Genomic DNA, 55,573 nt, shown 5'->3' on the forward strand with positions numbered 1-55,573 from the left:
TCTGCTCGATGGTCGCGGTGGCGTCGACGAAGCCGACGAAATTGTCTCGCTCACGGGTGGCAACCAGCAGCTTGGCGGCCTTGACCCAAGGGGCCTGGCCGACGCAGTCGAACCCTTCGCCAAGGTAGGCGCAGAGGGTCGAGAAGGTGAACTGGGCATCGCCCTTGAGTAGCGCAAAGGGGTAGTCGGCGTTGACGGCGGGATCGTACAGCAGTCCCCAGCTAGGATCCGGGTCGGGGAAGGTATCGGTGTTGTAGACGATGCCGGTCACCCCCCATTGATAGGGCACGGTGTAGGTGCCATCCGGATCGTAGGCGGGCTGCTGGAAGTCCGCCATGATGTTGTCGATGCCCTCGAGTGATTGGCCGTCAGGGGCGAGCGGCTGAATGACCTTCGCCCCGATGAGGCGCGGCACGAAGTAGTCCGAGGGGATGACGATATCGTACTGGGCATCGCCACCGGCGTTCAGCTTGGCCAGCATCTCGGCGTTGGAGTTGTAGTAGTTCTGAACCACGTCGATTCCGGTTTCGGCCTCGAAGTCGGCGATGATCTCGGGATCCATGTAGTCGGTCCAGTTGAACAGGTTCAACTGTCTTTCCTGATCGTCGGCCACGGCGCCGCTGCTCGCCAGCGCCGCCATCGACAAGACCGCCCATTGCGTCAATTTCATCATCGTTCCCCCGCTTCGCTGTTCATTGGCCTTCTTGTTGGACTTCAAACCCGCAGCAGCAAATGCTCGCGCTCCCACGAGCTGATCACGCGGAAGTAGGCGCGATGTTCGGCGCGTTTGACCGCGAGATAGCTGTTGGTGAAGCGTTCGCCGAGAATGTCGGCCAGTTCGGGACATTCCCGCAGCCGATCCAGTGCCGGGCCGATGTCGTCCGGCAGCTTGCTGCCACTGGACCAGGCCGAACCGACCATCGGCGGACGGGGTTCCAGCTGGCCGACCATGCCGAGATAGCCGCAGGCCAGCGAGGCCGCCAGCACCAGATAGGGGTTGGCGTCGGCGCCGCCGAGGCGGTTTTCGACCCGGGTGGCGGCGGGCGAGGAGACCGGCACGCGCAAGCCCACGGTGCGGTTGTCCATCCCCCAGTCGACGTTGACCGGCGCGGAACCACTCGCCTCGTGGCGCATCAGTCGGCGATAGGAGTTGACGTTGGGGGCCAGCAGCGGCATCGCTGCGGGCAGATAGTGCTGCAAACCGCCGATGAAATGATGAAACAGAGGGCTGGTGGGGTTGTCCCCGATTCCGCTGAGGCCAGAGGCGAACAGGTTGTTGCCCTTGGCGTCGACCAGGCTCTGGTGAATGTGCATGGAGCTACCCGGCTCGTTGGCCATCGGCTTGGCCATGAAGGTGGCGTACATGCCGTGGCGCAGCGCGGTTTCTCGCAGCACACGCTTGAACATGACCACCTGATCGGCCAGCGCCAGCGGATTGCCGTGCTGGAAGTTGACCTCCATCTGGCCGGCACCCTCCTCGTGGATCAGCGTGTCCAGGTCGAGGTGCATCGCCTCGCAATAGTCGTACATCTCCTCGAACAGGGGATCGAATTCGTTGACCGCGTCGATGGAGAACGACTGGCGGCTGCTCTCCTGGCGTCCGGTACGACCGATCGGCGGCTCCAGCGGGTAGTCGGAATCGGTGTTGGTCTTGACCAGGTAGAACTCGACCTCGGGGGCGACCACCGGGCGCCAGCCGCGCTGTTCGTAGAGCTCCAGGACGCGCTTGAGCACGTGACGGGGCGAGAGATCGACCGGCTCGCCGGTGAGGTAGTAGCAGTCGTGAATGATCTGCGCGGTGGGGTCTTCGGCCCAGGGTACCAGGAAGGCGGCATCGGGATCGGGCACCAGCTCCATGTCCCGCTCGGCGGGATTCCAGAAGCGGATATCCTCGTCGTCGGGATAACCGCCGGTGACGGTCTGGATGAAGATCGAGTCCGGCAATCGTGGCAGCCCGCCATCGAGGTACTTGCTGGCGGGCATGATCTTGCCCTTGAGGATGCCGGTGAGATCGGTAACCAGACATTCGACCTCGGTGATGCCGTGCTGTTGGAACCAGTCTTTGAGCGCTGGTGTTTCCTGACGGTGACCCATGTGAGCGTTCCGTGTGGTGATGGGTTGCCCGGACGCGGCCAGCGGCCGTGCCGGGCTGTGAGATGGGGAAGCGGCGGCGCTACCGAGCCTGCACTTCCGACCACAGTTGCTGGAAGGTCTGCAGTTTTTCGCCCTCCAGGCTCGGGGTGAAACGCAGCACTTTCATCTCTTCCTCGGTGGGCTGGGCCGGTGGTTGCCTCAGAGCCTCTTCCAGATAGGGCTCGGCGGCGGCGTTGGGGCTGGCATAGAAATTGTAGTTGGAGAGCTGGGCACCGATCTTGGCGTCGAGAATGAAGTTGATGAACTTGTAGGCCAGATCCGGGTGGGGGGCCTGGGATGGAATCATCATCGAGTCGACCCACATTTCGGCGCCTTCCTCGGGGATCATGAAGTCGAGGTGCGCGAAGGTCTCCGGATCCTCGCTCTTGTACAGCAGATAGTCGCCGTTATAGGACATGCCGACATGGGTCACGCCGCGCGCTAGCTGCTGCAGTGCGGGGGTGCCGTCGGAGAAGCCGGAAAAGTTGTCGCGATGCTTGGTCTCGATCATCAGCTTGGCGGCGTCGCGCCAGCTGTCGAGGTCATCGCAGTCGTAGGGTTTGCCCAGCGCCGCGCAGGCGGCGCCCATGGCGACCTGGCCGTCGCCCATGATCGCGAAGGGGTAGTCGGGGTTGACCTTGGGATCGAACATCAGCGACCAGCTGCGGGGCGCGTCCGGGAAGGTATCGGTGTTGTAGATGATCCCGGTCGTGCCCCACTGGTACGGCGCCGAATAGGCGGAACCCGGGTCGAAACTCGGATCCTGGAACTGCGCCTTCACATTGGTGAAATTGGGGATCCTGGAGTGATCGAGCTTCTGGACCAGGCCGGTCTGGATCAAGCGCGGCACGTAGTAGTTCGAGGGCACGATGATGTCGTACTGGGAGGCACCGCCGGCATTGAGCTTGGCGAACATCTCCGGCAGCGAGTTGTAGTAGTTCTGCACCACCTCGACGTCGTATTTCTGCTCGAACGCCGTGATGATCTCCGGATCCATGTACTCGGTCCAGTTGAACAGGTAGAGCTTGTCGTCCGCGGCCTGGGCCTGGCTGACGAGCAGCAGGCTGCAGCAGGCGGCGGTGAGGGCACTGATGACGGGCTTTGACATCGGTTCTTCTCCTTGTTGTTCGACGGCTTTTCTTGACAATTTTCCGAGCGGGCCCGGCGCGGGGCTTCTCCTCAGACCTTGCGCTGGCGGTTGAATGCGAGACTGATCACGGCGGCCAGGGCCACCGCGCCGATCATCAATGTGGCAATGGCATTGATTTCCGGCGTGACGCCTTTCTTGATCGCGCTCCAGATGTAGATCGGCAGCGTGGCACTCTCCGGCCCGGCGGTGAAGAAGCTGATCACGAAATCGTCCACCGATAGGGTGAACGACAGGAAGAACGCGGAGATCAGCGCCGGCTTGATGGTCGGCAGCATGAAGTGAATGACCCGCTTCAACGGCGTGGCATAGAGGTCCTTGGCCGCTTCGAACAGGCTGGGGTCGAGCCCGACAAAGCGCGAGTAGACGATCAGCGCGACGAACGGGATCTGGAAGGTCACATGGGCGATGACCATGGTCCCAAGCCCCGGCTGCAGCAGTCCGGTCAGACGGTGGAACTGGACGAAGAATGCCATCTCGGAGATGCCGAAGACGATGTCCGGCAACACGATCGGCAGGTAGATCAGCACGATCAGCCAACCGAGCTTGCGATGGCGGTGCCGGTACATGCCGTAGCCGATCAGGCAGCCGATGGCGAGCGCGATGACGGAGGAACAGGTTGCCAGAATCAACGTGTTACCAAATGCCGTGATGATCTGTTCGTTGCCCAGCAACTGGTGATACCAGCGCAGCGAGAACCCGGTCAATCGAGCGGCGCTGTTGGCGGCATTGAACGAGAACAGCACCACCACGGCAAGCGGCAGGTAGAGGAAGATCAGCGTCAGCCACCAGAACGCCGTCAGGCCGCGCTTGAGCGTGCGCTTTCTCATATCACCACCTCCTCGCCGCCGCCGAGGCGCTTGCCGATGCGGCGCATCGCGAACAGACCGATGAAAGTCGCGATCAGCATCAGGATCGCGCCAGCGGCGCCCAGCGGCCAGTTCGAGCCGCCGGAGAACTGCGTCGCCACCAGGTTGCCGAGCATCATCGCCTTGCCGCCGCCGAGAAGCTCCGGAATCACGTACATGCCGAACGCGGGGATCGCCACCAGCACCACGCCCGCGAGCAGGCCCGGCAGTGTCTGCGGGAAGACGGCGTGCCAGAACGCCCGGACCGGCTTGGCGTAAAGATCCTGCGCCGCTTCGACCTGGGCGGTGTCGAGCTTCTCGAAGGCGGCGTAGAGCGGCAGTACCATGAACGGCAGGAAGTTGTAGACGAGACCCAGTGTCACCGCGAAGTTGGACGGATAGAGCCCCATGTTGGGCGAGATCAGGCCCATCATCTCGGCGAGGTTGGAGAGCGGTGTGCCCGGCGCCAGCAGATTCATCCAGCCGAAGGTGCGAATCACCTGATTGGTCCAGGACGGCACTACCACCAGCAGCAGCATGATCGGTCGCCACCGCGCCCGGCAGGTGGTGATGTAATAGGCGATGGGATAGGCGACCAGCACCACCAGGCCGGTGGCGACGATGGTCTGCCACAGCGAGCGCAGCAGCGTGTAGAGATTGCCCGGGCTCCAGCCCAGAAAGCCGACGCCCGCCAACTGCTCGAACGAACTCAGCGACAGCGGCAACTGCGGCAGTCCGTAGGGGCCGTTGGTCATGAACGCCACGGCCATCAGATAGAGACTCGGCAGCACCAGGAAGAGGACGATCCAGGCGGCGCCCGGGGTCACCGTAAACAGCAGGTGGCGAGTTTCGCTGACCACCGCATGGCGCCGCGAGGCGGTCTGGGATGTCTGCAGCATGTCGCTTCTCCTCAGGCCGCGACGCGGACCAGATCTTCCGGACAGATGCCGATGGTCACCCGGTCGCCGACGTCGTGTATGCGCTGGCCGAGATTGCCGGCCACCGCCGTCAGGGGGTGATCGTTGACGGTCAGCCGGTATTCGATGCGGCTGCCGCGATAGAGGCGCTCTTCCACCGTGCCCTCGAGCCGGTTGTAGTCCGCGGGAACGTCGCCGCCCAGCTCCAGGGTCTCGGGGCGGATCAGCAGCCATCCGTCAGGGGTGTCGCGTTGCTCGGCGGGATCCAGCTGCAGCCGCCCCAGCCCGGTGTCCACCCAGTTGCTGTCGCTGGCGGTGATGGCGAACAAATTGTCGTGCCCCATGAAACGGGCGACGAAGGCGTTGGCCGGATGCTCGTAGATCTCGCTGGGGGTGCCCACCTGCTGGATGATGCCGCTATCGAGCACCGCGATGCGATCCGACATCACCATGGCCTCGTCCTGGTCGTGGGTGACGAAGACGAAGGTCACGCCCAGGCGCTTCTGCAGGCGTTGCAGTTCGACCTGCAACTGGCCGCGCAGGCCGGCATCCAGGGCCGACAGCGGTTCGTCCAGCAGCAGCACGTCGGGCTCGCAGACCAGCGCCCGGGCCAGGGCGATGCGCTGTTTCTGGCCTCCCGACAGCTGGTCGACGCGGCGCTCGACCAGCGAGCCGAGCTTGATGAATTCGGCGACCTCCGCCACCTTGCGGTTGCGCTCGGCGGCCGGTTCGCCACGCATGCGCAGGCCGAACGCCAGGTTGTCGCGTACGGAGAGGTGGGGGAATAGCGCGTAGGACTGGAAGACCGTATTGACGCTGCGCCGATGCGGCGGCACGTCGATGACATCCTTTCCGCCGATCTTCAGCTGGCCGTCATCGGCCTCTTCCAGGCCGGCGAGAATGCGCAGCAAGGTCGTCTTGCCACACCCGGATGGCCCCAGCAGGGTAAAGAATTCGCCGGCGTCGATATCCAGGTCGACGCCGGCCAGCGCAACGGAATCGCGCCCGAACTGCTTGCGTAACCCCTGCATCCTGATCGAGGAAGCACCGCGTTTGTCTTTCGACGCCGTGTCTGCCCCGTCCGCGCGATCGGTGGCTTTCACGGTGTTGGTCAAATCGGTCATTGGGCCGTCCTCGTCGTTCTTGCCGCTGGTCACAGCCGGTCGCGAAGCTTGTAGAAATGGGTCGCCAGTACCAGCAGGGGGGTCCGTAACCACCGGCCGCCCGGAAACGTCCGGTGGGGCATGGCGGCAAAGATGTCGAAGCGCTCACTTTGTCCGGCAATGGTCTCGCCCAGCAGTTGGCCGGCCAGCCCCGCCAACGCCATCCCGTGGCCGGAGTAGCCCTGGGCATAGAAAACATTGGGCGCCAGTCGGCCGAAGTCAGGTGCGCGATTCATGGTGATGGCCACGTCTCCTCCCCAGCGATATTCGATATCGATCTCTTTCAACACCGGGAAAAGGCGCCGTATCTTGGCATCGGTACGCGCCTCCAGACCTTGCGGTGGGCGGCCGTCGTAACTCACCTCCCCGCCGTAGATCAGGCGCCTGTCTCTCGACAGACGATAATAGTCGAGTACGAAGTTGGCATCCGACAAGGCGTCGTTTCTCGGGAGAACCTGAGCGGCCTGCTGCTCGGTCATGGGCGCGGTGGCGATCATGTAGTTGGCCGCTTTCATGATGCGCCCGCTCATGGCGGGCACCAGCCTATCGCCGTAGGCGTTGGTGGCGACCACGACGTGATCGGCAGTGACACGGCCGCGCGCGGTGACGACGTTGGCCGGCTTGCCGTGCTGGATATCGACCACGGGGCTGAACTGGTGAAGGATCGCTCCGGCCCGTTGAGCGGCTCGGGCCAGGCCGAGCGTGTAATTGAGCGGATGCAGGTGGCCCGCTTCGCGCTCCCAGAGCGCCGCCGGGTAGGCGTCGGTGACGACGTGTTCGCGCAGCGCGTCGCCCTCTCGCCACTCGAGCCCGTGATAGTCGAAGTCGCGGGCCATGCGCTCCTGTGACTGCCTGAGCGCAACGACATGGCGAGGTTTGACCGCCGCGTGAAGGTAACCCCAGGACATCTCGCAGGGGATCTGGTGATGCTCGACGAGGTGGGCAGTCAGCCTGACGGCTTCACGGCTCATTTCCCAGATATCACGGGCGGCCGACAGCCCCAAGGCCTTCTCGACGGTGTGCATGTCGGTGCCCAGGCCAGGCAGTATCTGCCCGCCGCTGCGGCCGGAGGCCCCATGGCCCACGCTCAGTGCTTCGAGCAGGATGACTCGATATCCCCGCTGAGCCAGGTGCAGCGCGGCGGAACAACCGGTAACGCCTGCGCCGATCACGCAGACATCGGCGCGGTGATCGCCCTCCAGCGGGAGCGCCGGCTCGAGCTCGACGGCGATGGAGTCCCGGTACCAGGAGGAAGTTGTCGCCGACGACGAATGAACTGTCATAGGGAGTCCGTCTTGGGTTGCGCGCTGCGCTTGTAATTGTTGATTCTGTCATATCGAAGAGCGACGTGACCTACTCAGTGTGTCACTCGTTCCGTAGTTGATGTCAACTATTTAATAACACTATTTTTGGCCGGAAGAGATGAGATTCGGTAGACGCCTCGGCTCTTTCTGCTGGGTTTCCTTCCCTCGGAAAGGAGGGTGAGAGCGCGTTTTTCGCTTTTCCAGGTCCGTTGTTTCGCGACCTTACCATCGAGGTCTGGGTCGGGATGTCCCGTCCGATGGCCTTGGGTCGGCCCCGAGAGAGATTGGATGGATAGTGGAATAATCGACAGTAGCGTTGAATCAGGCAGCCGATGGAGGGCATCGGCTGCCTTGGGTCGATGGGCAGGGCTGTCGCTGGGTGCGTGGCACAATGCCGTCAAACCAGCGTATGACCCAGCTCCCGGGATCGATGGGGCGTCATGAGCCCGCTTTCGGACTCTCTTCGTCGATGCCGTCAGTTTTCGACACGGACCAGCGCACCGCGCGCAGGTCGCGTGTCATCTCCTCCACCTCAAGCGTCGATATGCAGCTCCGGCGTCGGGCGGCGGAAGCCACGGGTCAGCCAGACCAGCCAGCCCACTCCTGCCAGTAGCCATATCGAGCCAAGCATGATCGCTCTGTGATCGAGACTGAACAGCAGCCACACGATGGCGACGAGCCCGATCGCCGGGCAGACCAGAAAGCGCAGGGTATCGCCAGGGCCACGGCGGTGCTCCTTGAGATAGTAATGAAAGATCACCGCCAGGTTGACCAGGGCGAAGGCCAGGAAAGCGCCGAAGTTGATGAACGAGGCCGCTGACAGCACATCCATCGTCAGCGCCAGCAGTGCCACCAGGGCGCTCAGCATCAGCCCTCCCAGTGGCGTCCCATAGCGACCCAGCGTCCCCAGCCAGCGCCGCGGCAACACGTCGTCCCGTCCCATCGCATAGATCAGCCGAGCACCACTGGCCTGTGCGGCAATGCCCGAGGCGAACTGGCCCACGACCAATCCGATCAGGAAGATCGAGACGAACAGATCGCCACCGATGTTACGCGCGATGGCATAGGCGGCGGCGTCCGGGTTGGCGAAGTCGAAGCCCGGCGCCGCGAGCTGGACGCAGTAAGAGACGACGACGAAGATCAGCCCGCCCAGGAGCGTGATCAGCAGGATCGCTCGGGGCAGCGTGCGCTGCGGATCCCGAGTCTCCTCCGTCAGCGTGGTCACGGCATCGAAGCCGAGGAACGAGTAGCAGGCGACGGCCGCACCGGCCATCAGTACCGGTAGCGATCCGCCGTCGCTGCCGAGAAACGGCGCCAGGCTGAATAGCGGCTGAGTGGGGTCGCCGAGGATGTAGTGCACGCTGAGACCGACGAAGGCCACCAGTACCAGCATCTGGATCAGCATCATGGCGCTGTTGACCAGGCTGGCCAGTTTCAGGCCGAGCACGTTGATCACCGTGGTGACCGCGATGAACGCCAACAGCCACAGCGCCGTCGGAATGCTCGGGAAGGTGGAGTTGAGATAGGCCGCCCCGATCAGCCAGATCACCATCGGCAGGAACAGATAATCGAGCAGGATGGCCCAGCCGGCGAGAAAACCCAGGCGATCGTCGATGGCGTGACGGACATAGGCATAGGCGGAGCCGGCGACGGGATAGGCAGCGGCCATGCGACCGTAGCTGTGGGCGGTGAACAGCATGGCCACCAGGGCGGCGAGGTAGGCACCTGCCACCGCCCCCTGCGTGACCACCGCCAGCACCCCGAAGGTGCCGAGCACGATGATCGGGGTCATGTAGGCTAGGCCGAACAGCACCACCTGGGAGAGGGTAAGGGTCTTCTTCATTTCCGACATCATCGTTTCCTGTTGTGGTTATTTTGAGATTCGCGGTTATTTAGAGCTTCGCGGTCATTGCGACCCGCTGCCGCTGTGGCGATGACCGCAGGGCAGAGCAACGGCGCTCAGCCGAAATGCCAGCTGCGGTGGGCGCCCCGGGTTTCGAGGTGGCCCGCGAGGCTCAGGCGCCGATCCCGGTGGTAGTCGTACTCCTGCCTGGCGCTGGGCAGGCGTGCCGGATCCAGCTGCAGCGGCTGGATCGTCTCCTCGCGCCCGGCCCGGAACAGCAGCTCGCCGTCGGGGCCGACCAGAGCGCTCTCGCCGGCGAAGGTGAGCCCGGCGCCCTGGCCGACCCGGTTGCTCATGGCCAGGAAGCACTGATTTTCCTGGGCTCTGACCTGGGCGGCGCGGGCGTGTACGGGGCCGTAGGGGTCCATGTTGCCGTTGGTCACCACCAGCAGGTCCACACCCATGGCGGCCAGCGCCCGCGCCGGTTCGGGGAATTCCAGGTCGTAGCAGATCAGCAGCCCGATGCATCGGCCGCGCCATTCGAGGCAGTGGAGCGCATCGCCGGGCTCGACCAGGGTGCGTTCATCCGGCCATAGGTGAGTCTTGCGATAACGCAGGGCGATGCCGCTTTCCGGCGTGATCAGCACGGTGGTGTTGAATACGGCATCGCCATCCCGTTCCAGCAGGCCGATGGCGATCGCCATGTCGCGCTCGCGACTGGCGCCGATCAGCGCCTGCAACTCCGGGCCGTCGAGGGTCAGGGCGCGGTCGAGCACATGCCCGGATTCGGCAAAGCCGCTCAGGTGCGTTTCGGGGAAGACGATCAGCGCCGTGCCTTCGTCGGCGGCATGCACGATTTCCAGCGCGCGGGCGAGGTTGTGCGCGATCTCGCCTTCGCGGCTGGCGAGTTGTGCCAGGACAAGCTGCATGGAACACTCCGGGAGTTGTGATTGGAACGGGAGCCGATGACCTCCAGTATCCCCAATCCCGCGCCGCTGCCTATCCCGCGAGCGGGGTAACCCGATCGGGGGAAGGAGACGCTCGACGGTAGCGTTGCAGCGATATGGCGTCAGGCTGGCACAGCCTCAGAGAGAGAAACGATGACCCATCGACCCCGGCCGAGCACAAGGGCCGACGACATGACGCCGCTGGAGAGTCTGGAGTGGCATCGTGCCTTCGGGCAGTTGGCGGAAAACGTCGATCGTGCCGGCTTCTGGCTGGCATTGGTGCGGCGGTTGGCGGGGGAAGTGCATTTCGATACCTGGGTGGCACTGGTTTTCGACCGCCGGCAGCCGCCCCGTATTCTCGCCGAGAGCGACGAGGACGATGGCGCCGACGACGCCCTGTTTCAGGATTATCAGCGCGGCCTGTATCTCCTCGATCCGTTCTACATCGACGCTTGCGAGCGCGATCGCTGCGGTCTGTTCACGCTGGCGGAAGTGGCGCCTCAGCACTTCACCCGCACCGAGTACTACCAGCGCTATTTTCGACGCAACATCGTCGCCGACGAGATTCACTTCAATCAGACGCTGGATGCTCGCCGAACCCTATGCCTGTCGCTGGGCTCGACCCGTTCCTTTTCCCGTCAGGCGTTGGGCAGTCTCGCGCTGATGCAGCCGTGGCTGCTGGCCCTGATGCGCTTGCGCATGCATTTCGAGCCGGAGGGCGACGGAGAGGCCGGCCCCCATCCCTGGCATCCGCTACCGGAGCGCGCGCTGGAATTCGATTCCCGCTATGCACTGACCGAACGCGAGCGCGAAGTGAGTCAATTGATGCTGGGCGGCAGCTCGACCAAGGAGATCGCCCGCCGTCTGGCGATCTCCGTCGAAACGGTCCGCGCCCACAAGAAGCATCTCTATGCCAAGCTGGGGGTCAATTCCCAGTCGGAGCTGTTCTCGCTGTTCTGGCAGGCGCGCCGTTAGGCTTGCCTCAAAAGTGCTGCGCTCGTCCATGCGGCGTTGAAAATGAGCTCGTGCGCGAGTCCGATCAAAGTACGCCTTTACAACCCGTAAACGCCGCCTTCTCGCTCATTTTCGCCTTGCCCGGCCATCGCGCGCCAACTCTTCAGGCGGAACCTGAGCCCTGGAAGCTGGCGTCGTCGACACCGAAGCTCGGCGGCACGAACCAGCCCACGTCGCGTAGATCCTTCTCGATCAGACCCTCCACCTGCAGCAGATGGGCGAAGATCGCCATGCGCATGGGGATGCCGTTGTCGGTCTGGCGGAAGATCGCCAGGCGCGGATCGCCGTTAAGGTCGGTGGAGAGATCGTTGGCGCCGGGGCGGCTGTCCCGCGGCAGCGGATGCATGACGATGGTGGTCGGCGAGCAGCGGCGGTCGAGGAAGCCACGGTCGACGACGAAGTCGGCGGTCAGCTCGGTGAAGCTCTCGGTCATCTCGGCGGTGAAGCGCTCGCGCTGGATCCGGGTGGCGTAGATGACATCCACGTCGTCGAACGACTCGGCGAGGTTGAGTCGCGTCTCGATGCGATGCCCCCGCGACGCCACCAGATCGATCAGGTGCTGGGGCATCTCCAGCCCCGGCGGCGACACCAGCGTGATGCGCAGGGGCTCGTAGAGCGACAGCAGCTTGACCAGCGAGTGCACCGTGCGGCCGTATTTCAGGTCGCCGGTCAGCAGCAGGTGGGCGCCCGCCAGCGGCTTGCCCAGCCGCGCGAACTCCTTGGTGATGGTGTAGACGTCCAGCAGCGCCTGGCTCGGGTGCTCGCCGGGCCCGTCGCCGCCGTTGATCACCGGTACCTGGGTCGCCTCGGCGAACTCCGCCACCGAGCCCTGCTCCGGGTGGCGCATGACGATGGCGTCGACATAGCCGCCCATCACCCGGCTGGTGTCGTAGAGCGACTCGCCCTTGGCCATCGACGAGAAGGTGAAGCCGGTGGTATCGCAGACGCTGCCGCCGAGGCGGCAGAAGGCGGCGTTGAAGCTGATCCGCGTGCGCGTGCTGGCCTCGAAGAAGAGATTGCCGAGCACCGCACCTTCGAGCACGCGAGTCACCTGGCGCCGCTGGGCGATCGGTTCCATGCGCTCGGCGATGCGGATCAGATGGTCGACGGCATCACGGGAGAGTGAATCGACGGAGAGCAGGTGCGAAGGCATCGGGAGACCTCTTTGGCGGGCAAATGTGGCAGCGCAGGCGGCGGCGATAGTGTAGCGCCGCTGGCGGCCGGCTTCACGCCCGGAGAGGAGTGATGTCGCGTCGTCGCCGCGAGGGGCGACAAGACCGCCCCCTGACGATCGCGTCGCGACTCTTGACTTAACCTGAGTTAAATATCGATACCAAGGTTTGGAAGAAATCGCCAGGCTTTCTATGCTGGGAGAGCGTCGCGGTGAATCACAGGAGGATCCCGCGACGGTCGGGTACATTTCATTCGCTTCATTCGGGAGGGAGCCAGCATGGCCGAGTCGCATTTTCCACCGCAGCATCAGACCCATCAGCCGGGTAACGAGCACGAGATGCATCCCGAACCGGAGTTCATTCGCGCCGACTACCGTGGCACCGACAAGCTCAAGGGCAAGGTGGCGCTCATCACCGGCGGCGACAGCGGCATCGGTCGCGCCGTCGCGGTCCACTACGCCCGCGAGGGCGCCGACTGCGCCGTGGTCTACCTCGATGAGGAGCGCGATGCGGAAGATACCCAGGCGCTGATCGAAGCCGAGGGGCGGCGTTGTCTGCTGCTCAAGGGCGACGTCGCCGACTCCAGCTTCTGTCGCGACGTGGTCGAGCGTACGCGCCGAGAGCTGGGCGGGCTCAATATCCTGGTCAACAATGCCGCCGAGCAGCACGACTGGGACGACGTGACCGACATCACCGATGAAACCCTGCAGCGGACCTTTGCCACCAACATCTTCAGCCACTTCTACCTGGTGCGCGAGGCGGTTCCGCATCTGGGGGCCGGCGACACCATCATCGCCACGTCCTCCATCAACGCCTTCAAGGGCAACGCCACCCTGATCGACTACTCGGCGACCAAGGGAGCGATCCAGGGATTCGTGCGTTCGCTGGCGCAATCGCTGGTGGATCGCGAGATCCGCGTCAATGCGGTAGCGCCGGGGCCGGTATGGGCGCCGCTGATCCCGGCCAGTTTCGACGAAGAGAAGGTCGAGAGCTTCGGCGGGCAGGTGCCGATGAAGCGCGCCGGGCAGCCCAGCGAAATGGGCCCTGCCTACGTCTATCTGGCCAGCAAGGAGTCTTCCTACATGAGTGGCCAGACGATCCATCTGAATGGCGGCGTGATCGTCAATACCTGAAACTCCCCCGCCTTTCAGGCCGGCGGTTCGGAGGGCGTCTTGCCGCCGATCTTGACGGTGATCTCGCGGGCGGTTTCCGCGACCAGTGCGGCGAGCTCGGGCAGGCGAGAGTCGTCGATCCGGGCCACCGGCCCGGAGACCGAGATCGCCGCCAGCGGCAGGCCGCTTTCGTCATGCAGGGTGGCGGCGACGCAGTTGAGACCGATGGCGTGCTCTTCGCGGTCGACGGCGTAGCCCTGTCGGCGAATCTCGACCAGCTGGTCGCGAAGCGTCTCGACGTTGGTCAGCGTATTGGGCGTTTCGCCCTCCAGTGTACGGCCGGCGACGATCTGCTCGAACTCCTGGGGTGGCATCCACGCCAGGAGTGCCTTGCCGACCCCGGAGGCGTGCAGCGGCGCCCGCGAGCCCAGGCGGGTGATCATGCGCATCATCTGCTTCGATTCGCTCTGGGCCAGGTAGACCACCATGCCGTCATCGCGGATGCCGAGGTTGGCGGTTTCGCCGCTGGTGGCGGTGAGCTGGCGCAGAAAGGGGCGAGCGGTGGCGACGAAATCGCGGGCCTCGAGGAAGCTGTTGCCGATACGGAAGGTCTTGACGTCGATCTTCCACAGTCCGCTCTCGACGTCCTGGGTGATGAAGCCTTGCTGGAACAGCGCCTGCAGCAGGCGGTGAGTGGTCGAGGGGGCCAGGCCGACGTCCTCGGCGACATCGGAAAGGGCCAGTCCATCCGGGGTTGCCGCCAGCATTTCCAGGATGTTCAGGCCGCGGACCAGCGACTGACTGTGACCGCCGCTGCTCTTGCCGCCCGCGGGCCGGCCGACGGCCCTGCGTTTGGTTTCCGTCGCCCGATTTTGCTGCTGTTCAGTCGCCCGATGCCGCTCTTCGTCCGTCACCCGTCGCCGCTCTCGTGTCCGCTCATATCAGGCGCTCAGGATAACCGCTCGATCCCCCGGTGTCTGCGCGCTATCGGTTAAGACTTTCGGCCGCGCGCTGCTCCAGCCGCAATCGCGCGATCCGGTGGATCTGGGCGATGGCGGTCCGGCGTTCCTGCTTCCGGGTATGGTTCAGGCGGGTCTCGAAGGCGGCCAGGATCGCGTGGCGATCGAGTCCGCGCACGGCGATGACGAACGGGAAGTCGAACCGATCGCGGTAGGCCCGGTTGAGCTGCTCGAAACGGGCGAACTCCGCCGGCGTGCACTGGTCCAGGCCAGCGCCGGCCTGTTCCGAGCGGGAGTCGTCGGTCAGCTTGCCGCCGATCGCTGCCTTGCCGGCCAGATCGGGATGGGCCCGGATCAGCGCCAGCTGGGCATTGGCCGAGGCGGCGTCGACCTGCTCGCGCAGCCGCTCGGCCAGTCCGGCGGGCGTGTCCTGGGCCGCCTCGAGCCCGAGCTCCCAGGCCTGCGCCGCGATCCACGGCGAGTGTTCGTAGATGTCGCCATAGCGGGCGATGAACGCGTCACGGTCGAGCTGGCTGGGGCGAGGCGAGAGCAGGGCGGCAGACATGGCGGCTCCGGTTGACCTTTGTATACAAAAACACTTGAATGAGGCTAGCGCGACACCGCCCGTCGATCCACCCTTTTCGACCATGACAACCGACTTCGCGAGGAAGCCATGAGCGACGCCCCCCAAGGTTATCTGACCACCCACGTGCTGGACACGGCGCGCGGTCGCCCTGCCAGCGATCTGCGCATCGAACTCTACCGGCTGGAGGGCGGCACCCGATTGCGGCTGGCCGATGTGAAGACCAATGCCGACGGTCGCTGCGACGCACCGCTGTTGGAAGGGGCGGATTTCATCGCCGGGGTCTACGAACTCCTTTTCCATGCCGGGGATTATCTCCGTGCCGACGAGGCGCCCGCGGGGCATTTTCTCGATCGTATCCCGCTGCAGTTCACGGTCGACGCGCCCAACGAGCACTATCACGTGCCGCTGCTGCTCTCTCCGTTCAGCTATTCGACCTACCGGGGCAGCTAGAGAAGCGCTGGGCTCGGCCGGTCGTCGTCAAAAGCGCTTCCGCCATGCTCATCGACCGCTTCGGCGACTCGACAATCGTTGTCTCGCCTGGCCATCGCTCGCCGCATTTCTCGGTTAGCGAAGTTTTCATGTTCCCGGAGATCCACCGTGACAACGACACTGATCCGCAATGCCGAGCTGATCGCGACCTTCGACGATGCCGAGCGCGAGCTGCGCGATGCCAGCCTGCTCATCAGAGACGATCGCATCGTCGCGATCGGCTCGGCGCAGGAGGTCGCCGCCGCGCTCGAGGCGCCGGCAGACGAGGTCATCGATGCGCGCGGTCATGTCCTGCTGCCGGGGCTGGTGAACACGCACCATCACTTCTACCAGACCCTGACGCGCAACCTGCCCGCCGGGCAGAACGCCGCGCTGTTCGACTGGCTGGTGACCCATTACCCGATCTGGGCGCGACTCGACCCCGAATCGCTGTTCGCCAGCAGCCAGGTCGCCGCGGCGGAGCTGCTGCTCTCCGGCTGCACCACGGCGGCGGATCACACTTATCTATGGCCCAATGGCGCCCGCATCGACGATCAGATCGCGGCGGTCTCCGAGCTCGGGCTGCGCTTTCATGCCTCGCGCGGCTCGATGTCGGTGGGCGAATCCCAGGGTGGGCTGCCGCCGGACAGCGTGGTCGAATCCGAACAGGCGATCCTCGACGATACCCAGCGCGCCATCGAGCGCTATCACGACGCCGCCGAGCGGGCGATGACCCGTATCGTGGTGGCGCCCTGCTCGCCGTTCTCGGTCTCCCGCGAGCTGATGGTCAACAGTGCCGAACTGGCCCGTCACTATGGCGTGCATCTGCACACCCACCTGGCCGAAACCCGCGACGAGGAAGCCTACTGTCGCGAGCGCTTCGGCTGCACGCCGGTGGAGTACGCCGAGCAGGTCGGCTGGGTCGGCAGCGATGTCTGGTTCGCCCACATGGTGCATCCCCATGCCGACGAGATCGTGCGCCTGGGCGGCCACTGCTGCGGCGCGGCGCACTGTCCCAGCTCCAACATGCGTCTCGGTTCCGGCATCGCCCCGGTGATGGCGATGCACCAGGCCGGCATGCGGGTCGGCCTCGGCGTCGATGGCAGTGCCTCCAACGATGGCTCGCACCTGCTGGCGGAGGCTCGCCAGGCGATGCTGCTGGGCCGGCTACAGGGCGACCCGAACGAATTCAGTGCGCGCCGGATGCTGTGGTTCGCCACTCGCGGCGGCGCCGCGGTGTTGGGCCGGGACGATATCGGCCAGCTCGCGGTGGGCAAGGCCGCCGATATCATCGGCTTCCGGCTGGACTCGCTGGCGCTGGCCGGTGGCGCGCTCCATGACCCGCTGGCATCGCTGGTCTTCTGCCAACCGCCGACGGTCGATCTCTCCATCGTCAACGGGGTGCGCCGCGTCGAGAACGGCGTGCTGCTGGGTCACGATCTCGAGACGATGGTGGCCAGGCACAACGCCAGTGCCAGCCGGCTGGTCTCGGGCTGAGCCTCCGTGCCCATGCGGCTGTCATCTGGCGGCGGGCCGTATACAATCGTTGACGAAGTCAATCATCGGTGCGACCGGCGCTGGGTGGAGCGAACGACAATGGCGAAGAGCGCGAACGCAGCGAGCAGTACGAGCACGCCTGCCGAGGCGAAGCGGGGTCGCGGGGCGGGCAAGGCGGGCGATGGCGCCGAGCGCCATGAAACGATCTATCAGCAGATTCGCGAGGCGATCGTCGAGCACCGGCTCAAGCCGGGGGCGCGGTTGCGCGAGGACGCGCTGGCAGAAGTGTTCGGGGTCAGCCGTACCGGCATCCGCAAGATCCTGCAGCGTCTCGCGCTGGAGCATCTGGTCACACTGACGCCGAGGCGTGGCGCCAGCGTCAGCCGGCCGACCATCGAGGAGGCGCGGGATGTATTTGCCGCGCGCCAACTGGTGGAGTGCCAGCTGATGCCATGGGTCGCACGGCGGCTGAAAGCGGCAGACGCCAAGGCGCTCCGGCAACTGGCCATCGACGAGCGTCAGGCCCTGCGCGCCGGCCAGCAGAGCCGGGCGATCCAGCTCTCCGCCCAGTTCCACCAGCGCCTGGCCGAACTCTCCGGCAACACGCCGCTGGCGGAGTTCGTCGCCCGGCTCTGCTCGCGATCGTCGCTGATCCTCGCCGTCTACGGCGCCTCCGGGCACCTGGGCTGCGAGTCCCACGACCACGACGAGCTGGTCACGCTGCTGGAGACCGGCAAGGAGGAGCGCGCGGTCGCTTTCATGCAGCGCCACCTCAAGGCGATCGAGGCGTCGCTGTCGATCGAGGAAAGCACCGATGAAGCGCCGGACCTGAACGCGATCTTTGCCTGAGGCTCAGCGCCGATCCGGCTCCTGGCTCCAGTCGGCGAAGCGCCCCGCGAACGGCTTGGGCCGGGGAAAGGCGAGATCGCCGTGCTTGCTGGTCCCCAGCCCCAGCGAGACCAGCGACTCCGCCAGCTTGATCGCCGCGCTGACGCCTTCGATCACCGGCAGCTGCAGGTCATGGGTGAGGCGCTCGGTGAGATCCGCCATGCCACCGCAGCCAAGCACGATGGCGCCGATGCCATCCTCGTCCCTGGCTCGTTGGCACTCTTCCAGTAGCGCCTGATAGGCATTGCCCGCCGGGTTCTCCAGCTCCAGCACCGGCAGGTCGGTGGCGCGTACCCGGCGGCAGTGATGGCGGAATCCATACTGGTCGAGCAGGTGTTCGGCGATGATCGCGGTGCGCGAAAGCGTGGTCACTACCGAGAAACGGGTGCTGATCAGCGTGGCCAGATGGAAACCGGCCTCGGCGATACCGATCACCGGCGCCCGGGTCAGTTCGCGCGCCGCGAGCAGCCCCGGATCACCGAAACAGGCGATGACGTAGGCATCCATTGCCAGGGTTTCGCCGCGGCGAATCTCCTCCAGCACGCCGACGGCGCTGATCGCCTCGTCGAAGTGGCTCTCGATCGAGACCGGGCCGCTCTCCGGCTGACTGACGTGGATCCGCGTGCTCTCCGCGGCCACACGGTTGGCGCAGGCACCGATCTTGTCGGTCATGCTGGCGGTCGTGTTGGGGTTGATGACGTGGATCTGCATGGCATGGCACCTTGGCGATTCGAGCGAATCGCGATACGGTTATTTTGTCCACAAAAATAACCGACTTTGAATACAATATCGATGAAGACCAGTCCAAAACCGGCATCTCGACAAAAAGGGCGCTGCGCATGATCTCCCCGGACTACCCCCGCGATCTGATCGGCTACGGCCGCAATCCACCCCAGGCCAACTGGCCCGGCCAGGCCCGCGTGGCGGTGCAGTTCGTGCTCAACTACGAGGAGGGCGGCGAGAACTGCGTGCTGCACGGCGACGCCCACTCCGAGCAGTTCCTCTCCGAGATCGCCGGGGCCGAGGCCTATCCGGCGCGCCACCTGAGCATGGAGTCGATCTACGAGTACGGCTCCCGCGCCGGGGTGTGGCGGGTGCTGGGCGAGTTCGAGCGGCGCGGCCTGCCGCTGACGGTGTTCGGCGTGGCGATGGCGCTGGAGCGCAACCCGGAAGCCGCCCAGGCGTTTCGCGAGCTGGGCCACGAGGTGGCCTGCCACGGCTATCGCTGGATCCACTACCAGAACGTGCCGGAGGCGGTGGAGCGGGCGCACCTGCAGCGCGCGCTGTCGATCTTCGAGTCGCTCTACGGCGAGCGCCCGCTGGGCTGGTACACCGGCCGCGACAGCCCCAATACCCGGCGGCTGCTGGTCGACGAGGGGGGCTTCCTCTACGACAGCGACTACTACGGCGACGATCTGCCGTTCTGGTGCGATGTCGACGACAGCCAGGGGCGCAGCCGGCGCCACCTGATCGTGCCCTACACCCTGGACAGCAATGACATGCGCTTCGCCTCGCCGACCGGCTTCGATCACGGCGAGCCGTTCTTCCAGTATCTGCGCGACGCCTTCGACGTGCTCTACGCGGAGGGGGCAGAGACGCCCAAGATGCTCTCGATCGGCCTGCACTGCCGGCTGATCGGGCGTCCCGGGCGCTTCCGTGCGCTGCAGCGCTTCCTCGATCACCTCGAGGCCCACGACCGGGTGTGGATAACCCGACGTGTGGATATCGCCCGCCACTGGGCCAGCCACCACCCGGCCGCGTAGCGGATCGATCACGCCAGGTTCGAGTCCCGCGGATCGAACCCGGTCTCCCCCACGCATCTTCCTGGTGCGTGGGGGTGAGTTCGTGCCCCTGATTCGGTCAATTTCCACGCTGCCCAGGGGGGCGAAGCGATGCATCTGGGCCTCGAGTGGTGGCTAACTCCCTGAATCGACGGCAGTGGTACCGGTTCTGGCGCCGAGCTTGCTATGGAGTGTTGTGAAACAAACGTTTCTTATCCGATGGAGAAGTCGCCAATCGTTTCTTCACCGGCATCACGCGATCCGCATAACAACGCTCAAGCGCTCCTCAGGAGGTATGGCATGTTCGCCTGCGTCAAGAATCGATTCTCGCGCCAGCTGGTGCTGGCACTCTGCTGCACCGTCGTCGCCGGCCTCGCCGCGCTCTCGGCCCAGGCCAGCGACCTGGAGACCATCGAGCAGCGTGGCACGCTGCGGGTCGCGGTACCGCAGGACTTTCCGCCGTTCGGCTCGGTGGGCACCGACCTGCAACCGCAGGGCTACGACATCGATATGGCGCACTATCTGGCCGACCAGATGGATGTCGATCTGAAGCTGGTGACCGTCACCAGTGCCAATCGCATCCCGTTCCTGCAGACCGACAAGGTCGATCTGGTGATCTCGAGCCTGGGCAAGAACCCCGAGCGCGCCGCGGTGATCGACTTCACCGAGGCCTATGCGCCGTTCTTCCTCGGCGTGTTCGGCACGCCCGATGCCGCACCGGTCGACGATGCCGCAGGGCTCGCCGGCAAGACCATCGGGGTGACCCGCGGCTCGGTCGAGGACATGGAGCTCTCCGATCTGGCGCCGAGCGATACCACCGTCCAGCGCTTCGAGGACAACGCCACCACGATCTCCGCGTTTCTCTCCGGTCAGGTCGACTACATCGCCACCGGCAACGTGGTCGCGGCACAGATCGCCGAGCGCAACGCCGAGCGGGCGCCGACCATGGTGTTCCGGATCAAGAATTCGCCCTGCTATATCGGCCTGGCCAAGGACAACGAGGCGCTGAAAACGCGCGTCAATGCGCTGATCGAGCAGGCCAAGCAGGATGGCACGCTGGAATCGATGTCGCAGAAGTGGTTCCACACCGCGCTGCCCGACGATCTCTCCTCCTGAGGGGGTAAGCGGTCATGACGCTGGATTTCTCCACGCTGCTGCCCTACACGGATCAGATCCTGCACGGCTTGATGACGACGCTGTGGCTGACTGCCGTGACGACGATGGCCGGCATCGCCCTGGCGATCGTCGTCGCCTACCTGCGGGACGGGGCTTCCAAAGGGCGACCGACCCTCGTCAGCCGCCTGCTGGGCGGCTATGTCGAGGTCATCCGCAACACCCCGTTCATCGTGCAGCTGTTCTTTCTGTTCTTCGGCCTGCCGGCGCTGGGCATCCCGATCAGCGCGACGGTCGCGGCGCTGCTGGCGATGATCTTGAACCTGGGCGCCTATACCGCCGAGATCCTGCGCGCCGGGATCGACTCGACCCAGAGAGGCCAGCATGAAGCGGCCCGCGCGCTGGGGCTGTCGCGTCTGCAGAGCTTCCGACACGTGGTCCTGGTGCCGGCGTTCTCGCGGGTTTATCCGTCGCTGATCAGCCAGTGCATCATCGTGATGCTGGGCTCCGCGGTGGTGTCACAGATCTCGGTCTTCGATCTCACCTACGCCGCCAACTTCATCCAGTCCCGCAACTTCCGCGGCTTCGAAGTCTATCTGGTGGTGACGCTGATTTACCTGCTGCTGGCGGTGGGGCTGCGGCTGGCGTTCGAGTTCGTCGGGCGCCGCCTGTTCGCGTTTCGCCAGGGAGGTTCGGCATGACCGATTTCACGCTGTGGGACATCGTCCGCAACCTGCTGCTGGCAGGGCGCTGGACGGTGGTACTGTCGCTGATCGCCTTCGCCGGCGGGGCGCTTGTCGGGCTGGTGTTGACCCTGCTGCGGATGGGCGGCCTGAAGCCGATTCGCTGGCTGATCCGGCTCTACGTCGATCTGTTCCAGGGCACGCCGCTGCTGATGCAGCTGTTCCTGGCCTATTTCGGCGCCGCGGCGCTGGGGTTCGACGTCTCCGCCTGGACCGCGGCCAGCGTGGCGCTGACGCTGTTCACCAGCGCCTTCCTGTGCGACATCTGGCGCGGCTGCGTCGAGGCGGTACCCAGCGGCCAGTGGCAGGCCTCCCGGGTACTCGGGCTGAACTATCTGCAGTCGATGCGCCACGTCATCCTGCCGCAGGCGCTGCGCCTGGCGGTACCGCCCACCGTCGGCTTCTCGGTACAGGTCATCAAGGGCACCGCGCTGGCGTCGGTGATCGGCTTCGTCGAGCTGACCAAGGCCGGCACCATGCTCAACAACGCGGCCTTTGCGCCCTTCACCATCTTCGCGCTGGTGGCGCTCGGATATTTCATCCTCTGCTATCCGCTGTCCCGCTACGCCCGTCACCTGGAGAAAAAGCTCTATGGCGCTGGTATCCGTTAAAGATCTGCATAAATCCTTCGGCGAGCTGGAGGTGCTCAAGGGCATCGATCTGGAGATCGAGGCCGGCGAGGTGGTGTCGATCATCGGCCGCAGCGGCTCGGGCAAGAGTACCCTGCTGCGCTGCCTCAACCAGCTCGAACGTCACGACTGGGGGACGATCGTGCTGGCCGATCAGCGTCTCGACGGCACCGCGATGTCGCCGGGGGAGCTGAGCCGGAACGTCGGCATGGTGTTCCAGAGCTTCAACCTGTTCCCGCACAAGACGGTGGTCGAGAACGTGATGCTGGCACCGGTGGTGGTCAAGCAGACGCCCCGGGACGAGGCGCGCCGGATCGCCGAGTCGGTGCTCGCCAAGGTGGGGATGTCCGAGAAGGTCGACGCCTATCCAGCCCAGCTCTCCGGCGGCCAGCAGCAGCGCGTGGCGATTGCCCGGGCACTGGCGATGAATCCCAAGGTGCTGCTGTGCGACGAGGTGACCTCGGCGCTCGACCCCGAACTGGTGGGCGAAGTGCTGCGCGTGCTCGAAGACCTGGCGAGTGAAGGGATGACGCTGATCCTGGTCACCCATGAGATGAAGTTCGCGCGCGACGTCAGTGACCGCGTGGTCTTCATGCATCAGGGCCGGATCCATGAATCCGGCGACCCGCAGACGCTATTCAGCCAGCCCAGGACACCGGAGCTGAGTCAGTTCATCGCCTCCGTGCTGTAGTCCATGTGGGAGCCTTTCATGTCGGGAGCGAATACGCAGGCGCATATCGGCCGCCGGCTGCAGCAGCATTTTGCCGAGCTGGGCCCGCAGGAGCGCCGGGTGGCGGGCTTCATCCTGGCGCACCTGGAGGATCTGGCGGTCTACAGCGCGGCCGATCTGGCGCGCTACAGTGGCGTCTCCAAGGCGACCGTGACCCGCCTGTTCAAGCGCCTGGGTTACCAGGACTTCAAGGCGGTCAAGGCGCATGCGCGCCAACTGCGCCATTATGGCGTGCCGCTGGCCTCGGGTTCCGATGCGCTGGGTGACGGCGTCGAGCGCTTCCGTCGTCACGCCGAACGCGAGCAGGAGAATCTGCGCCAGTGCCTGGAAGGGCTGACGCCCGTGCTGTTCGACGCGGTCGTGCATGCCCTCGACGCGGCGCCCGCGGTGGCCGTGGTGGGCTATCGCAACAGTTATCCGGTGGCGCTGCATCTGCGCCAGCAGCTGCTCCAGGCCCGTGGTAACGTGCGTCTGCTGCCCGCGCCCAACCAGTCGCTGGCCGAGGAGCTGGTCCAGCTCGAACCCGGTACGCTGATCGTGCTGATCGGCTTTCGTCGCCGGCCCAGGCTGTTCGAGACGCTGATCGGCGCACTCCAAGAGCGCGAACATCGCGTGCTGCTGATCGGCGACCCGACCACCGCCAAATATGCCGATCGGGTCACCTGGCGGCTGGAGTGTGCGTTGGAGACGATCTCGGCGTTCGACAGTTACGCCAGCGCCATGAGCCTCGTCAGCCTGCTCGCCAATGCCATGCTGCATCGTCGGCTGGCCGAGGGGCGAGCCAGGATCGGCGAAGTGACCGAGCTGTACGAGGCCCTGGACGAACTCGCCCCTTAGGGCAGCGCTTGGCGCAAGCGTCCCATAGCCGATTTGACGATGAGAAGGAGAGAGCATGCCGCAACGCAGTTACTACGCCCCCCATGGCGGTTTGCCGCCGCAGAGCCAGTTGATCCATGGCCGTGCGGTGTTCACCGAGGCCTACGCGGTGATCCCCAAGGGAGTGATGAGCGATATCGTCGTGAGCTTCCTGCCGCACTGGGAGAAGACCCGGCTGTGGGTGCTGTCGCGGCCGCTCTCCGGCTTCGCCGAGACCTTCTCCCAGTACATCATGGAGGTCTCGCCCGGTGGCGGCAGCGAGCGGCCGGAGCCGGACCAGGGTGCCGAGGGCGTGCTGTTCGTGGTCGAGGGCGAGATGCGTCTGACCGTCGATGACGAGCACCACGAGATGGTGCCGGGGGGCTACGCCTATCTGCCGCCGGGGTGCGACTGGCAGCTGCGCAATGCGAGCGATGCGCCGGTGCGCTTCCACTGGATCCGCAAGGCGTATGCGTTCGTCGAGGGGATCGAGGTGCCGCCGGCCTTCGTCACCAACGAGCAGACGATCGCGCCGACGCCGATGCCGGATACCGACGGCCGCTGGGCGACCACGCGCTTCGTCGATCCCGCCGACCTGCGCCACGACATGCACGTCACCATCGTCACCTTCCAGCCGGGTGGGGTGATTCCGTTCGACGAGACCCATGTGATGGAGCACGGCCTCTACGTGCTGGAGGGGCGCGCGGTCTACCACCTCAACCAGGAGTGGGTCGAGGTCGAGGCCGGCGACTACATGTGGCTGCGCGCCTTCTGCCCGCAGTCCTGCTACGCCGCCGGTTCGACGCCGTTCCGCTATCTGCTCTACAAGGACGTCAACCGGCACATGAAGCTCGGCCTCTCCTGAGGGGAGCGGCCAGCTTCAGTCGAAGCGGGAGAGCCGATAGGGCGCCCGCGGCGGCAGGTCAGGTGGCTCGGTCGATGGGTGGCCCTCGGCCGGGCCGGCCAGGTCGGCGATCAGTTCGGCGGTGATCGCCGCCTGGGTCAGCCCCAGGTGATGATGCCCGAAGGCGAGCAGCACGCGGCCATGCTCGAGACGGTCGATGATCGGCAGCGAGTCCGGCAGCGACGGGCGGAAGCCCATCCAGGGCGTGGCGTCCCCGGCGTCGAGATCGGTCTTGAACAGGCCCCGGCTCAGTCGGTGAAGCTGCCAGGCCCGGGCCATGTTGGGCGGTGCGACCAGCCCCGCGAACTCCACGGTGCCGGCCAGTCTCAGCCCGGTTTCCATCGGCGTCATGATGAAGCGTCGCTCCAGCGAGGTCACCGCGAAGGGCAGTCGCTCATGCTCGCGGGGCAGCATCAGGTGATAGCCGCGCTCGGTGTCCAGCGGTACGCGCTTGCCGGTGAGCTGGGCCGTCAACGCGGCCGAGTGGGCGCCACAGGCGATCAGCACCTGGCTGGCCTCGCGTTCGCCGGCGTCGGTCATCAACGCGACGCCGCTGTCGGTCAATCGCGCCGACTGCACGCTGGCCTGCTCGAACTGCACCCCTTCTTGTTTGGCCGCATCGACCAGCGTGTTGACGACGCGCCATGGATCCAGCACATGACCCGTCGCGGGAAAGAACAGCCCGCCCTTCAGGTCGGTGGAAAGCTGCGGTGCCGCACGCCGAATCGCCTCTCGCTCCCACCGTTCCACCGGCACCTGCTGGGCGCGCATGCGCGACTCGAGTGCTGCGAGCTTCGAGTGCGACTCCGGCTTTTCGTAGACCAGCAGCGAGCCATCCGCCCTGAGCAGGTGAGCGCTGTCTACCGATGCCAGCAGGCGTTGCCACGCCGCCAGGCTGCGTTCGTTGAGGGCACGAAGGCCGGCCACGCTTGCGCGGAACGGCGCCGGGCGCAGGTTCAGGACCAGCCGGGTCAGCCACGGCAGCGCGCGGGGTAGGTATTTCCAGTCCAGCCGCAGGGGGCCCATGGGGTCCCTGAGCATGCCGGGCAGGGCGCGCAGGATCGACGCATCGGCGATCGGAAAGACCTGCTCGGTGGCCAGATGGCCCGCGTTGCCGTAGGAGGCGCCCCGCCCCGGCGCCTGACGATCGAGTACCCGCACGCGGTGACCCCGGCGCGCCAGTGCCAGGGCGCTCGTCACGCCGACGAGGCCGGCACCGACGACGATGGTATCGGCATCGGTCAGAGCCGAAGGGGAGGGGTCCGGCATGGGCTACCTCATGACCAGGCGACAGGGTTGGGGAGCGGAGCGTGCGCGACGGCTCAGGCGCTGCGCAGGCTCTTCTCCAGTACCGCCGCGATGCCCTCCGCGGCGTCCTTGATATGGCGTTCCAGCAGGCGGCAGGCCGGGTCGACATCGCCGTGGCGCGCCAGCTCGAGCAGCTCGCGATGTTCGCGTTCGGCTTTCTCGATTTCGCGGGTGTAGACCAGCTGCATGCGGATATAGCGCCCCGACTTGGTGTTCAACTGACCGATCATGGCCAGCGTCTCGGGTAGCCCGGAAGGGGCGTACAGCGCGTGATGGAACGCGAAGTTGTAGTCGCTCCAGTTGTCGATCTGGCTGCCGGCGTCGAGCGCGGCGTCGTACTGGCGCAGGATGCTCGCGGCGTGCTCGAGATCCGCCGCCTTCAGGTTCGGGATCGCATAGCGCAGCACATGGGTCTCGAGCAGCACGCGCAGCTCGAACAGCTCGCGAATCGCGGCCACGGAGAGCTCGGTGGTGAAGGCGCCGCGATGGGCGTGGAACTCCACCAGGCCCTCGGACTCGAGCGTCAGCAGGGCCTCCCGGACGGGAATGCGGCTGACGTCGTAGTCCTTGGCCAGGGCATCCTGACGCAGCTGGGAGCCGCCCTTGAATTCACCGCCGAGAATACGCTCACGCAGGTCATCGGCGACATGCTGGGCTCGGGTCTTGAAATTTGCCATGGGGGTCATCGTTCTCGCGGTATTTTGGATATTGTATGCAAACCGCAAGTCACCCACCACGCGTGTCGATAGCGCAGGTGGCTGTCCGCCGGCTTCCGGCAGGCGAGGCGGCAAGCCGGTCCGCCTCGCCGTCGACTCGAGCGGGGCCGCTACCTGGCCTTGCCGAGCTGGGCCGACCACTGTGCGTACCACTCACGGAACAGCGCGTACTGGGTCTCGACGTAGCGGCGTTGGGCCTCGCTCAAGGCGTCGCTCTCATTGAAGTGCAGGCGGTACTCGCTGTCGCCGTTGAGCACCATCAGATGCTTGTAGTAGAGCACCAGGTCCACGCCCTCGTCGAAGGAGGAGAGTACCGCCAGCGCCGATTCCAGCTCCTGGGCCTGGCGCCGAGCCTCGAGATCGCCGGTGGCGGCCTTCTTGCAGAGCGCCACCAGTTGCAGCACCTCTTTCGGCAGGGCGTTGCCGACCCCGGTGATGGCGCCGGTGGCATGGCAGTTGACGAAACCATGGAACACCTGGGTGTCGACGCCGACCATCAGGCTGACGTCGTCGTCCTGGGAGGTGATGTGCTCGGCGGCGTAGCGCAGATCGTCCGCACCGCCAAACTCCTTGAAACCGATCAGATTGGGGTGTTCGCGACGCAGCGCGAAGAACAGCTCGGCGCGGGTGGCGAAGCCGTAATAGGGGCTGTTGTAGATCACCGCCGGCAGTTCGGGGGCGGCGGCCAGGATCGCCGAGAAGTGCGCCTTCTGGGCCGCGGGCGCGGTACCGCGGGAGAGCACCCGGGGAATCACCATCAATCCTTGCGCGCCGACCCTGGCCGCATGGGCGGCGTGAGAGACCGCCTCCTTCGAATTGACCGCGCCGGTGCCGACGATGACGGGCACGCCGGCGGCGACCAGCCGGGCCACGCCCTCCTGACGCTCGGCTTCGCTGAGCAGCGGCCAGTCGCCCATGGAGCCGCAGTAGACCACCGCGCGCATGCCGAGATCGACCAGCTCGCGCCCCTTGGCGACCAGGGCGTCATAGTCGGGGGTGCGCTCTGTGGTGCAGGGGGTCATCAGCGCGGGAATGCAGCCGGTGAAGATGGAGTCGTTCATGGTTGTCCTCTGGCACTGTTTTCGGAAGTCATGCGTTTTCGGAAGTGATGCGTGGTCGGGAGTGATGCGTGAGCGGCTAGGACGCGGTGATGCCCCAGGCGAACGGATCATTGTCGTCGATCAGCAGGGTGGCATCGGCGGTGACATGGGCGCTGCCGGTGATGAAGGGCAGGATGCGATCGCCCTGCCATGCGTAGCGCCCCTCGAAGCGGCTGCCGGTGATGCTGGCCTGGACCCAGGTCTCGCCGGGGGCCAGCTTGCCGTCCGCCGCCAGGCAGGCCAGCTTGGCGCTGGTCCCGGTGCCGCAGGGGGAGCGGTCGTAGGCCTTGCCGGGGCAGAGCACGAAGTTGCGGCTGTCGGCCGGCGGGTTGCCGTGGGTGTCCGCGGCGAACAGCTCGATATGGTCGATGTGGCCACCGTTCTCGCCGGTGATGGCCTGCGCGTCCAGCGCCTGGCGGATCGCCCAGGTAAAGGCCGTCAGCGCCTCCTCGTTGGCCAGCGTCAGCGCCTGGTCGTGCTCACCCACCAGGAAGAACCAGTTGCCGCCCCAGGCGATGTCGCCATGCACCACGCCGTAGCCCGGCACCTCGACCGGCACCCGCTGGCGGTAGCGGTAGGCGGGCACGTTGCCCACGGTGACCGCGCCGTCGTCATGGAGGATGGCGCTGACCTGCCCCACCGGGGTGTCGATGCGATGGGTGCCCGGGCTCAGCTTGCCGAGATGGTAAAGCGACGCCACCAGCCCGATGGTGCCGTGGCCGCACATGCCCAGGTAGCCCGTATTGTTGAAGAAGATCACCCCGCAGCTGGCCTCCGGCGAGACCGGCTCGCAGTAGAGCGCCCCCACCAGCACGTCGTTGCCCCGCGGCTCGAGCAGACAGGCCCGCCGCCATCGATCGTGGTGCTCGCGCAGCAGATCGCGCTGGGCGGCCATGTCGCCGGTCAGCGCCGGGAAGCCCGACATCACCAGCCGGGTCGGCTCGCCGCCGGTGTGGGAATCGATGACATGGATACGCTGCATGGGGGTTTCCCCTCTGATCTGGGCGTGGTCTGGGCGGGCTGGAGTGGCGGCCGACGGGCATCGAGGCGCGCGGCTGATTTCACTATTGTAGATTTTATACAATCTTTGAGGGGATAAGGAAAGCGGGCGGGAAGTCGGGGGCGGATGATCCTGTCACAAGGCGGCGGAGGGGAGTCGTGCGTCCACGGCCGTGACACGGAAGAAGGGCGCAAGGCCTAGGCATGAGGCAGCGGGGTGTCAGCTACCGACGACCGATATGGAGAGGGTCAAGAGAGATAGCCGGCAGTGCCCCGGCGGCCAGCCGCCGGGGCACTGGGGTCAGGAGGCGACCGCTGCCGCTGCGGTGGCGCGGCGCATGCCCATGGCGTAGAAGGTGGCGCCGAGCGCGCCGCCGATGAACACCGAGAAGTGGCCGAGATCGCCCAGCGGCAGGAAGTTGATCATGATGCCGATCAGCGACGCGGCGACGACGGCCTTCACCGCCGCCGGATTGAAGCCGTTGCGGTACCAGTAGGGGCCGTTGGGGTCGACGCTGAACAGTGCATCGACGTCGATCCGCCCGCGGCGAATGCGGTAGTAGTCCATGATCAGGATGCCGTAGAGCGGGCCGATGGCCGCCGCCAGCAGATCCACGGTGTAGTGGATGATCTCCGGATTGCTGAACAGGTTCCACGGGGTGAGGAAGATCGAGCCCACCGCAGCGATGAAGCCGCCGGTCCGGAAGCTGATCTTGCTGGGCGCCATGTTGGAGAAGTCGAACGCCGGAGCGACGAAGTTGGCGACGATGTTGATCCCGATGGTGGTGGTGACGAAGGTCGCGGCACCGAGCAGGGCGATGAAGGTGTTGTCGAGTCGCGCCACGGTCTGGATCGGGTCGTCGATCATCTCACCGAACACCGGCAGGGTCGCCGAGACCATCATCACGGTGGTGGCGGAGAAGACCAGGAAGTTGACCGGCAGGCCCCAGAAGTTGCCGCGCTTGACGTCCTCGAAGCTGCGGGCGTATCGGGTGAAGTCGCCGAAGTTGAGCGTCGGGCCGGCGAAGTAGCCGGCCACGATGGCCGCGGCAATCACCATCTGCCACAACTGCTCGCCGGGGGAGAGCTGGATGTCGCTGAGGGTGAAGCTGATGTTGGACCAGCCCGCCTGCCACACCAGCCACGCCGCCAGCACGAACATCACCACGTAGACCGCCGGGCCGCTCCAGTCGATGAAGCGCCGGATCGAATCCATGCCGTGCCAGAAGACGATCGCTTGCAGGCACCACAGCAGCATGAAGCTGATCCAGCCAAGATAGGAGAGCCCCAGGAAACTGGGGCCGGCCAGCGACTCCATGCCGGGGAAGAGCCGTAGTAGCACGATCGTCAGCGCGTTGGAGGCGAGAAAGGTCTGGATGCCGTACCACACCACGGCGATCAGGCCGCGAATCATCGCCGGGATATTGGCGCCGAATACGCCGAACGAGAGCCGGCAGATCACCGGAAAGGGGACCGCGGCCTTCTGGCTCGGTCTCGCCATCAGGTTGGCGAAGATCTGCACGATGCAGATACCCACCAGCAGCGAGATCAGTACCTGCCAGCCGGCCAGCCCCAGCGCGAACAGGCTGGCAGCGACCACGTAGCCGCCGACGCTGTGCACGTCGGAAAGCCAGAAGGCGAGAATGTTGTACCAGTTCCAGTTCTGTTGCGTCGGCGCAAGATCGGCATTGTGCAGCCGGTTACTGTACTGGTGTGATGAGTGATGCGGTTGCTGAGGCATGGCGAACGCCCTCCGCGGGGCCGTGTTGTGATTGTGATCCGCATTTTTTGTATACAAGATGCGTGCCATGTTCGCCATTGAAGAATAGTCGGAGAGCCTCATCGCCAGGCGATCATGGATGACCTCGAGGAAACTGCCCCATGCTCAAGTCTTTAGGCTCGTCCGGATAGATCGGTGCTCGGCGACTCGAGAACAGCGCTGGGCTGGCCCGCAACCATGATGGAGCGGCATCGCGATCGAGGCGGTCGAAAACGCACGCTCAATGCACGGTCTGCGACCGTCCTGCACCACCCGGGTGCAGTTCGTGCGACACTTTTTGTATACGATGGGTTGCGCTTGGTGGACGACACGATAACAGAGGAGACATAAGCGATGCTGGAATTGAAAGCTCGGAAGCTGACCCCGGCGGCCTTCGCCGCGTTCGGCGAGGTGCTCGACTCGCGTGGCAGCGAGTCGTTTCCGATCAACGGTGGGCGCACCCAACGCCACCATGCGCTGGCCAGGGTCGAGATCCGTGACGCCGCGACGCCCCCGCTGATCAGCATCTTCGTCAGCCAGCCGGTGACGCTGCCGCTGGAGATCGAGCTGCTCGAGCGCCACCCGCTGGGCAGCCAGGCATTCATGCCGCTGCATGAAGAACGCTTCATCGTGGTCGTGGCGCCGCCGGGCGACGATATCGATCCGAACACGATTCGCGCCTTCGTCACCGACGGCCACCAGGGGGTCAACTACCGGGCCGGCACCTGGCACGCGATCCATTCGGTACTGGAGAAAGAGGGGGAGTTTCTGGTCGTCGATCGCGGTGGCGCCGACAACCTCGACGAGCGCGAGATAGGGATTCGGGTCGTGCTGCCTTAGCGAGTCGGTGGCGCGAAGAACTGGCGATCCATGTCGGGTCGGTCGATGTCGGAAAGTTCGAAAAGCATCTCCCGCACATGCTCGAGATGCTCGCTCATGCTGCTCTCGGCCAGTGTCGGATCGCGCCGGGAGAGTGCGTCGAGGATCCGTCGGTGGTCCGGCACCCAGTAGTTGAGTTGTTGCTTGTTCTCGATATGAGACTGCAGCTTCTGCCACATCGGTGATTTTTCCCGATATTTCCAGAGCTGATGGACCGTGGCGATCAGCAGGCTGTTCTGCGTGGCCTCGGCGACCCCTAGATGAAACTCGAAATCCCCCTGGCCCTGGTAGATCCCTTGCTCGAACTCCTGGGTTTCCAGCGCCAGGGCGGCCTCCAGGCGAGCGATATCGCGTGGACCCGCCGTGCGGGCGGCGAGCCGGGCGATGCTGCCCTCGAGAACCTGGCGCGCCTGTAGCAGCTCGAAAGGTCCTATGTCGTGGCCGAGATCCTCGTTGGAATCGCCACCCTCTACCACATGAACGCCTGAGCCCTTGCGGATCTCCACCTTGCCCTTGACCTCGAGCATGATGAGCGCCTCGCGGATCACGGTACGGCTGACATCGTAGGCCTCGCACAGGTTCTTTTCCGAAGGCAACCGGCCGCTGTTGGCAAACTCGCCAGCATTCAAGCGAGCGAGCAGGTGTTCGCCCACTTGTCGGTAAAGGCGCGATCCGCCACCAGCGAAGAAATCGATCCCTTCCATAACCCCTCTTATCTCCATTCGTGCATTACCCGCAGTGTAGCGTCTTTCAGAGATGTCATACAGGTTTGGGCGGCTATCGGCCCAGGCGGCTGGGTTGCCGGATAGACCCTCCACGGCGTTGCGTTGCTTACGCTGATGTATTATAAGTCGCAGCAACATGTATTATATGTTGAGTGGTTAGAAGACAACATCAACAAAGGCCCTGTTCATGTCCCGCTCTCGAACGCAACGTATCCTGTGGTTGCTGATGGCAATCATCATCGCCATGACCGCCACACCGATCGTCATTCTTGCCAATCGCGTCACCCCATCGCCGCTGGGGATTCCGTTCTTCCTGCTGTGGTGCGGGTCGGTACCGCTGCTGCTATGGATCCTGATGGTGTTGCATAGCCGCGTGTCCTCCCTGGAAGGGGAGGGCGAATCATGACGGCGTTGATTGGCATTTCCATCGTTCTCATCCTGACGCTGGGGGTCGGCCTCGCGCCCGCGTTCAGCCGCAAGGCGAAACAGGCGCTCAGCGTCAACGAGTACTTTCTCGGCTCGCGGGGCATGGGGCCGGTGGTGCTTTTCTTCACATCGATGGCGACCTGGTACAGCTCGTCGCTGTTTCTCGGTGCGGTGGCGGAGGTCTATGCCAAGGGGATCGGCTGGATCTTCGCGTTCACGTCGACCGCGATCTCGGGTCTCGTCTTCTATTTCATCGCGCCCCGCATGCAGGCGCTGGGGCAGCGCCACCGGTTCGTGACCCAAGCCGACTTCTTCGCGCACCGGTTCGACAGCCGGTTGCTGGGGCTTCTCGTCGGGCTCGTGGGCACGGTCTGCATGATCCCCTACATCACCATTCAGGTGGTTGGCGTCGGGTTGATCTTCGATATCTTCACTGACGGCCTGGTACCGTTCTGGCTGGGTGCGCTGATCGCCGTGGCGATCTGCGCACTGTTCATCTACTTCGGTGGCATGACTTCCGTCGCCTGGACCGACGTCCTGCTCGGCATCGTCTTCGTGACCAGCATCTGGTTCGTCGTCGGCATGATCCTCTTCGATGCCTTCGGCGGGTTCGGCAGCTTCTTCGAGGCGGCGCGTTCGCGCGTTCCCGAATTGTTGACCCTGCCCGGACCGAAGAATCTCGAGTGGGGATACTTCCTGTCCCAGACCTGGGTCATCGGGCTCGGCGGATACATGTGGCCGCATCTCTACATGCGGATGGTCGCCGCGCGCTCCGCGCGGGATGCCCGTCGCGTCGGTTCGCTGATCACCCTGGCCTCGGTGCCCAGCCAGTTACCCGTCGTGCTGGGGGCGCTCGCCGCCGCCATCCTGATTCCCTCCCTGGCGAGCCCCGATACGGCACTGATCTCGCTGATCGGCGACTACGCCCCCCTCTGGACCATCGCCATCCTGGGCGCCGGCGGTATCGCCGCATCGCTCTCGACGATCAACAGCCTCGCCCACTCCCAGGGGGTGACAGTGGCGCAGGATCTCTATCTGCGATTGGTCAAGAGGCGTCCATCGGAATCCCGGATCATCGCCGTCTCCCGCGCGTTCGTGCTGATCACTTGCGTGATCGCCTATGCGGCGGCGCTGACCAAGCCGACCTTCCTCTGGACGATTCTGGCGAATACCTACAGCGGTGTGATCCAGTTCTTCCCGCTGATGATCGCCGCCTTGTTCTGGTCGAAGGCGACCAAGCAGGGAGCGATCGCCGCGCTGATCGTCGGACTGGTCACCGCGCTGCTGTTCTCCTATGTCATCGGTACGCCGTGGGGCATCGTCGCTCCCGCCTGGGGCTTCGTCGCCAATGTGCTGACGCTGATCGTCGTCAGCCTGATCACTCAGCCCGCCCGTGACGGAGCCGGGGCGACCACCGTAAGCCGGGAGGCGACATGAGTTCGAACCTGAGAAAACGAGTCGATGGCCAGCGGGTGGCCGAACTGACGCGCCGCTTGATCGAGAGGGAAAGCGAAAATCCTCCCGGTAACGAGGCGGGCGTAGGCGATGTCGTCGCCAGTTTCTGCGAGCGGCTGGGTCTGGAAGTGACACGCCAGCCGGTGGCGGGTGACCGGTTCAACGTGATCGCCCGGTTGCCGGGGCGCAACCGCAACCACAGCTTCGCCTACAACGGCCACCTCGACGTGGTGCCGGCTGGCCCTGCCGAACTCTGGACCACGCCAGCGTTTATGCCCGACATCCGCGATGGCCGTCTGTACGGGCGCGGCGCCTGCGACATGAAGGGCTCGGTCGCGGCGTTCCTGCACGTGCTCGAGTGCCTGGTCGACCAGGACGAGCCACCGGCGGTGGATATCGTCTTCACGGCGGTAATCGACGAAGAGAAGAGCAACAAGGGCATCAAGGCGTTGCTGGACAGCGGGTTCCACGCCGACTGGTGCGTGGTTGGCGAACCGACCGGTATGGATATCGCGATAGGGCATCGCGGCGTCATCGCGTTCGAACTGGTCATGGACGGCGTTGCCTGTCATGCGGCGCAGTCGCAGCATGGCGCCAATGCGCTCTACCATGCCGTCGAAGCGGTTCAGGCCATTCGCGACCTGGACAGGCGATGGCAGCAGCAGCGATCCAACGACGTGCTCGGCCAGAGTCGGCTGCAGGTCACCGGGTGCCAGAGTGGCGTCAAGGTCAATGTCATCCCGGCTCGGGCGAGCCTGCAGATCGATGGCCGCCTGGCCTGCGGCGAAACCGAAGCCCAGGTACGCGACGCTCTGGAAGCCGAACTCTCGCGTCTGCAAGCCGCCGGCAGCATCGGGGGCTGGCAACTGAATCAGACGACTTTCTGCCCCTCCGGCCTGACACCGGCCGATGCGGCCATCAGCCGGCACTGCGCGAGCGCCGTGGAGCGGGTTCGCGGTGTGACGCCTCGACGCTACGCCTTCGAAGCGACCTGCGAGGCCGCCTTCCTCATGGAGGCCGGCATCAAGACACTGATCATCGGCCCGGGCTCGATCGCCCAGGCTCATCAGGCCGACGAATTCGTCGCCCTGGATCAGCTCGAAATGGCGGCACTCAGCTACGCCCAGATCATCGACTCCCTCGACGAGGTCATTCTTTCGCATGCCTGATCACCCTACGACTCTCGACGGACTGCTGACCCCGGAAGTCATCGTGCGTCGCGATATCCTGAACGCGACCATCGACCGAATGGAGCGCCGGCTCGCCGATGCCGGCGTTGCGCATCGTCCTCATATCAAGACGCACAAAAGCGCGGATATCGCACTGCGCCAACAGCAGGCCGGTGCCCGAGGCATCACCACTTCCAGCATCGGCGAAGCCGAAGTCATGGCGGACCACGGCCTCAAGGACATCCTGATCGCCTACCCGATCATCGGTGAGCGCAATCGTCGGCGCCTGGTTGCCCTGGCCCCACGACTGGACCGACTGATCGTGTCGATCAACTCGCTGGAGGCGTTGGAGAACGTTGCCGCGGCAGCCGCCGAGGCCGGCCGGGTCATCGAACTCTATCTCGAGATCGACGTGGGCATTCACCGCGGCGAGCTGCCACCGGACGAGCGCGTGCTGGCGGTCGCCCGGCGCGCCGTTGACCTGGCATCGGTTCGGATATCCGGGCTGCAGGGCTACGCCGGACAGTGCTACGCGCCCGCGAGTCGCGAGGCGCGCATCGCCGTTGCCCGGGAGGCGCTGGAGACGCTGAAGTCGGTAAGGACGTTGCTGGCGGAGGCGGGAATCGTCGTCGACACCTTGTCCATCGGCTCCTCCATGGAGGCGTTGATGATCGAGGCTCTGCCCGGCGCCACCGAGGTCCGGGCCGGCAACTACGTGCTGGGCGATCGCGGCATCCTGGATGTCGGCGAGGTCACCCCGGCGCAGTGCGCCCAGCGTGTGCTGACGACGGTCATTGCGCAGCAGGAGCCGGGCTACGCCATTCTCGATGCTGGCTCCAAGACGCTGACCAGCGACGGTACCAAGCACGGCGAGGGCCATGGCCATGTCGTCTCGATGCCGGATGCGACGATCACCCATCTCAACGAGGAGCATGGTTTCCTGCGCTACGATCCCTCCCTTCATCGACTCGCGATCGGCGATCGGCTCGAGATCATCCCCAACCACTGCTGCGTCGTGCCCAATCTCAAGGATCGCCTGGTGCTGTGCGAGGGCGACGATATCGTCGGCGAGATAACCGTCCACGCTCGCGGCATCTGCTACTGAGCCTGACCTCGCCGGTCAGGCCTGACCCATCGCGTGATCTCGTCCCGCGAACCCATCAGGAGAACAATCCATGAGCATCAAACGTTATGGCGTCGAGGGCGGCGTCGGCACCGGCGGCCAGAAACTGCCGTTCGCCCGCGCCACCGAAGCGGCCGGCTGGCTGTTCGTTTCCGGCCAGACCCCGATGACCGACGGTGAAGTCGTCGAGGGCAGCATCATCGAGCAGTCGCGGCTGGCCTTCGCCAACTGCCTGCAGATCGCCGAGGAGGCCGGCTACGGCGTCGAGGACGTGGTCCATGTCACTGCGGTGCTGACCGACGCGCGCTACTTCAGCTCGTTCAACAAGGTGTTCAAGGAAGTGTTCGGCGACCATCCGCCGGCGCGGATCTGCAGCGTCCAGGACCTGGTGGTGGACTGCAAGGTCGAGGTGGACATCAAGTGCTATCGCGCGGACCGGGCATGAATGCGGTGACCGCTACGAGAACGCCACCCCGCTGGGGTGGCGTTTTCGTTGGTGTCGACGGTTCCGTATCAGACTGACTTGCCGCTGAGCGCGCTGGCGGGGTCCTCCTCCAGTTCCATGCGCTCGCGTTCGTCGTCGATGATCTTGAGCGCCTGTTCCGGTGTCACCTTCGAGGCCGGGGTGACCAGGCTGACGACGACGCCCACGACCAGTGCGACCAGGACGGCGGGGATGCTGGGGTTGCCCCAGAAAGCGGTCCAGCTGTCGACATTGATCACCGCCAGCGAGGTCGCCGATGCGGCGATCAGGGTGGCGATGGCGCCCTGCCAGTTGTAGCGTGGCCAGAAGCGCCCCAGCACGCCACAGACGAACATCCCCGCCATCACCGTGGCGATCATGCTGGTGATATAGCTGATGACGTTGTTGGAGGTGAGTGCGAACAGCAGCGCCAGGCCGATGGTGGCGACCAGCGCCAACCGGGACAGCCCCACGACCTTGCGCGCCGACGGCGTGTGGCCGGTAAACAGCACATAGACATCGCGCAGCAGGATCGAGACGCCGGCGATGGCATCGGAGCTGGCGCTGGACATGGTCGCCGACAGCCCCGCGACCAGCAGCAGCAGGCCGAGCCACAGCGGCAGAATCTCGGTGGCGAGGAACGGGAAGGCGAAGTTGCTGTTGTCCAGGCCGGGGTTCAACGCGTGGGTCGCCATGCCGATGATCGCCGGGATGATCGAGAAGAACAGATAGAGGATGCCGGTGATCACGAACGACTTGCGTACCGAGCCCACCGAGTTGCCGGAGTAGATCCGCTGGCGGTAGGAGGGCGTGGCCAGCACGCCGACGGCGATGACGGCGGCGAGCGAGATGGCCGGCACCAGGCCGATCTTGTCGATGCCGAGGAAACTGGTGGCCGCGACGTCCATGTTGGCACCGAGTCCGGAGAAGCCGCCGACCTCGAACAGCGCGATGATCGCCATCACGATGAAGCCGACGAACAGCACCACCGCCTGCACGGTATCGGTCCAGATCACCGCCATGTAGCCGCCGATCACGCAGTAGATACCGAAGCCCAGGGCCACCAGTATGCGTGCGGTGGTCAGGTCGATCCCCGCCATCCATGACAGATAGAGGCCGCCGCCGAGGATATGGGCGCCCAGCCAGCCGATGCAGGCGATGTAGATCAGCACCGCGACGATGTTGCGCACCCAGCGGTTGGCGCCGACGTAGTAGGAGAGCTCCTCGCTCATGGTCATGAAGCGGAAGCGGCGTACCGGGGCGAACCAGAACGCCAGCAGCAGCACGCCGATGGCGCCGCCGATGCCGTAGAGCGCGCCGGCCCAGCCGTTGGCATAGCCGAACCCGACGGCGCCCATGCTCGAGCCGGTGCCGACCATGGTGGCCACCGTGGTGCCGATGGTGAGGAAGATCGGAACGCTACGCCCGCCGAGCAGGAAATCGTCGCCGTTGCTGCGACTGTTGCGAGAGACCCACCACCCGAACGCGATCATGACGAGCACGTAGGCGACGAAGGCCCCGAGGAAAACGTGACTGTTCATAACGACCTCTTATAATTGTCGTTCCGGTCGTTGCCGCGACCGGAGCAGTGTGGAATGTCATGGCCCATGAGGTTTTTCACTGCGGTCGCGCCCTTGCCGGGGCGCGACCACCTTTCTGGCTGTTACGCCAACTTATCGTCCAAGACTTCGATGCTTGATCATCGAAGCTTTGGCCAGTTCCAGAACAAATCGGATAAATCGCCGAGCGGAATGCAGCGCGAGGCGCACGTTACGCAGGGAGCGAGACATAACAGGGGGTTAGGCGAGTTTCCCGAGTCACGTGCAACAAAGCGATGCGTCCGCGCAGGCAGTCATCAGGCGCGATCGGCGCGATAGCACTTGATGTCCACTTCCACCTTGCAGTCCACCACCAGGTCCTGGACGCTGCAGATCCGCGCCGGCGGGTGGTCGCCGAACACTTCCTTGAACACCTTGTTGAACGAGCTGAAGTAGCGCGCGTCGGTCAACACCGCAGTGACATGGACCACGTCCTCGACGCCATAGCCGGCTTCCTCGGCGATCTTCAGGCAGTTGGCGAAGGCCAGCCGCGACTGCTCGATGATGCTGCCCTCGACGACTTCGCCATCGGTCATCGGGGTCTGGCCGGAGACGAACAGCCAGCCGGCCGCTTCGGTGGCGCGGGCGAACGGCAGTTTCTGGCCGCCGGTGCCGACGCCGCCCTCGACGCCATAACGTTTGATGCTCATAGGGTTTGCTCCTGGGTTGTCTGAAGGTCGGGTGAGTAAAACGGGTGGAAGCTCATGAGTCCGTACGGGAAGGCCGGGCCGACAGCCGAACCTGGCGTCGCAGCAGTCGTCCGGCCCGCTGTTCGCTGGCTTCGCCGTGGCGGTAGCTGACCATGCCGTTGACGACGACCAGCTCGATGCCGCTGGCCTGGGCGATCGGCGCGGTGTAGGTCGCGGTATCCTCGAGGGCGTCGAGGTCGAACAGCACCAGGTCGGCGAAGGCGCCGACGCGAATCTCGCCGCGATCGGTGAGGCCGAAGTTGGTGGCGGAAAGCCCGGTCATCTTGCGCACCGCCTCGGTCAGCGGCAGCAGTTTCAGGTCTCGGCTGTAGTGGGCCAGTACTCGCGGGAAGGCGCCCCACAGCCGCGGGTGCGGGTGCGGGTCGTTGGGCAGGCCGTCGGAGCCCACCATCGACAGCGGATGCGCCAGCACCTGACGCATGTCCGCCTCGCTCATGTTGTGGTAGACCGCGCCGGCCGGCTGCAGGCGCCGGGCCGCGTCCATCAGCGACAGCCCCCACTGCTCGGCGATCGTCTTCAGCGGTTGGCGCGCCATTTCCGGATGCGGGTCGGACCAGGTGATGAAGATATCGATCTCGTCGGTGACCTGGCCCAGATCCAGCGTCGACGAGCCGGCGGTGTAGGGGTAGCAGTCGCAGTGCACGCCGTGGGAGCGCGCGGCATCGTCGAGCTTGGCCAGCGCCTTGGGGGCATTGCCCCAGTTGCCGGCCCCGGCGCACTTGAGGTGCGAGATCACCAGCGGTGCTCGCCCGTGCCTGGCGGTGGCGAAGGCCTCGTCCATCGCTTCGGGTAGGCCGGCGAACTCGTCGCGCAGATGCGTGGTGTAGACGCCGCCGGCTCGGCCGACCGTCTCGACCAGCGTGTTCATCTCGGCGGTGGGGGCGTGATAGGCGTTGCGATAGGCGAGTCCGGAACTCATGCCCACGGCGCCCTCGGCCAGCGCCGTTTCCAGCTGTTCGCGCATGGCGGCGATCTCGGGATCGCTGGCGGCCCGGTCGAAGCGATCCATCACCTGGCTGCGCAGGCTGGTATGGCCGATCAGCGCCGCCACGTTGACGCTGGGCTGCGCCTGCTCGATCGCCTCGGCGTAGGCGGCGAAGGTCGGGTAGCGGAAATCCTCCGCTCGGCCGAGCAGGTTCATCGGGTCCGGCACTCCGCCGGAGAGTCGCACCGGGCTCGCGCTGATACCGCAATTGCCGACCACCACCGTGGTCACGCCCTGGGAGAGCTTGGGCAGCATCTGGGGAGTGCGGATGACATTGGTGTCATCGTGGGTATGCACGTCGATGAACCCCGGCGTCAGCACCAGTCCTTGCGCCTCGACCGTCTCGCGGGCGTCGAGGTGACCCAGATCGCCGATGGCGACGATCCGGTCACCGTCGATCGCCACGTCGGCGAGGAAGGGCTCGCGTCCGCTGCCATCGATGAGGCTGGCGCGGCGAATCAGCAAATCGTGAGACATGGGAGCTCCCGGATTCTCAATCCCCCAGCGGCTGGCGGTTGTCGCCGCCGCGGTGGGCATCGAGGGTGATCTTGAGTCGTCGTAGCTTGTCGCGGGTGCGCGAGCGGTGACGCAGGGCCAGGCCGAGGGCCAACATGTCGATGGCGGCCATCATGGCGTAGCGCGACGACGACGGAAAATAGATGTAGTCGGTCTCGCGGGCTGCCAGCGGCAGCGTGATATCGGCGACCTTGGCCAACGGCGAGCCGGTAGCGGTAATCGCCAGGACCCGCGCGCCGTATTCACGCGCCAGCTCCGCGGCATCGTTGATCTCCGGGGTGTAACCGGTGACCGAGAGCGCGACGACCACGTCGGTAGGCTCCAGGGTCGAGGCGACCATGCGCGGCAGCAGCGCCTGGGGATAGGCGCTGATGGCATAACCGAGCCGCACCAGGCGGAACTGCATCTCCTGGGCCATCACCGTCGAACCGCCGCCGGCGCCGAACACCAGGATCTGGCGGGCATCGTCGAGCATCGCCACCGCGCCCTCGACATCGGCCTGCTCCATCAGCGTGCGATTGAGCGCCAGGGTCTGGGCGGCGGTGTCGTAGATCACCCCCAGCCCATCGTCCTCGCTGGCCTCCTGGATGAAACGGCGGCCGGCCGCCAGCGCGCGGGTCAGGCGGGTCTTGAGATCACGCACGTTGCGGCAATCCACCGCCCGGGCGAAGCGGGTCACCGTGGCATCGCTCACCGCGGCGCGCCTGGCGATCTCACCGATGCTCGCCTCCGCAACGAAGTCGATATCGTCGAAGATCAGATTCGCGACCTTTTTCTCCGCCTCGCGCAGGCTAGGCAGGCAAGCGGTGATATGCGACAGGATGTCGATCTGCTGGCTCACGGGCTCTCCTTCGGCATCACTTCGGAGGCGACTCTGTTCTGATACTTTCTAACCTAAAAATATTTCATTTGAAAGTTATTACCGTCCTGCAGCGAAGAATCCCGCCCAAAGTCGTAGACATTGCTGCCCCCGAGCGACTTCAGGAGTCAGTACGAGAAAGCGCTAGAACGACGACGTCTTGAGAAACGCTTGCAGACGTGGCGACTCGGGGTTCAGGAACAGTCGCTGGGGCGGCCCCTGTTCGGCGATTCGACCGTCCTCCATGAATACGACCTTGTCGGAGACGTCCCGCGCGAATCGCATTTCGTGGGTGACCAGCACCATGGTCATGCCTTCCTGGGCGAGGGATCGAATCGTCTCCAGCACCTCGCCGACCCGCTCCGGGTCAAGCGCGGAAGTGGCTTCGTCGAACAGCATCACCTTGGGGCTCATGGCGATCGCCCTGGCGATGGCCACGCGCTGCTGCTGGCCGCCGGAGAGCTGGGACGGCCGATGATCGCGCCGCTCGAGCATGCCCACCCGGTCGAGCCAGTGATCGGCCAACTCGACCGCCTGAGGCCTCGGCATGCCCCGGACCTTGGTCAGGCCGAGCGTGACGTTATCCAGCGCACTCATGTGGGGAAACAGGTTGAAGGCCTGGAACACCATGCCGGTCATCGCTCGCTGACGCGCGACTTCCCGCTCGACGATGCGGACCCGCTGGCCACGGCGGAGGTGGTAGCCAATCGCTTCGCCGCCGATCAGAACGTCGCCCTGGTGAAACTCCTCGAGCAGGTTGAGGCAGCGCAGCAGGGTGGTCTTGCCGGAACCGCTGGCGCCGATGATCGATACGACCTCGCCCTCGGCGACGGTGAAATCGATGCCCTTCAGCACCTCGAGCTCGCCGAAACGCTTGTGTAGATCGCGCACTTCCACGATAGGGGTCATACCGCTCTCCTCGTCGGTTGGTCGAGACGCCGACCGATGAAACGCCCGACCTGCTCGATGGCGAAGTCGATCAGGAAATAGATCACCCCGGCCAGCAGGTAGAACTGCATGTTGAGAAAGTTGTTGCTGATGATCTGCTGGGTCGTGAGCAGCAGCTCGGCGACACCGATCACCGACAGCAGCGTCGAGGCCTTCACCATCTCCACCGCGGCGGTGATCCAGGTCGGCAGGGCGTAGCGCAACGCCTGGGGGAACAGGATGTAGCGGAAGATGCCGCCGAAGGTGAGGCCGATGGCGCGGCCGGCTTCGATCTGGCCGCGCGACAGCGACTGCAGGGCGCCTCGCAGTATCTCGCTGACATGGGAGGCGCAGAACAGCGTGAGCGCCAGCGCGCCGGCCTGGAAAGCGTTGAGGTTCAGACCCACGGCGGAAGAGACGTAGAACGTCGCCAGTACCAGAACCAGTACGGGCGTCCCGCGGATGATGTCGATGTAGAGGCGAGCTGGCCATCTGAGCGGCTTGCCACCGTAGGTGACGGCAATGCCGATCACGATGCCGAGCACGGTGCCGGCCAGGATCGCGATCAGTGATACGGCGAAGGTGATCGCCGCGCCATGCAGCAGCGCGTCGCGATTGGCGACCACTTCATTCAGGAAGTAATCCCATTCCATGTCAGTTTTTCTCCAGCACCAGTCGCTTCTCCATTGCCCTGAGCACCAGCGTGATGGCGTAGCAGCAGACGATGTAGAGCAGCGAGGCGACGAGCCAGACCTCGATCACCCGGAAGGTCTCGGAGTTGATCTTGCGGGCATAGAACGTCAGTTCGGGGACCGCGATGGTGGCGGCCAGCGAGGTGTCCTTGAACAGCGAGATGAAGTTGTTGCCGAACGCCGGCAGGGCGTTGCGAAACATGATCGGCAGCACGATGTAGCGCTTGATTCGGAATGACGTCAGCCCGATCGCCTGTCCGGCTTCGGTCAACCCTTTGGGAACGCTGAGCAGCCCGCCACGGAAGACCTCGGCCATGTAGGCACTGGCGTAGAGCGACAGGGCCACGATGAAGCTGGTGATCTTGTCCAGCGACAGCCCGAGTTGCGGCATGCCGAAGAACAGGAACAGCACGATCACCAGAATCGGCAGATTGCGAAGGATCGATATCCAGGTAAAGGCCAGGCTGCGTAGCCAGGGGCTGGGGGCGCGGCTGGCAAAGGCCACGACCAGCCCCAGCACGGAGCCGATGGCGATCGACACCAGCGCCAGCAGCAGGCCGAGGCCGAGGCCGCTGAGCAGTACCGGCCACTGATCCAGGATGGGGGCGAAGTTGAAGTGATAGTTCATGTCAGTCCATCCGCTCGGGGAAGCGGTTCGGGAGGGCATTGCCGGGCCAGAGGCCGCCCGGCAACGTCGGCGGGCCGGGGGTCAGCGCATCTCGGCGGGGAAGCCGGTCTGCGGTGCGGGAGGACGCTCGCCGAACCACTGTTCGAACGCATCGGCATAGCGCTGGAACTCGACGCCGTACATGGCTTCCTCGAGGGTGGTATTGACGAAGTTCAACCAGCGCTGGTCGTCCGGCGAGACCGCGCAGGCATAGGATTGCGGGTTCCAGCTGTAGCCGGCATCGACATAGCGTCCGGCGTTGTTCTTCATGTACCACTTCAACGTCGACAGATCGGTGGCCACGGCATTGGCGCGACGTGAGTTGAGCGCCTGGTAGATCAGGTTCTGGCTCTCGTACTGGTCGACCTTCGCCTGTGGCAGCGCCTGGTGCACCATCTCCTCGGCATAGACGTTCTGCAGCACGGCGATCGTGATGTCGCTGCCGGCCGCCTTGAGCGCGTCGTAGTCGGCATAGTCGCTACCCTTGAGCATCAGCAGGCCGACGCCTTCCCGGTAGTAGGGCACGGTGAACGCCACCTGCTGGGCGCGGGCCGCCGTGACCGTCATCCCCTGGCAGGAGATGTCGACCTTGTTGGTCAGCAGGTTGGGGATGCGGGCATCCGAGGACTGGTTGACGAAACGGACCTTGCTCGGATCGTTGAACAGGCCCTGGGCCAGAATGTGGCCGATATCGGCATCGAAACCGACGGTCTGGCCGTTGTCGGTGAAATGCCAGGGCGGATTCGAGCTGCCGGTGCCGACGATCAGTTCGCCGCGGTCGAGTACCGTCTGCAAGGTATCGGCCTGGGCGGTCGCGGCGGCAAGAGAGGGGATGAGGGTGAACGCCGCAACGGCGCCCAGCGCTTTGAGGATCGTTTTCATGGAGTGGACTCGTCTTGTTGCTGTTATTTGTCCGATATATCGGACCGTTGTCCGATTTACCGGATGAAATTATACTGCACCCATCCATCGCCCCTGCGCAAGTGGGTTTTCCGGCCGCAGGCGAGGGCCGCTAGACTGAGGCCCAGACAGCCATCGACGAGGTGATATGAGCCGTTCCAGTACTACATCGACGCCGCGAGCTCGTGGCGTCGATCGCGTCATCTCGCTGTGCGAGCAGCTGCACTTGCACCGTCAACCGATGACGCCGAAAGAGTTGATGGCGGCCACCGGCGCGCCGCGATCGAGCGTCTACGAGCTGGTCAACCTGCTCAGTGAAGCGGGCTGGCTGGAGACGGAGAGCGACGGCCGGATCTTCTTCGGCCGGGCAATGCACTACTTCGGTCTCGACTATGCCGACCACAACGATCTGCTGCGCCGTGCCCGGCCCGTGATGCGCCAGTTATCGGCGCGTTTCGACGAGACCACCCAGCTGTGCATGCTGGATGGTGACAAGTACACGGTCATGCTCAACGAGAACGGCGCCCGGCCTTTTCGTATCAGCTCCGAAGTCGGGGTGAAGGTGCCGATTCCCTGGACTGCATCCGGCCGGGTGCTGCTCGGCGGCATGAGTCGGGAAGCGATGCTGGAGCTGATACCAGAGGAGGATTTCACGCTTCCCAGCGGCGAGCGCATCGATGTCGATGGGTTCATCGCCGATATCGAGTCGACGCGTCGCCGGGGTTACGCCCTGACCGAAGGGCTGGTCGACAGTTTCGCCTGCTGCATGGCCGTTCCCATCCACGAGGGTGCCGGTCCAGCCCTGGCCACGCTCTGCTTCACCGTCGGCCGTGACGCTGACCAGGCGCGCCGTGAAACCCTGCTTACGGCCTTGCGCGAGGCATCATGTTCGCTCTCCCGCGAGACCGCCCCCCGCTGACATCCCCATCCGGAGAACAGATCATGAACAAGACGACTCCCCCGGCAACGCGGCAGAAAGGAACCCCGTGGTCGACGCCTGCCCAGCTGCTGACCGACGTGCCACTGCCGGCGGCGGCGATACTCGAGACGCCGCTGGCCCACAACCTGGCATGGATGCAGCGCTTCGCCGATGACCACGGTGCCAAGCTCGCTCCTCACGGCAAGACCACCATGGCGCCAGCGCTGTTTCAGCGTCAGCTCGAGGCGGGGGCCTGGGGCATTACCCTGGCCACGGCGGTGCAGACGGTGGCGGCGCATGCCCATGGCATAGCGCGGGTGTTGATGGTCAATCAACTGGTCGGTCGGCCGAACATGGCGCTGGTGGCGGATGCCATCGAGGCGGGCCTGGAGTACTACTGTGTGGTCGACGGCGCGGACAACGTTCGCGACCTGGGGGCATTCTTCGCCGCCAGGAACCTGACACTGAACGTACTGGTCGAGCTGGGTATCGACGGCGGCCGCTGTGGTTGCCGTGATGCCGAGCAGGTCGACGCGCTGGTGGCGGCGATCGCCGCCGAGCCGGCGCTGGCGCTGGTCGGCATCGAGGGTTACGAGGGCATGATCGGCGGCGACGACGAGATCGCCGCGGTACGCGCCTACGGCGAGCGGCTGGTCGATACCGTCAAGACGCTCCGCGCCAGCGGCGCACTCCAGCGCGAGGCGCCGATCGTCACGGCCTCCGGCTCCAAGTGGTTCGATCTGATCGCCGAAGCGTTCGACAAGGCGGAGCTGCGCGAGCACTACACGCCGGTGCTGAGACCGGGCTGTTACGTGGTTCACGATCACAAGCTCTATGCCGGTGCGATGGAGGCGATCAAGGCCCGTGATCCGGCGCTCGAGGGCGAGTTGGAGCCGGCGCTGGAAGTGTTCGCCCATGTCCAGTCGCTGCCCGAGCCTGGCCTGGCGATCATCGCTCTGGGCAAGCGCGACATCGGTCACGAGCCGGACCTGCCGTTGCCGCTCCGTCTCTATCGCCGGCACGACGATGACACCTCGGCGCCCGTCGACGTCCGCTCGTGGCGAGCGACGAAGATCATGGATCAGCACGTCTTTCTCGAGATTCCCGACAGTGCCGAGGTTGCGGTTGGCGATGTCATTGCCTTCGGCACTTCGCATCCCTGCCTGACGTTCGACAAGTGGCGGCGGATGCTGCTGGTCGACGAGCGATTGGCGGTGAAGGAGGTGATCGAGACCTGCTTCTGATTGACGCTGCCGCATTCGGCATTAAAAAAGTGGAAATGGTTTCCATAAATATTGACGCCCGGTCGTCGCTCGCTTAACTTGGCATCCATGAGCGGCGATGACGGGTGGGTCTCGTTGTCGACGGCACTCTCTTGACAGGGTGCATCGCGCGCCTGGCCGACGAGCCGGTTCGGCACTCTCGCGATGCATCTCCCGAGCGCTCTTCCGTCGGGATGAGACCTAACGAATCATTGACGGAAGTTTGTGGCGAGCCAATGGCTCGCCTTTTTTATATCTCGCCCGTCGATGTCCTGCTCGCGCCGGGGCGGGCGCCACGAATTCGCGGGGACGCATGAATTCGCAGGGAAATAAGGAGTAAAACACTGTTCGGTTGTTTCCTCGTCGTGGGTTACGTCTAATGAAAAGCGCTGACGTCAATTCGACGGATGGCGCGTTTCGACTGCCACAAGAGGCCGACAGTGTGAATCATCAAGGACGACAGCCCGCTCAGGGACATTCGCGGCGCCTGAGAGCGCTCATGGCCGCCAGCCTGGGCATCGCGGGTCTGACCGGTGCTGGCATGGCGCAGGCCCAGCTCGAGGATTTCGAGGTCATGGACAACCCGGCGCAGGCGGAGAAGCCTTTCGAGGGAACCGCCGAACTGGGCTACAACAAGATCAGCGGCAACAGCAACAGCGAGAGTCTGCGCGCCGGGGTCGACATGACCTGGTTCCGGCAGGCCTGGTCCTACAGTTTCAAAGCGGCTGCCAAGAGCGCCAGCGACAACGACGAAACCTCGGCGGAGGAGTATCTGGTCGCCGGGCGGACGCGCTACAACCTCTCTGCCTCCAACTACCTGTTCGGTCTGGCCCGCTGGGACAAGGATCGCTTCTCCGGCTACGACTCCCAGTCGACCCTGGCCGGCGGCTACGGGCGCCAACTGCTGAGCGGTCCGCCGCACTCGCTGGCCGTGGAGGTCGGCCCGGGCGTGCGTCACGATGAGTACGAAGAGGGTGGCCACGACAACGTCGGCCTGCTCTATGCCGGGCTCGACTACGACTGGCAGTTCTCGGAGACATCGAAATTTTCGCAGTCGCTGGCGACAGAGGCTTCCGACGAGAACATCATCGGGCGCTCGGAAACCGCCTTGACGGTGGCGATGAACGACACGCTGGCGCTCAAGGTTTCCTACGAGGTCGAATTCAACGACAGCCCACCGCCGGGTGCGTCCAGCCAGACCGATACCGCCACGGGGGTGTCGCTGGTCTACAACATGTGATCGGCCGGCGCAGAGATGCCGAACCAGAACGGGGCTTCGGCCCCGTTTTTCATGGCAGCGCTTGGGTGGGGCGCGATTCGACTCAATTCTGGACCGAGATGACCGAGCCGCCGTCGACCCTCACGTTGCTGCCGTTGACGAACGAGGCGTGCTGCGACGCCAGCATGGTGATGACGAAGGCCACCTCGTCGGCTTCGCCGCGGCGCTTGGCGACGATCCCGGGGCGCTCCTCCTCCAGAAAGCTCTCGATCGCTTCCTCGAAGGTGCAGCCGAGCGCTTCGGCGCGCTGCTTCATCATGCCGTCGGTCATCGGCGAGGCGACGAAAGCTGGCGCAACCGTGTTGCACAGCACCCCATTGGCGGCTTCCTTGTAGGAGAGATTCTTGACGAATGTGCTGAGCGCCGCCTTGGCGGTATTGTAGACCGCCTCCTCCCAGTAGGGCTGGATGGTGTTTTCCGAGGTCAGGCAGATGAAGCGCCCCCAGCCGCGGTCGCGCATCGGCGGGATGGTCGCTCGCGCCACTCGGACCGCCGAGAAGAAGTCGATTTGCCAGGCGTGTTCGTAATCCTCGTCGCTGAGTTCTAGCGGGTCGCCCTTGGCCCCGGTGACGCCTGCGGTGTGGACGACGATATCGATCGCGCCGAAGCGTTCGACGCCCTGGCGAACCAGCGCATCGATTTCGGCCTGATCGGTGACGTCCGCCACGATGCAGAGCGGGTTGCCATGGATCTCGGCGGCAGCGCTGGAGAGCGCCTCCGAATCGAGATCGCTGAGAACCAGGTTGACGCCTTCGGCGGCGAGCGATTTGGCCGTGGCCAGACCGATACCGCCCTGCGCGCCCGTGATCAGCGCCGTTTTACCGCGAATCGCCAGATCCATGATCAAGCCTCCTTGCCTAATGCGGGATGGGTGCGAAGGGATACCGAGTTCGCGCCTCCAGCATGGTCGAGCTTGTCGGTTCCCGCCAATCCCGTTCTGGACGGATCGCCTTGCGGGGGCGGGCTGGAGACGCAAGAATGGGGCTTCTCACGCCAGCTCGTGATTCAAGCCGCGGGAAAAGCGGCGACATTCTGATTGCAGGGAACGCCATGACATTCCGTTATTTCTCGACGGCGCTGACTCTCGGTGCCGCCATGCCCGGCGTCGTGCTGGCACAGCCCGCGCCGGCAACTGCCTCGTCCGGCGCGCAGCCGGTGATCGAGATAACCGCGCCACGGCTTGCCCGTGAGCTTTACGCGACGCCTGCCGCGGTCTCGGTGGTCGATCGCGACGAGATCCAGCAGGGCCAGCAGCGCGTCCGCCTGGACGAATCGCTGGTCACGGTCCCCGGTCTCTTCCTGCAGAATCGCGACAATTTCGCCCAGGGGCAGCGGATCTCCATCCGCGGCTTCGGCGCCCGTGCGCCCTTCGGTGTGCGCGGGATCACCGTTGTCGTCGACGGCATTCCCTATACCCTGCCGGATGGCCAGGCCCAGCTCGATGCCATCGATCTCGACAGCGCCGAGCGCATCGAGGTGATTCGGGGCCCGGCGGCCGTCCAGTACGGTAACGCCGCCGGCGGTGTGATCAGCGTGACGACCGCCGATGGCAGCGATGACCCGGGTAGCCATGTCCGTATCGAAGGCGGCAGTGACGGTTATCGGAAGTACGCGGTCAGCAACGGCGGGGTGAACGGGCCGTGGTCCCACCACGTCAGCGTGTCGGCGCTCAATGTCGATGGCTACCGCGATCACAGTTCGACCGAGAAGTACCTGCTCAACGCCAAGCTGCGCCGCGAGCTGGGCAGCGATCGTGCGCTGACGGCGATCGTCAACCTGCTCGACAATCCGCGCTCGGAAGATCCGGGCGGTTTGACCCGCGAGCAGGTCCACGAGGATCGCGATCAGGCGGGGCGCTTTACCGAGGCCTACGATACCGGCCAGTCGGTCGATCAGCAGGTGCTGGGGCTGCAGTACGAGGATCTGTCGGCCGGTCCGGGGGAGTTCTACCTCAAGGGGTTCTATCTCAAGCGGGATTTCGAACAGCAGTTGCCTTACCCCGGCGATAGCCTGATCGACTATCAGCGCGACTATTATGGCGCCAGCGCCGAGTACCACCAGACGTTGAGCGTGGGCGACATGCCGCTGCGCTATGTGGCGGGGCTCGACCTGGCGCGTCAGCAAGACGACCGCGGGCGCAAGAACGTCGCCTTCAATGGCGATGTCACCGGCAAGGTCGCCGACGAGACTCAGACGGCCACTTCGGTCGGTACCTTCCTGCAGGGCGATCTCGATCTCACCGAGCGCTGGACCCTGTCACTGGGGGGGCGCTACGACCGGGTCGATCTCGATATCGATGACGACTATCTCAGTGACGGCGACAACGGCGGCGACCGGACCTTCCATCAATGGAGCGGCTCGGCCGGGTTGAGCTATCGCTATCGTCGCCACCATCAGGTCTACGTCAATACCGGTACCGCCTACGAGACGCCGACCTTCTCCGAGTTCGCCAATCCCGCCGGCATCGGGGGGTTCAATCCGGATATCGAGCCGCAGAAATCCTGGAGTCGCGAGCTCGGCCTGCGCGGCAATTTCGACAACGGTCTCGACTACGACGTGGCGCTGTTCTCGGTGCGCGTGCGCGACGAGCTGGTGCCCTACGAGGGCGATGATGGACGCACCTTCTACGAGAACGCCGGCGACAGCGATCGTGACGGACTCGAGGTCGCGCTGGGCTGGCAGTTCGATCCGAGCTGGCGAATCGACAGCGCCTTGACGCTGGCCCGCTACGAGTTCGACAGCTACGCCAGCGAGGCGGGCGACTACGGTGGCAATCGCATCCCCGGCCTGCCGGAGCAGACCTGGGTCAATCGATTGACCTGGCAGGGCCTGGATCGGCGCTTCGCGGCGCTCGAGACGCAGTACGTCGGCGATATGGTGGCCGACAACGCCGGCGACGTTCACGTCGGCGACTACTGGCTGGTCAACCTGCGCGGAGGGGATGGCTGGCGTCTGGGCGGCGATACCGTGCTCAACCTCTACGGCGGCGTTCGCAACCTGTTCGACGTCGAGCATTACGCCAACGTGCGTATCAATGCCAGTAACGACCGCTATTTCGAGCCGGCACCGGGGCGAACGGTCTATGCTGGTATCGGAATCGACTTCTGAGGCATCGCCGGCCGATGCCACGAGGTGGAAAATACCAGAGCGGCGACGGCGTATCGCCGCCATCATCGATGATTCAAGGAACCGTTATGCGCACTCTCGTCCCGTTTGTCGGAGCCCTGGTCCTGCTCTCCCTCGTCAGCGGCTGCACGTTCAACCGCTACAACGATGGCCATCGCGAGGTGAAGCCCGGCGTGCCCCAGGAAGGGCCGACCAGCAACCCGGCAGACGCCTCCCGCGGCCAGAATGGTACCGGCGAACTGCCCTAGGCGGCGGTGATTTCCGGGACCTGACGCAACAAGCCGCCCGCGGGCGGCTTGTCGGTCGACGGTACACCGAGGCGACGATCAGGCCTGATAGTCGCTCTCGGAGTAGAGTACCCGCAGGCGCAGGGTGTGGTTCACCTGCTTGAGCGCTTCCAGCGCCTGCTTGCCGTAGGCCTTGTCGACGTCGATGACGACGTAGCCGACCTTGTCGTTGGTCTGCAGGAACTGGCCGGCGATGTTGATGCCGTTCTCGGAGAGTACGCGGTTGATCTCGAAGAGCACGCCGGGCACGTTCTCGTGGATATGCAGCAGGCGGTGCTTGTCCGGATGCGACGGCAGTGCCACTTCGGGGAAGTTGACCGAGGTGATGGTGGTGCCGTTGTCGGAGTAGGTGACCAGCTTCTCGGCGACCTCGATGCCGATGTTCTGCTGGGCTTCCAGGGTCGAGCCACCGATGTGCGGCGTCAGGATCACGTTGTCGAGCCCGCGCAGCGGCGAGGTGAACTCTTCGTCGGCACCCTTGGGTTCGACCGGGAAGACGTCGATCGCCGCGCCCAGCAGCTTGCCGCTTTTGAGCGACTCGGCCAGCGCGTCGATATCCACGACCGAACCGCGCGAGGCGTTGATCAGAATACCGCCCTGCTTCATCAGCGCGATCTGTTCGGTGCCGATCATCCAGCGGGTGGAGGGCAGGTCCGGCACGTGCAGCGTGACCACGTCGGCGCGGGCGAGCAGCTCTTCCAGGCTGCCCACCTGGCGCGCATTGCCCATGGCCAGCTTGGTCACCACATCGTAGTAGAGCACGTCGAAGCCGAGCCCTTCGGCGAGCACGGAGAGCTGGGCCCCGATGCTGCCGTAGCCGATGATCCCCAGTGTCTTGCCGCGCGCCTCGTGGGAGTTCTTGGCCGACTTGAGCCAGCCGCCCTGGTGCGCGCGGGCATTCTTCTCGGGAATGCCGCGCAGCAGCATGATCGTCTCGGCCAGGACCAGCTCCGCCACCGAGCGGGTGTTGGAGTAGGGCGCATTGAACACCGGGATGGCGCGCTTGAGCGCCGCATCGAGATCGACCTGATTGGTGCCGATGCAGAAACAGCCGACGGCGGTGAGCCTTTCCGCCGCGGCGAAGACCCGTTCGGTAAGCTGCGTCCGGGAGCGAATGCCGATGAAGTGCACGTCGCGGATCTTGTCGATCAGATCCTCTTCGGTCAGCGACGTGGAGAGCGTCTCGATACTGGTGTAACCCGCGTTCAGCAGCGTGTCCACGGCGGACTGATGAATGCCCTCGAGCAGGAGGATCTTGATCTTGCTCTTGTCCAGAGACGTCTTGGCCATTGGTGGATCAACCCTTCTTCATCGGCTTGTGGCGACGGTGGCATGACGAGCGGCGTCGCATTCATGGGAAGATCTGGCGACCCGGGGCGGGGAGCCCCCGACTCGGTGGCGCCAGCGGGCGCATAGCTTAACACAGGCACCGCCGGGCACGATGAAAATGACGCGGCTTCGACGTGAAGCGGATGCATTGTCAAGTGCGCTGCCGAGCCCGGCATGGGCGGTCGCGCGGGCGCCGTGCCGGATTTGCCGCCGGGGGCAGACGCCCCCCCGGGGCGGCGGTGTATACTGGGAAGCCGTTTCCGAACTGGCGTGGCGTTATCCGGACGTTCGCGCCTCGATGAGAGCTCCCGGCGCCATCTGGATGGCCGCGAGCGATGACACGAGAGCCCCATGCCCGACAAGATGGCTGACAAGGACGTTTCCCAGGACGACCCCAAGGATTTCGCCGCAACGCTGGATCGACTCGAGACGCTGGTGGCGCAGCTCGAATCCGGCGAACTGACGCTGGAAGCCTCGTTGAGCGCCTTCGAGCGTGGCGTCCGGCTGACGCGAGATGCCCAGCACCGCCTCGACAGTGCCGAACTCCAGGTTCAGGCCCTGCTCGAGCAGGGTGATGGCAGCCTGCAGTCCGTGCCGTTCGAGAGCCGGGAGCCGGACCATGAGCGCTGATCAACCCGGCGTCGCGGCGGTGATCGACGCGGCGCGGTCACGCAGCGAACATGTGCTGACCGGCTGGCTCAATCGCCAGAATGGCAGCTGCGCCACTCTCGACGATGCTCTCCGGTACAGCGTGCTGGGCTCCGGCAAGCGGCTGCGTCCGGTGCTGGTCTATCTCGCCGGCCGTGCGCTCGGGGCCGAGGACGACGCGCTGGATGCGCCGGCGGCGGCGATCGAGATGATCCATGCCTATTCGCTGGTTCACGACGATCTGCCGGCGATGGACGACGACGACCTCCGCCGCGGCCGACCGACGGTCCATCGCGCCTTCGACGAGCCGCTGGCCATTCTGGCCGGCGATGCGCTGCAGACGCTGGCGTTCGAGGCGCTTGCCTCCAGGCCGCACCCGCGGCTGGCGGCCCTGATCACCACGCTCGCCCAGGCCGCCGGTCGGGATGGCATGGCGGCGGGGCAGGCGATCGATCTCGGTGCCGTGGGCGCCCCGATGGATCTCGCCGCACTGCAAATGATGCACCAGCACAAGACGGGGGCGTTGATCCGTGCCGCCGTGCGCCTGGGCGCGCTGGTCGCGGTCGAGGAGTCCGATCCCAGGGTGGCGGCACTGGACAATTACGCCGCGGCGATGGGGCTGGCGTTCCAGATTCACGACGACGTGCTCGACGTCACCGGCGACACCCGGACGCTGGGCAAGACCTCCGGCGCCGACGCGCGCCGCGACAAACCGACCTATCCTGCTCTTCTCGGTGTCGCACAGGCCCGTGAGCGCGCGCTCCACCTGCTCGACGAGGCGCTCGAGGCCCTGCAGCCGCTGGGCGAGGCAGGCCTGCCACTGGCGGCTCTGGCCCGTTTCATGATCGATCGCGATCACTGACCCGGTAACGACATTTTATGAAGCTGTTCGATGAAATTCCCACTCGGCGCCCATTCACCCCGCTGCTCGACACGCTCGAGTCGCCTGCGGGCTTGCGCACGCTGTCGCTGACCCAGCAGCGACAGGTCGCCGACGAGCTGCGCGCCTACCTGCTCTACAGCGTAGGCTGCAGTGGCGGCCATTTCGGTGCCGGCCTCGGCGTCGTCGAGTTGACCGTGGCGCTGCACCGTGCGCTGGAAACGCCTCACGATCGCTTGCTGTGGGATGTCGGCCATCAGGCCTATCCGCACAAGATCCTGACCGGCCGCCGCGAGGCGCTGGCGAGCATCCGCCAGTATGGCGGCCTGGCGGCGTTCCCGCGGCGTGAAGAGTCGCCGTTCGACACCTTCGGCGTCGGCCACTCGAGCACCTCGATCTCGGCAGCGCTGGGCATGGCGCTGAGCGCCCGGACCAAGGGCGAGAAACGTCGTGTCTGCGCGGTGATCGGCGACGGCGCGCTGACCGCCGGCATGGCGTTCGAGGCGCTGGCCCACGCCGGCCACGTCAACGCCAACCTGCTGGTCGTGCTCAACGACAACGAGATGTCGATCTCGGAAAACGTCGGTGGCATGGCGAGCTACCTGACCCGGATCCTGACCAGCAAGCCCTACACCGCCATGCGCGAGAACGGCAAGCGGGTCCTGTCCCATCTCCCCGGCGCGCTGGAGCTCGCCCGGCGTACCGAAGAGCACGTCAAGGGCATGATCAGCCCGGCGACGCTGTTCGAGGAGATGGGCTTCAACTATCTCGGGCCGATCGACGGCCACGATCTGGCAGCGTTGAACCAGGCGCTGGAGACCGTGCGTGATCTCGACGGCCCGCAGTTTCTCCACGTCCGTACCCGCAAGGGGCGTGGCTTTCGTCCGGCGGAAGCCGACCCGATCGGCTTCCATGCGATCACCAAGCTGGAAAAGACGCCACCGCCGCCGCCGCAAGTGGATGCCATCACACCGCCGGCGGCTGCCATGAGCGCTGCCGGGGCGTCGGCGCAATCCACCCCGCGTCCGAAGCCGAGGAAGTATTGCAACGTCTTCGGCGACTGGCTGTGCGACATGGCGGCGGAGGATCCGAGACTGATCGGGATCACGCCCGC

55 protein-coding genes (2 of these 55 only partly in view) are annotated in these 55,573 nt (G+C 65.1%); 26 read left to right on the top strand and 29 right to left on the bottom strand.

What is annotated here, in order from left to right; all coding sequences use genetic code 11:
- The 9 genes from AAGT95_RS06790 to AAGT95_RS06830 all read right to left on the bottom strand — a co-directional run.
- Positions 1–670: the 5' portion of a spermidine/putrescine ABC transporter substrate-binding protein gene (locus AAGT95_RS06790; protein ID WP_342595992.1), read on the bottom strand. The gene continues 404 nt to the left of window position 1, outside the view; 670 of the gene's 1,074 nt are visible here — the first part of the coding sequence; the start codon lies at positions 668–670; its stop codon lies beyond the left edge, outside the window.
- 44 nt (positions 671–714) lie between these two features.
- Positions 715–2,094, bottom strand: a complete 1,380-nt coding sequence (locus AAGT95_RS06795; protein WP_110601957.1) for a glutamine synthetase family protein — start codon at positions 2,092–2,094, stop codon at positions 715–717.
- A 79-nt stretch (positions 2,095–2,173) separates the two neighbouring features.
- Positions 2,174–3,241, bottom strand: coding sequence for a spermidine/putrescine ABC transporter substrate-binding protein (locus AAGT95_RS06800; RefSeq protein ID WP_342595993.1), 1,068 nt, complete (start codon positions 3,239–3,241; stop codon positions 2,174–2,176).
- A 71-nt stretch (positions 3,242–3,312) separates the two neighbouring features.
- Positions 3,313–4,110: an ABC transporter permease gene (locus tag AAGT95_RS06805; protein ID WP_110601960.1), complete on the bottom strand. Its 798-nt coding sequence runs from the start codon at positions 4,108–4,110 to the stop codon at positions 3,313–3,315.
- Positions 4,107–5,027 carry an ABC transporter permease gene (locus AAGT95_RS06810; RefSeq protein WP_342595994.1) on the bottom strand — a complete coding sequence of 307 codons (921 nt, stop codon included), beginning with the start codon at positions 5,025–5,027 and terminating at the stop codon, positions 4,107–4,109. The genes AAGT95_RS06805 and AAGT95_RS06810 overlap by 4 nt, the downstream gene beginning before the upstream one ends.
- Before the next feature lie 11 nt (positions 5,028–5,038).
- A complete protein-coding gene (locus tag AAGT95_RS06815) occupies positions 5,039–6,169 on the bottom strand; it encodes an ABC transporter ATP-binding protein (RefSeq protein ID WP_110601963.1) in 1,131 nt (376 codons plus the stop codon).
- Between the two features lie 29 nt (positions 6,170–6,198).
- Complete coding sequence (locus AAGT95_RS06820) at positions 6,199–7,491, bottom strand: FAD-binding oxidoreductase (RefSeq protein WP_342595995.1); 1,293 nt, start codon at positions 7,489–7,491, stop codon at positions 6,199–6,201.
- Between the two features lie 553 nt (positions 7,492–8,044).
- Positions 8,045–9,355 carry an APC family permease gene (locus tag AAGT95_RS06825; RefSeq protein WP_342595996.1) on the bottom strand — a complete coding sequence of 437 codons (1,311 nt, stop codon included), beginning with the start codon at positions 9,353–9,355 and terminating at the stop codon, positions 8,045–8,047.
- Between the two features lie 116 nt (positions 9,356–9,471).
- Positions 9,472–10,284, bottom strand: a complete 813-nt coding sequence (locus tag AAGT95_RS06830; protein WP_342595997.1) for a carbon-nitrogen hydrolase family protein — start codon at positions 10,282–10,284, stop codon at positions 9,472–9,474.
- A 171-nt stretch (positions 10,285–10,455) separates the two neighbouring features.
- Here AAGT95_RS06830 and AAGT95_RS06835 point away from each other — a divergent pair, with 171 nt between their 5' ends.
- Positions 10,456–11,277 carry a response regulator transcription factor gene (locus AAGT95_RS06835; protein WP_342595998.1) on the top strand — a complete coding sequence of 274 codons (822 nt, stop codon included), beginning with the start codon at positions 10,456–10,458 and terminating at the stop codon, positions 11,275–11,277.
- A 142-nt stretch (positions 11,278–11,419) separates the two neighbouring features.
- Here the strand turns inward: AAGT95_RS06835 and AAGT95_RS06840 are convergent, their stop codons facing one another.
- Complete coding sequence (locus tag AAGT95_RS06840) at positions 11,420–12,469, bottom strand: aspartate carbamoyltransferase (RefSeq protein WP_342595999.1); 1,050 nt, start codon at positions 12,467–12,469, stop codon at positions 11,420–11,422.
- A gap of 297 nt (positions 12,470–12,766) precedes the next feature.
- On the opposite strand from AAGT95_RS06840, the gene AAGT95_RS06845 reads away from it, so the two are divergent.
- Positions 12,767–13,621, top strand: a complete 855-nt coding sequence (locus AAGT95_RS06845) for an SDR family oxidoreductase (protein ID WP_342596000.1) — start codon at positions 12,767–12,769, stop codon at positions 13,619–13,621.
- Positions 13,622–13,635: 14 nt separating this feature from the next.
- Here the strand turns inward: AAGT95_RS06845 and AAGT95_RS06850 are convergent, their stop codons facing one another.
- Complete coding sequence (locus AAGT95_RS06850; protein WP_342596001.1) at positions 13,636–14,514, bottom strand: IclR family transcriptional regulator; 879 nt, start codon at positions 14,512–14,514, stop codon at positions 13,636–13,638.
- A 70-nt stretch (positions 14,515–14,584) separates the two neighbouring features.
- Positions 14,585–15,124 carry a 2-oxo-4-hydroxy-4-carboxy-5-ureidoimidazoline decarboxylase gene (gene uraD / locus AAGT95_RS06855; protein ID WP_342596002.1) on the bottom strand — a complete coding sequence of 180 codons (540 nt, stop codon included), beginning with the start codon at positions 15,122–15,124 and terminating at the stop codon, positions 14,585–14,587.
- Positions 15,125–15,232: 108 nt separating this feature from the next.
- Here uraD and uraH point away from each other — a divergent pair, with 108 nt between their 5' ends.
- From uraH to AAGT95_RS06870, 3 genes are all read left to right on the top strand, one after another.
- Positions 15,233–15,595: a hydroxyisourate hydrolase gene (uraH, locus tag AAGT95_RS06860; RefSeq protein ID WP_110601976.1), complete on the top strand. Its 363-nt coding sequence runs from the start codon at positions 15,233–15,235 to the stop codon at positions 15,593–15,595.
- Between the two features lie 147 nt (positions 15,596–15,742).
- Positions 15,743–17,110 (top strand): 8-oxoguanine deaminase, encoded by a 1,368-nt coding sequence (locus AAGT95_RS06865; protein WP_342596003.1) that lies wholly within the window; start codon positions 15,743–15,745, stop codon positions 17,108–17,110.
- 99 nt (positions 17,111–17,209) lie between these two features.
- Positions 17,210–17,959: a GntR family transcriptional regulator gene (locus AAGT95_RS06870; RefSeq protein WP_110601981.1), complete on the top strand. Its 750-nt coding sequence runs from the start codon at positions 17,210–17,212 to the stop codon at positions 17,957–17,959.
- Positions 17,960–17,962: 3 nt separating this feature from the next.
- Here the strand turns inward: AAGT95_RS06870 and AAGT95_RS06875 are convergent, their stop codons facing one another.
- Positions 17,963–18,709: an aspartate/glutamate racemase family protein gene (locus AAGT95_RS06875; protein WP_110601983.1), complete on the bottom strand. Its 747-nt coding sequence runs from the start codon at positions 18,707–18,709 to the stop codon at positions 17,963–17,965.
- A 128-nt stretch (positions 18,710–18,837) separates the two neighbouring features.
- On the opposite strand from AAGT95_RS06875, the gene puuE reads away from it, so the two are divergent.
- The 7 genes from puuE (at position 18,838) to AAGT95_RS06910 (ending at position 24,714) form a co-directional block, all read left to right on the top strand.
- Positions 18,838–19,761, top strand: coding sequence for an allantoinase PuuE (gene puuE / locus AAGT95_RS06880; protein ID WP_342596004.1), 924 nt, complete (start codon positions 18,838–18,840; stop codon positions 19,759–19,761).
- Positions 19,762–20,079: 318 nt separating this feature from the next.
- Complete coding sequence (locus AAGT95_RS06885) at positions 20,080–20,895, top strand: transporter substrate-binding domain-containing protein (protein WP_110601987.1); 816 nt, start codon at positions 20,080–20,082, stop codon at positions 20,893–20,895.
- A gap of 14 nt (positions 20,896–20,909) precedes the next feature.
- Positions 20,910–21,593, top strand: coding sequence for an amino acid ABC transporter permease (locus AAGT95_RS06890; RefSeq protein WP_110601989.1), 684 nt, complete (start codon positions 20,910–20,912; stop codon positions 21,591–21,593).
- On the top strand, positions 21,590–22,246 hold the full coding sequence (locus tag AAGT95_RS06895) for an amino acid ABC transporter permease (RefSeq protein ID WP_110601991.1): 657 nt from the start codon (positions 21,590–21,592) through the stop codon (positions 22,244–22,246). The genes AAGT95_RS06890 and AAGT95_RS06895 overlap by 4 nt, the downstream gene beginning before the upstream one ends.
- On the top strand, positions 22,227–22,955 hold the full coding sequence (locus AAGT95_RS06900) for an amino acid ABC transporter ATP-binding protein (RefSeq protein WP_110601992.1): 729 nt from the start codon (positions 22,227–22,229) through the stop codon (positions 22,953–22,955). Before AAGT95_RS06895 ends, AAGT95_RS06900 begins: the two co-directional genes overlap by 20 nt.
- An 18-nt stretch (positions 22,956–22,973) precedes the next feature.
- Positions 22,974–23,831 (top strand): MurR/RpiR family transcriptional regulator, encoded by an 858-nt coding sequence (locus AAGT95_RS06905; protein WP_110601994.1) that lies wholly within the window; start codon positions 22,974–22,976, stop codon positions 23,829–23,831.
- A gap of 55 nt (positions 23,832–23,886) precedes the next feature.
- Positions 23,887–24,714 (top strand): bifunctional allantoicase/(S)-ureidoglycine aminohydrolase, encoded by an 828-nt coding sequence (locus tag AAGT95_RS06910; protein WP_110601995.1) that lies wholly within the window; start codon positions 23,887–23,889, stop codon positions 24,712–24,714.
- A gap of 15 nt (positions 24,715–24,729) precedes the next feature.
- On the opposite strand, the gene AAGT95_RS06915 is transcribed toward AAGT95_RS06910, so the two are convergent.
- The 5 genes from AAGT95_RS06915 to AAGT95_RS06935 all read right to left on the bottom strand — a co-directional run bounded on the left by AAGT95_RS06915 (position 24,730) and on the right by AAGT95_RS06935 (position 30,617).
- Positions 24,730–26,022 (bottom strand): NAD(P)/FAD-dependent oxidoreductase, encoded by a 1,293-nt coding sequence (locus AAGT95_RS06915; RefSeq protein WP_342596005.1) that lies wholly within the window; start codon positions 26,020–26,022, stop codon positions 24,730–24,732.
- Between the two features lie 53 nt (positions 26,023–26,075).
- Complete coding sequence (locus tag AAGT95_RS06920; protein ID WP_342596006.1) at positions 26,076–26,738, bottom strand: GntR family transcriptional regulator; 663 nt, start codon at positions 26,736–26,738, stop codon at positions 26,076–26,078.
- Positions 26,739–26,887: 149 nt separating this feature from the next.
- Positions 26,888–27,838, bottom strand: coding sequence for a dihydrodipicolinate synthase family protein (locus AAGT95_RS06925; protein WP_342596007.1), 951 nt, complete (start codon positions 27,836–27,838; stop codon positions 26,888–26,890).
- A 76-nt stretch (positions 27,839–27,914) separates the two neighbouring features.
- On the bottom strand, positions 27,915–28,859 hold the full coding sequence (locus tag AAGT95_RS06930) for a 4-hydroxyproline epimerase (protein WP_342596008.1): 945 nt from the start codon (positions 28,857–28,859) through the stop codon (positions 27,915–27,917).
- A gap of 318 nt (positions 28,860–29,177) precedes the next feature.
- Positions 29,178–30,617, bottom strand: coding sequence for an NCS1 family nucleobase:cation symporter-1 (locus tag AAGT95_RS06935; protein WP_342596009.1), 1,440 nt, complete (start codon positions 30,615–30,617; stop codon positions 29,178–29,180).
- Between the two features lie 372 nt (positions 30,618–30,989).
- On the opposite strand from AAGT95_RS06935, the gene AAGT95_RS06940 reads away from it, so the two are divergent.
- Complete coding sequence (locus tag AAGT95_RS06940; RefSeq protein WP_342596010.1) at positions 30,990–31,475, top strand: ureidoglycolate lyase; 486 nt, start codon at positions 30,990–30,992, stop codon at positions 31,473–31,475.
- On the opposite strand, the gene AAGT95_RS06945 is transcribed toward AAGT95_RS06940, so the two are convergent.
- Positions 31,472–32,218, bottom strand: a complete 747-nt coding sequence (locus AAGT95_RS06945; RefSeq protein WP_162302634.1) for an FCD domain-containing protein — start codon at positions 32,216–32,218, stop codon at positions 31,472–31,474. The genes AAGT95_RS06940 and AAGT95_RS06945 overlap by 4 nt on opposite strands.
- A 208-nt stretch (positions 32,219–32,426) precedes the next feature.
- On the opposite strand from AAGT95_RS06945, the gene AAGT95_RS06950 reads away from it, so the two are divergent.
- The 5 genes from AAGT95_RS06950 to AAGT95_RS06970 all read left to right on the top strand — a co-directional run bounded on the left by AAGT95_RS06950 (position 32,427) and on the right by AAGT95_RS06970 (position 36,857).
- On the top strand, positions 32,427–32,645 hold the full coding sequence (locus tag AAGT95_RS06950; RefSeq protein WP_342596011.1) for a hypothetical protein: 219 nt from the start codon (positions 32,427–32,429) through the stop codon (positions 32,643–32,645).
- A complete protein-coding gene (locus AAGT95_RS06955) occupies positions 32,642–34,102 on the top strand; it encodes a sodium:solute symporter family protein (RefSeq protein WP_342596012.1) in 1,461 nt (486 codons plus the stop codon). The genes AAGT95_RS06950 and AAGT95_RS06955 overlap by 4 nt, the downstream gene beginning before the upstream one ends.
- Positions 34,099–35,289, top strand: coding sequence for a M20 family metallopeptidase (locus tag AAGT95_RS06960; protein WP_342596013.1), 1,191 nt, complete (start codon positions 34,099–34,101; stop codon positions 35,287–35,289). The genes AAGT95_RS06955 and AAGT95_RS06960 overlap by 4 nt, the downstream gene beginning before the upstream one ends.
- A complete protein-coding gene (locus AAGT95_RS06965) occupies positions 35,282–36,394 on the top strand; it encodes an alanine racemase (protein WP_342596014.1) in 1,113 nt (370 codons plus the stop codon). Before AAGT95_RS06960 ends, AAGT95_RS06965 begins: the two co-directional genes overlap by 8 nt.
- Positions 36,395–36,464: 70 nt before the next feature.
- Positions 36,465–36,857, top strand: coding sequence for a RidA family protein (locus tag AAGT95_RS06970; protein ID WP_110602014.1), 393 nt, complete (start codon positions 36,465–36,467; stop codon positions 36,855–36,857).
- 68 nt (positions 36,858–36,925) lie between these two features.
- Here AAGT95_RS06970 and AAGT95_RS06975 read toward each other — a convergent pair whose 3' ends face one another.
- From AAGT95_RS06975 to AAGT95_RS07010, 8 genes are all read right to left on the bottom strand, one after another.
- Entirely contained in the window at positions 36,926–38,416 is a 1,491-nt protein-coding gene (locus AAGT95_RS06975) for a sodium:solute symporter family protein (protein WP_342596015.1), read from the bottom strand.
- Positions 38,417–38,730: 314 nt separating this feature from the next.
- Positions 38,731–39,123 (bottom strand): RidA family protein, encoded by a 393-nt coding sequence (locus AAGT95_RS06980; RefSeq protein ID WP_071231068.1) that lies wholly within the window; start codon positions 39,121–39,123, stop codon positions 38,731–38,733.
- Positions 39,124–39,175: 52 nt separating this feature from the next.
- Positions 39,176–40,645, bottom strand: a complete 1,470-nt coding sequence (locus tag AAGT95_RS06985) for a D-aminoacylase (protein WP_342596016.1) — start codon at positions 40,643–40,645, stop codon at positions 39,176–39,178.
- A gap of 16 nt (positions 40,646–40,661) precedes the next feature.
- A complete protein-coding gene (locus tag AAGT95_RS06990; RefSeq protein ID WP_110602020.1) occupies positions 40,662–41,525 on the bottom strand; it encodes a MurR/RpiR family transcriptional regulator in 864 nt (287 codons plus the stop codon).
- A 162-nt stretch (positions 41,526–41,687) separates the two neighbouring features.
- Positions 41,688–42,452, bottom strand: coding sequence for an amino acid ABC transporter ATP-binding protein (locus tag AAGT95_RS06995; protein WP_342596017.1), 765 nt, complete (start codon positions 42,450–42,452; stop codon positions 41,688–41,690).
- Entirely contained in the window at positions 42,449–43,123 is a 675-nt protein-coding gene (locus AAGT95_RS07000; RefSeq protein ID WP_110602023.1) for an amino acid ABC transporter permease, read from the bottom strand. Before AAGT95_RS07000 ends, AAGT95_RS06995 begins: the two co-directional genes overlap by 4 nt.
- Position 43,124: 1 nt before the next feature.
- Positions 43,125–43,790 (bottom strand): amino acid ABC transporter permease, encoded by a 666-nt coding sequence (locus AAGT95_RS07005; protein WP_110602025.1) that lies wholly within the window; start codon positions 43,788–43,790, stop codon positions 43,125–43,127.
- Positions 43,791–43,871: 81 nt separating this feature from the next.
- Complete coding sequence (locus tag AAGT95_RS07010) at positions 43,872–44,711, bottom strand: transporter substrate-binding domain-containing protein (protein ID WP_110602027.1); 840 nt, start codon at positions 44,709–44,711, stop codon at positions 43,872–43,874.
- Between the two features lie 166 nt (positions 44,712–44,877).
- Here AAGT95_RS07010 and AAGT95_RS07015 point away from each other — a divergent pair, with 166 nt between their 5' ends.
- The 3 genes from AAGT95_RS07015 (at position 44,878) to AAGT95_RS07025 (ending at position 48,150) form a co-directional block, all read left to right on the top strand.
- On the top strand, positions 44,878–45,648 hold the full coding sequence (locus AAGT95_RS07015) for an IclR family transcriptional regulator (RefSeq protein WP_342596018.1): 771 nt from the start codon (positions 44,878–44,880) through the stop codon (positions 45,646–45,648).
- A gap of 23 nt (positions 45,649–45,671) precedes the next feature.
- Positions 45,672–46,892: an amino acid deaminase gene (locus tag AAGT95_RS07020; RefSeq protein WP_342596019.1), complete on the top strand. Its 1,221-nt coding sequence runs from the start codon at positions 45,672–45,674 to the stop codon at positions 46,890–46,892.
- Positions 46,893–47,409: 517 nt separating this feature from the next.
- Positions 47,410–48,150: a DUF481 domain-containing protein gene (locus tag AAGT95_RS07025; protein WP_342596020.1), complete on the top strand. Its 741-nt coding sequence runs from the start codon at positions 47,410–47,412 to the stop codon at positions 48,148–48,150.
- An 82-nt stretch (positions 48,151–48,232) separates the two neighbouring features.
- Here AAGT95_RS07025 and AAGT95_RS07030 read toward each other — a convergent pair whose 3' ends face one another.
- A complete protein-coding gene (locus AAGT95_RS07030) occupies positions 48,233–49,030 on the bottom strand; it encodes an SDR family NAD(P)-dependent oxidoreductase (RefSeq protein WP_342596021.1) in 798 nt (265 codons plus the stop codon).
- A 209-nt stretch (positions 49,031–49,239) separates the two neighbouring features.
- On the opposite strand from AAGT95_RS07030, the gene AAGT95_RS07035 reads away from it, so the two are divergent.
- Both AAGT95_RS07035 and AAGT95_RS07040 read left to right on the top strand, forming a co-directional pair.
- Positions 49,240–51,297: a TonB-dependent receptor gene (locus AAGT95_RS07035; protein WP_342596022.1), complete on the top strand. Its 2,058-nt coding sequence runs from the start codon at positions 49,240–49,242 to the stop codon at positions 51,295–51,297.
- Positions 51,298–51,383: 86 nt separating this feature from the next.
- Positions 51,384–51,563 (top strand): hypothetical protein, encoded by a 180-nt coding sequence (locus AAGT95_RS07040; RefSeq protein WP_110707176.1) that lies wholly within the window; start codon positions 51,384–51,386, stop codon positions 51,561–51,563.
- Between the two features lie 78 nt (positions 51,564–51,641).
- On the opposite strand, the gene serA is transcribed toward AAGT95_RS07040, so the two are convergent.
- Positions 51,642–52,892, bottom strand: a complete 1,251-nt coding sequence (gene serA, locus AAGT95_RS07045) for a phosphoglycerate dehydrogenase (RefSeq protein ID WP_110707175.1) — start codon at positions 52,890–52,892, stop codon at positions 51,642–51,644.
- 390 nt (positions 52,893–53,282) lie between these two features.
- Between serA and xseB the strand changes: the two genes are divergently transcribed.
- The 3 genes in view from xseB to dxs are tightly spaced (at most 17 nt apart) and all read left to right on the top strand, a layout consistent with a single transcriptional unit that may run on beyond the window.
- A complete protein-coding gene (xseB, locus tag AAGT95_RS07050; protein ID WP_342596023.1) occupies positions 53,283–53,561 on the top strand; it encodes an exodeoxyribonuclease VII small subunit in 279 nt (92 codons plus the stop codon).
- The gene (locus tag AAGT95_RS07055; protein ID WP_110602041.1) at positions 53,551–54,441 is read left to right on the top strand and encodes a farnesyl diphosphate synthase; all 891 of its coding nucleotides are present in this window, start codon (positions 53,551–53,553) and stop codon (positions 54,439–54,441) included. Before xseB ends, AAGT95_RS07055 begins: the two co-directional genes overlap by 11 nt.
- A 17-nt stretch (positions 54,442–54,458) precedes the next feature.
- Positions 54,459–55,573, top strand: the 5' portion of a protein-coding gene (dxs, locus tag AAGT95_RS07060; protein WP_342596024.1) for a 1-deoxy-D-xylulose-5-phosphate synthase. 859 nt of this gene lie beyond the right edge of the window; 1,115 of the gene's 1,974 nt are visible here — the first part of the coding sequence; its start codon is at positions 54,459–54,461; the stop codon falls past the right edge of the window.

Origin of the sequence: Salinicola lusitanus (genome assembly GCF_038648475.1) — a bacterium.
GTDB classification, from domain to species: Bacteria; Pseudomonadota; Gammaproteobacteria; order Pseudomonadales; family Halomonadaceae; genus Salinicola; species Salinicola lusitanus.

Coding starts and splice junctions, on each gene's coding strand:
- AAGT95_RS07025 (WP_342596020.1), top strand. CDS start 47,410: ATGGCCGCCAGCCTGGGCATCGCGGGTCTGACCGGTGCTGGCATGGCG.
- AAGT95_RS06915 (WP_342596005.1), bottom strand. CDS start 26,022: ATGCCGGACCCCTCCCCTTCGGCTCTGACCGATGCCGATACCATCGTC.
- AAGT95_RS06965 (WP_342596014.1), top strand. CDS start 35,282: ATGCCTGATCACCCTACGACTCTCGACGGACTGCTGACCCCGGAAGTC.
- AAGT95_RS07040 (WP_110707176.1), top strand. CDS start 51,384: ATGCGCACTCTCGTCCCGTTTGTCGGAGCCCTGGTCCTGCTCTCCCTC.
- AAGT95_RS06830 (WP_342595997.1), bottom strand. CDS start 10,284: ATGCAGCTTGTCCTGGCACAACTCGCCAGCCGCGAAGGCGAGATCGCG.
- AAGT95_RS07055 (WP_110602041.1), top strand. CDS start 53,551: ATGAGCGCTGATCAACCCGGCGTCGCGGCGGTGATCGACGCGGCGCGG.
- puuE (WP_342596004.1), top strand. CDS start 18,838: ATGATCTCCCCGGACTACCCCCGCGATCTGATCGGCTACGGCCGCAAT.
- AAGT95_RS06925 (WP_342596007.1), bottom strand. CDS start 27,838: ATGAACGACTCCATCTTCACCGGCTGCATTCCCGCGCTGATGACCCCC.
- AAGT95_RS06955 (WP_342596012.1), top strand. CDS start 32,642: ATGACGGCGTTGATTGGCATTTCCATCGTTCTCATCCTGACGCTGGGG.
- AAGT95_RS06970 (WP_110602014.1), top strand. CDS start 36,465: ATGAGCATCAAACGTTATGGCGTCGAGGGCGGCGTCGGCACCGGCGGC.
- AAGT95_RS06950 (WP_342596011.1), top strand. CDS start 32,427: ATGTCCCGCTCTCGAACGCAACGTATCCTGTGGTTGCTGATGGCAATC.
- AAGT95_RS06890 (WP_110601989.1), top strand. CDS start 20,910: ATGACGCTGGATTTCTCCACGCTGCTGCCCTACACGGATCAGATCCTG.
- AAGT95_RS07015 (WP_342596018.1), top strand. CDS start 44,878: ATGAGCCGTTCCAGTACTACATCGACGCCGCGAGCTCGTGGCGTCGAT.
- AAGT95_RS06905 (WP_110601994.1), top strand. CDS start 22,974: ATGTCGGGAGCGAATACGCAGGCGCATATCGGCCGCCGGCTGCAGCAG.
- AAGT95_RS06985 (WP_342596016.1), bottom strand. CDS start 40,645: ATGTCTCACGATTTGCTGATTCGCCGCGCCAGCCTCATCGATGGCAGC.
- AAGT95_RS06805 (WP_110601960.1), bottom strand. CDS start 4,110: ATGAGAAAGCGCACGCTCAAGCGCGGCCTGACGGCGTTCTGGTGGCTG.
- AAGT95_RS07005 (WP_110602025.1), bottom strand. CDS start 43,790: ATGAACTATCACTTCAACTTCGCCCCCATCCTGGATCAGTGGCCGGTA.
- AAGT95_RS06920 (WP_342596006.1), bottom strand. CDS start 26,738: ATGGCAAATTTCAAGACCCGAGCCCAGCATGTCGCCGATGACCTGCGT.
- AAGT95_RS06875 (WP_110601983.1), bottom strand. CDS start 18,709: ATGCAGATCCACGTCATCAACCCCAACACGACCGCCAGCATGACCGAC.
- AAGT95_RS06840 (WP_342595999.1), bottom strand. CDS start 12,469: ATGCCTTCGCACCTGCTCTCCGTCGATTCACTCTCCCGTGATGCCGTC.
- AAGT95_RS06910 (WP_110601995.1), top strand. CDS start 23,887: ATGCCGCAACGCAGTTACTACGCCCCCCATGGCGGTTTGCCGCCGCAG.
- AAGT95_RS07000 (WP_110602023.1), bottom strand. CDS start 43,123: ATGGAATGGGATTACTTCCTGAATGAAGTGGTCGCCAATCGCGACGCG.
- AAGT95_RS06980 (WP_071231068.1), bottom strand. CDS start 39,123: ATGAGCATCAAACGTTATGGCGTCGAGGGCGGCGTCGGCACCGGCGGC.
- AAGT95_RS06945 (WP_162302634.1), bottom strand. CDS start 32,218: ATGGAAGGGATCGATTTCTTCGCTGGTGGCGGATCGCGCCTTTACCGA.
- serA (WP_110707175.1), bottom strand. CDS start 52,892: ATGGCCAAGACGTCTCTGGACAAGAGCAAGATCAAGATCCTCCTGCTC.
- AAGT95_RS06975 (WP_342596015.1), bottom strand. CDS start 38,416: ATGAACAGTCACGTTTTCCTCGGGGCCTTCGTCGCCTACGTGCTCGTC.
- AAGT95_RS07035 (WP_342596022.1), top strand. CDS start 49,240: ATGACATTCCGTTATTTCTCGACGGCGCTGACTCTCGGTGCCGCCATG.
- AAGT95_RS06930 (WP_342596008.1), bottom strand. CDS start 28,859: ATGCAGCGTATCCATGTCATCGATTCCCACACCGGCGGCGAGCCGACC.
- AAGT95_RS07020 (WP_342596019.1), top strand. CDS start 45,672: ATGAACAAGACGACTCCCCCGGCAACGCGGCAGAAAGGAACCCCGTGG.
- AAGT95_RS06815 (WP_110601963.1), bottom strand. CDS start 6,169: ATGACCGATTTGACCAACACCGTGAAAGCCACCGATCGCGCGGACGGG.
- AAGT95_RS07010 (WP_110602027.1), bottom strand. CDS start 44,711: ATGAAAACGATCCTCAAAGCGCTGGGCGCCGTTGCGGCGTTCACCCTC.
- AAGT95_RS06800 (WP_342595993.1), bottom strand. CDS start 3,241: ATGTCAAAGCCCGTCATCAGTGCCCTCACCGCCGCCTGCTGCAGCCTG.
- uraD (WP_342596002.1), bottom strand. CDS start 15,124: ATGTCTGCCGCCCTGCTCTCGCCTCGCCCCAGCCAGCTCGACCGTGAC.
- AAGT95_RS06885 (WP_110601987.1), top strand. CDS start 20,080: ATGTTCGCCTGCGTCAAGAATCGATTCTCGCGCCAGCTGGTGCTGGCA.
- AAGT95_RS06820 (WP_342595995.1), bottom strand. CDS start 7,491: ATGACAGTTCATTCGTCGTCGGCGACAACTTCCTCCTGGTACCGGGAC.
- AAGT95_RS06895 (WP_110601991.1), top strand. CDS start 21,590: ATGACCGATTTCACGCTGTGGGACATCGTCCGCAACCTGCTGCTGGCA.
- AAGT95_RS06940 (WP_342596010.1), top strand. CDS start 30,990: ATGCTGGAATTGAAAGCTCGGAAGCTGACCCCGGCGGCCTTCGCCGCG.
- AAGT95_RS06995 (WP_342596017.1), bottom strand. CDS start 42,452: ATGACCCCTATCGTGGAAGTGCGCGATCTACACAAGCGTTTCGGCGAG.
- AAGT95_RS06810 (WP_342595994.1), bottom strand. CDS start 5,027: ATGCTGCAGACATCCCAGACCGCCTCGCGGCGCCATGCGGTGGTCAGC.
- uraH (WP_110601976.1), top strand. CDS start 15,233: ATGAGCGACGCCCCCCAAGGTTATCTGACCACCCACGTGCTGGACACG.
- xseB (WP_342596023.1), top strand. CDS start 53,283: ATGCCCGACAAGATGGCTGACAAGGACGTTTCCCAGGACGACCCCAAG.
- AAGT95_RS06845 (WP_342596000.1), top strand. CDS start 12,767: ATGGCCGAGTCGCATTTTCCACCGCAGCATCAGACCCATCAGCCGGGT.
- AAGT95_RS06870 (WP_110601981.1), top strand. CDS start 17,210: ATGGCGAAGAGCGCGAACGCAGCGAGCAGTACGAGCACGCCTGCCGAG.
- AAGT95_RS06835 (WP_342595998.1), top strand. CDS start 10,456: ATGACCCATCGACCCCGGCCGAGCACAAGGGCCGACGACATGACGCCG.
- AAGT95_RS07030 (WP_342596021.1), bottom strand. CDS start 49,030: ATGGATCTGGCGATTCGCGGTAAAACGGCGCTGATCACGGGCGCGCAG.
- AAGT95_RS06960 (WP_342596013.1), top strand. CDS start 34,099: ATGAGTTCGAACCTGAGAAAACGAGTCGATGGCCAGCGGGTGGCCGAA.
- AAGT95_RS06900 (WP_110601992.1), top strand. CDS start 22,227: ATGGCGCTGGTATCCGTTAAAGATCTGCATAAATCCTTCGGCGAGCTG.
- AAGT95_RS06795 (WP_110601957.1), bottom strand. CDS start 2,094: ATGGGTCACCGTCAGGAAACACCAGCGCTCAAAGACTGGTTCCAACAG.
- AAGT95_RS06935 (WP_342596009.1), bottom strand. CDS start 30,617: ATGCCTCAGCAACCGCATCACTCATCACACCAGTACAGTAACCGGCTG.
- AAGT95_RS06825 (WP_342595996.1), bottom strand. CDS start 9,355: ATGAAGAAGACCCTTACCCTCTCCCAGGTGGTGCTGTTCGGCCTAGCC.